Origin of the sequence: Streptomyces sp. NPDC001339 (assembly GCF_042895955.1) — a bacterium.
Classification (GTDB): domain Bacteria; phylum Actinomycetota; class Actinomycetes; order Streptomycetales; family Streptomycetaceae; genus Streptomyces.
The window spans coordinates 57,672-115,342 of record NZ_JBIAWT010000010.1 but is presented as its reverse complement, the minus strand read 5'-3'; the positions used below and the strand labels follow the sequence as shown (position 1 = coordinate 115,342).

Genomic DNA, 57,671 nt, shown 5'->3' with positions numbered 1-57,671 from the left:
CTGCCGAGGTGCGGTGTGTGTCCCTGGGCACGCTGGGCACGGGTGAGCTGGGTGCGGACGGGCTGGGCGTGGGGGCGTCGGTCGCGTCCCTGGCGGATCTCACCGGCGACGAGGATTTCGTGGTGGTCCCTGTGTCGTCCGGTGCGGGCGATGATGTGCCCGCCCGTACGCACGAGTTGACGACCCGGGTCCTCGGCCTGCTGCAGGAGTGGGCCGGTCGGGAGGGCTCCGGTGCTTCGCGTCTGGTGTTCGTGACGCGAGGGGCCGTGTCGGCCGATGAGGGGGAGTCCGTACGGGATGTGGCTGCGGGTGCGGTGTGGGGTCTGGTGCGTTCGGCGCAGTCGGAGCACCCCGGTCGGATCGCGCTGGTGGACCTGGACGACCTGGAGGAGCTGGAGGATGGTGCCGGGGGTTTGGCGGATGTGCTTGGGGGGCTGCCGGGTCTGCTGGCTTCGGGGGAGGGTCAGTTTGTGGTGCGGGCGGGTGCTGTGCGGGTGGCGCGGCTGGCGGAGCTGGGTGAGGGTGGGGTGTCGCCGCGGGCTTGGGATGTGGACGGTACGGTGCTGATTACGGGTGGTACCGGGGGTCTGGGTCGTGAGCTGGCCCGGCATCTGGTCGCCGAGCGTGGTGTGCGGCATCTGCTGCTGGTCAGCCGGAGTGGAGCTTCGGCGCCCGGTGTGGGGGAGCTGTGTGAGGAACTGACCGCTTACGGTGCGCAGGTAGATGTCCGGGCGTGTGATGCGGCCGACCGCGAGGCGGTGGAGGCAGCTGTCGCCTCGGTGGATGCCGGGCATCCGCTGACCGCCGTGATCCACACGGCCGGTGTGCTCGATGACGGTGTGATCACCTCGCTGACGCCGGAGCGGCTGTCGGCGGTCCTGCGTCCGAAGGTGGATGCCGCCTGGAATCTGCACGAGGCGACGAAGGGCCTCGACCTGGCCGCGTTCGTGCTGTACTCGTCGATCTCGGGTGTGGTCGGCACTCCGGGACAGGGCAACTATGCGGCGGGCAATGTGTTTTTGGATGTGCTGGCCTGGCACCGTATGGCACTGGGTCTGCCCGGGCAGTCGCTGGCGTGGGGGGCCTGGGAGCAGGGTGGTGGTATGACCGCCGGCCTGTCCGAGGCGGATATGCAGCGGATGGCCTCGTATGGGACCGTGCCGCTGAGCCCGGAGCGGGGCCTGGCGTTGTTCGACGCCGCTACTGCAAGCGGCGTGGCGCACCTTGTCGCGGTCGGTCGGGTCTCCGGACCGGTGCGGGCCCAGGGTCCGGTTGTCCCGTCCGTGCTGCGAGGCCTGGTCAGGGGTGCTCGCCGGACGGCCGCCGGCGCTGCCATGGGCGGTGCCGAGGCGTCCGTGGCGCTCGCCGACCGGCTGCGGGCAGCACGCCCGGAGGAGCGTACGCAGCTGATGACGGACGTCGTACGGACCGAGGTGGCCGCCGTGCTCGGTCATGGCTCGGCCAGGAACATCGACGCCCGGCGGGAGTTCTACGAGCTGGGCTTCGACTCGCTGACCTCCGTCGAACTGCGCAACCGGCTCTCCGCCCTCACCGGACTGCACCTGTCGGCGACCGTGGTCTTCGACAGCAAGACCCCCGCCGACCTCGCGGCCCGCCTCTACGGCGACCTGGCCGCACAGTCGTCCCTGGACGGCTCCGCGTCCCCAGCGGGCCTCCTCCAGGCCACCGCGCCGGAGACCGACTCGCTGGAGCGGCTGTTCCTCGACGCGGTGGAAGGCGGCAAGATCCCGGAGGCACAGCAGATGCTCTCCGCCCTCGGCGCCCTCCGTCCGAGCTTCGAGAACACCGCCGAACTGGAGGATCTGCCGGTGTCGGCCACCCTCGCCGAGGGCCCCGGAACGCCGCGGCTGATCTGTGTCAGCACACCCACCGCCAACGGCGGCGTGCACGAATACGCCAGGCTCGCCGCGCCCTTCCGGGGCGAGCGGCACGTCAGCGCGCTGCCGCTGGTCGGCTTCGCCACGGGGGAGCGTCTGCCGGCCAACCCCGAGACCGCGGTGCGGGTCATCGCGGAAAGCGCGCTCCGCGCGAGCGACGGCAACCCCTTCGTTCTGGTCGGGCACTCCTCCGCCGGAGCCTTCGCCTACCTGGCGGCAGCCCTGCTGGAGAACACCTGGGGCATCAGGCCCACGGCCGTGGTGCTGCTGGACACCCTCAGCCTCCGGCACGAGCAGAACGAGACCGTCGACTACGCAGGCCTGATGCGCCGCCACTTCATGGTCGACGAGGTCGCGCCGGTACGGATGACGAACTCCAGGCTGTCGGCCATGGCGCGCTGGATGGGCATGCTGAACCAGCTCGAAGTGCGGCACACGACCGCCCCCGTACTGATCGTCCGGGCTACCCAGGAGACCTTCGGCATCGGGACCGACACCGGTGTCTACGGTGATGAGCACGGCGGCCTGGTCCACGTCCGCGGCGTGGACGCGGACCACTTCTCCATGGTCCGCGAGGACGCCCCGGAGACCGCCCGGATCGTCAAGGAGTGGCTCGACTCCCTCGGTAACGTGTAACTCCCTCGGTAACGCGTAACTCCTTAGGCAACGCGTCACAACGGCACAGCGACAGAACGCGAGGGCGGGCGGCTACCGGGCCGCCCGCCCTCGCGCCTCCCCGTATCGGGCACCGGGGGCCTGAGCACCCCCGGGAACAGCCTCTACATAGGATCTACATCGGCCTTACATCGGCCCTACACAGTACACAGCCTCTACCAGGTGATCCGGAGCTCGGCGAAGCCGCCCGACAGCTGGCCTTCCTTCTGGCGCAGTTCGTCCACCGGGAGTTCCAGGCGCAGCTCCGGCAGACGGGTGAACAGCTTGGTGAACATCGTCTTGAGCTCCAGGCGCGCGAGGGGGGCGCCGATGCAGTGCCAGATGCCGTGGCCGAAGGTCAGATGCGGATTGGGGGCCCTGGTGGTGTCGAACTTCTCCGGCGCGGTGAACGCCCGCTCGTCGAAGTTGGGCAGGCCGAGGTCGAACAGGACCAGGTCTCCGGCGCGTATCGTCACCCCGCCGAACTCCATGTCCTCGCTGGCGTAGCGCGGCGGCAGGACCGATCCGCCGGCCCGGGCGGTCCGCAGCACTTCTTCCACGGCGCGGGTCATCACGTCGGGGTCGGCGAGCGCTGCCGCGCGCTGGTCGGGGTGGCCGGCCAGCAGTGCCACGCCGTTGTCCATGATGCTCGCGACACTGTCCAGCCCGGCGAAGAGCAGCCCCATGGCCAGGTGTGCCACGCGGTCCTGGGGCAGCTCGCCGTCGTTGAGCCGGGAGATGATGTCGGGGCCCGGCTCGGTCCGCTTGTGCTCGACCAGCCCCTCCACGTACGCGCGCAGGTCGCTCTGTGCCCGCAGGGCGCTGTCGCGGTCGTCGAGCTTGGCGATGCCGGACAGCAGTGCGGTCAGCTCCTCGCGGAGCCGCGGCGGTACTCCGATGACATCGCAGAGCACAGTGAGGGCGAACGGGACGGTGAGCTGACCGTGCAGGTCGCCGGGAGGCCCCTGGGCGATGAACGCGTCCAGCAGGGTGTCCGCGGCCTTCTCCACCCTGGGCTGCATTTCCAGGACGCGACGGGCCGAGAACAGCGGTGTGAGCAGGCGGCGGGTCTCGGCGTGCTGCCGACGTCCGGTCTCGGCATCGTCGTCGCTGATCAGCAGGTCCAGGAACGGGCTGCGTACGTACTGCGCGGCGGAGGCCGGGCAGGGGTGCGTGCGGCCGATGCGCTCGTCGTGCAGCAGCTCCTTGAGCTCGGCGTGGCGGGTCACCAGCCACGCCTCGTCCCCGGCGGGTGTGCGCACCCGGTGGATCGGCCCCTGGTCCTGCAGGGCGCGCAGGAGCGGGCTCAGCTCCAGCGTCTTGGGCGGTTCGAGGTCGAGGCGGGGAATGTCGTGGGAGGCGGCGGCGGTCATAGGGAGGCCCCTTACGTGTGCTTCATGACGTGATGCGTGATGACGTGATGCGTGATGACGTGATGCGTGATGCGTGGTGACGTGACGCGGGATGACGTCACGCGTGCGGGGCGACGGTAGCGAGGTCAGGACCGGGAAAACCCTACAAATGCCCCGGGTGCGGCCCCCGTTACGGCCCCCGCCGCGGCCCTTTGCGAACGGGGCGTGATCTAGGGAAACCCGCAGTCCGCCTTCGGGAAGATGGCGGGGAAACGGTCGGACGTGCGTGTCGGCGCTCTGTGCCCCAGGTCCGGCATTCCACCGAGCGGATTGGCGTCCTGATGTCGAACGAGGAGAAGCTGCGCGAGTACCTCAAGCGCGCGATCGCGGACCTTCACGAGACTCGTCAGCAATTGGACGAGACGGAGGCGAAGCAGACCGAGCCCATCGCGATCGTGTCCATGGCCTGCCGCTTCCCCGGCGGCGTCCGTTCGCCGGAAGAGCTGTGGGAGCTGCTGCGCGACGGCGTCGACGCGATCTCCGCCTTCCCCCGCAACCGCGGCTGGGACCTGGACGCGCTCCACCACCCCGACCCGGCGCACCCGGGTACCACCTACGCCCGCGAGGGCGGATTCCTGCACGACGCGGGCGAGTTCGACCCGGGCTTCTTCGGGATCGCCCCGCGCGAGGCGCTCGCCATGGACCCCCAGCAGCGGCTGCTGCTGGAGACCGCGTGGGAGGCCGTGGAGCGGGCCGGTATCGACCCGGAGTCTCTCGCGGGCAGCCGCACCGGCGTGTTCGTCGGCACCGGCCATGGGGGGTACGACGCCGAGGGCGGCCGACGCGCCGACGAGGTCGGTGGACACCTGCTGACCGGCAACCACATCAGCATCGCCTCCGGCCGGATCTCCTACGTCCTGGGCCTGGAAGGGCCCGCCCTGACCGTGGACACGGCCTGCTCCTCGTCGCTGGTCGCTCTGCACCTGGCCGCGCACGCGCTGCGGCGCGGCGAGTGCGCCATGGCCCTGGTGGGCGGCGCGACCGTGATGTCCACACCGCAGATGTTCGTGGAGTTCGCCCGGCAGCGCGGGCTGGCCCCCGACGGCCGCTGCAAGCCGTTCGCGGCGGCCGCCGACGGCACCGGCTGGAGCGAGGGCGTCGGCCTGCTGCTCGTCGAGCGGCTCAGCGACGCCGTACGCAACGGCCATCCCGTACTCGCCGTGCTGAAGGGCTCGGCCGTCAACCAGGACGGCGCGTCCAACGGCCTGACCGCCCCCAACGGCCCCTCGCAGCAACGCGTCATCCGCCAAGCACTCGCCGGCGCGGGCCTGGCGGCCTCGGACATCGACGCGGTGGAGGCGCACGGCACCGGCACCACGCTCGGCGACCCCGTCGAGGCGCATGCCCTGCTGGCCACCTACGGGCAGCAACGCCCCGCCGACCGGCCCGTGCTGATCGGCTCCATGAAGTCCAACATCGGGCACACCCAGGCCGCCGCCGGTATCGCGGGCGTGATGAAAATGGTCTTGGCGATGCGGCACGGGCACCTGCCCAGGACCCTGCACCTTGACGAGCCCACCGGGCACGTCGACTGGAGCGAGGGCAGCGCCAGGCTCCTCGCGGAGTCCGAGCCCTGGCCCGGCGCCGACCGGCCCCGCCGTGCCGCCGTCTCCTCCTTCGGTATCAGCGGCACCAACGCCCACGTCATCCTGGAGCAGGCGCCCGCCCACGAGGCCGAAGCCCACGAGGCTGAACCGGCCCCCGAGCCGACTGCCGAGTCGGACCCCGAGCCGGCTGCCCCGCCAGGCGCGCTGCCCTGGATCCTGTCCGCCCGCACCGAAGGGGCCCTGCGCGCCCAGGCCGCACGCCTCGGCCGCCACATACGGGACCGCGCCGACCTCGAACCGGCCGCCGTCGCCCACGCCCTCGCGGACACCCGCACCCTCATGGAACACCGCGCGGTACTCGTGGCGGGCGACCGGGAGGAGTTCCTGCGTGGCCTCGACGCCCTCGCCGCGGGTCGTACAGCCACCGGCTTGGTCAGTGGCGTCGCCGCCAAGGCCACCACCGCGTTCCTCTTCGCCGGACAGGGCTCCCAGCGCCTTGGCATGGGGCGCGAACTGCACGCCGCACACCCCGAGTTCGCCACCGCCTTCGACGCGGTGTGCACCGCACTCGACCCGCACCTGGACCGGCCCCTGCGCGATGTCGTCTTCGCCGAGGAAGGCAGCGCTGAAGCCGCCCTGCTCGACCGGACCGCCTACACCCAGGCCGCGCTCTTCGCCCTGGAGACCGCCCTGTTCCGGCTCGTCGAATCCTGGGGCGTGGCGCCCCGATTCGTCGCCGGACACTCCATCGGCGAGCTCACCGCCGCCCATGTCAGCGGCGTGCTGACGCTCCAGGACGCGGCACGGCTGGTCGCCGCGCGCGGCACCCTCATGCAGGCCCTGCCCGAAGGCGGCGCCATGGTGGCGATCCAGGCCACCGAGGAGGAGATCCGCGCCCACCTCGTCGGCCATGAGGATCAGGTCTCCCTCGCGGCCGCCAACGGGCCCGATTCCGTTGTCATTTCGGGCGACGAACAGGCCGTCACCGAGATCGCGTCCCACTGGGAGGCACAGGGCCGCCGCACCAAGCGGCTGCGGGTCAGCCACGCCTTCCACTCCCCGCACATGGACGGCATGCTGGAGGACTTCCGGCGCGTCGCCCGTGGCCTGACCTTCCACGCCCCGCGCATCCCCGTGGTGTCCACGGTGACCGGCGCGCTCGCCACCGAAGACGAACTGCGCTCGCCCGACTACTGGGTGCGGCAGGTCCGCGAGGCGGTCCGTTTCCGCGCCGCCGTGCGCACCCTCGAAGCCGAGGGCGTCACCGCCTTCGTGGAGATCGGCCCCGGCGGCGTCCTCACCCCCATGGTCCAGGACTGTCTGACCACCCTCGAAGAGCCCGTCCCCCCTGTTCCGGTCTCCCTGCTGCGCACCGGCCGCCCCGAAGCGCCCGCCCTCACCGAGGGCATCGCCACAGCCTTCGCGCACGGCGTCCGCGTCGACTGGTCCGCCTGCCTCGACACGCCCGGCACGCCCGACACCTCCCGCGCCGACCTGCCCACCTACGCTTTCCAGCGCCAGTGGTTCTGGCTGGACCCGGCCGCCCGCGACGAGGAGCAGGCGGCCGTGGCCGAAGCGGGCGAGGCCGGATTCTGGGCGGCCGTCGAACGCGAGGACCTCCAGGAGCTGTCGGCCGTCCTGGCCATCGACGGCAGCGAGGCGGACTCCCTGGGCAGCCTCCTGCCCACCCTCTCCTCCTGGCGCCGGCAGCGCAGGACCCGGGCCGCCGCGGACCGCCTCAGCTACCGCACCCACTGGGCCCCGCGCACCGCGTCCAACGGGCCCGCCGCCACGGGCCACTGGCTCGTCGTCCTGCCCGACGGCACCACCGACGACCCGTGGACCGCCCGTCTCCTGGACACCCTGCGCGACCAGGGCCTGCACACAGACGTACGCGAACTGCCCGACATCCCCGCACTCGACATCCCCGCACCCGGCACCCCCGCACCCGGCACCCCGGCACCCGACACCCACACACTCGGCGGCCTCTTCGCCTGGCCCGACACCCCCGTCGACGGCGTGCTCTGCCTGCTGGCCCTCGATGAGCGACCCCACCCGGACTTCCCCTCCGTACCACGCGGCCTGACCGCCACCACCACGCTGCTGCGCGCCCTGGGCGATGCGGGCATCCAGGCACCGCTGTGGTGCGTGACCCGCGGTGCCGTCGCCGTCGACCGGCACGACGCGCTCACCAGCCCCGTACAGGCACAGATATGGGGCCTGGGCCGGGTGGCCGCGCTGGAGTCCCCGCAGAGCTGGGGCGGGCTCGTCGACCTCCCCGACAACCTGGACGGCCGGGCCGTCTCCGCGCTGCTGGACACCCTCGCCTCGGAGGAGGACCAGGTCGCGATCCACCCGGCCGGGGTCTTCGCCCGCCGCCTGGAACGGATCACACCCGGCGGCGACACCGGCGACCGGTGGAGCACCCACGGCACCGTCCTGGTCACCGGCGGCACCGGTGCCCTCGGCGCACACCTCGCCCACTGGCTGGCCGACGCCGGAGCCGAACACCTCGTGCTCACCAGTCGCCGCGGCCCGCGAGCCCCCGGCGCACCGGAACTCGCGGCCGCCCTCACCGACCGGGGCGTCAAGGTCACCCTCGCCGCCTGCGACGCCGCCGACCGCGACGCGCTGGCGGCCGTCCTCGCCGACATCCCGCCGGACCTGCCGCTGACCGGCGTCGTCCACGCCGCGGGCGTACTGGACGACGGCGTACTGGACGCGCTCACCCCCGAGCGCTTCGAGACCGTACTGCGCCCCAAGGCAAGGGCCGCACAGAACCTGCACGAACTCACCCAGGACCTGGAACTGGACCTGGACCACTTCGTGCTGTTCTCCTCGATCGTCGGCGCCCTGGGCAACGCAGGACAGGCCAACTACGCCGCCGCCAACGCCTACCTGGACGCCCTCGCCGCGCACCGCCACCGGCACGGGCTGCCGGCCACCTCCGTGTCCTGGGGCCCCTGGGCGGGCCAGGGCATGGCCACCGACAGCGACGCCGCCGACCGGATGAGCCGCGACGGACTGCTGCCCATGGCCGCGGCCCCCGCGCTCGCCGCCCTGCGCCAAGCACTGGCCCAGGGCATGACGCACGTGACCGTGGCCGACGTCGACTGGAGCGCGTACGCCCCCGCCCTGACCGCCGTCCGCCCCAGCCCCCTCATCGGCGACCTGCCCGAGGCCCGCCGCGCGCTCGGCCCCGCGGGCAGCAGCCCGCGCCGGGAACGCTCCCCGCTGCGCGACCGGATCGGCGCACTGCCGCCCGCCGAACAGGAACAGGCATTCCTGACGATGGTCAGGGAAGAGGCCGCGAAGGTCCTCGGACACCCCTCACCGGATACGGTCGACGCCCAACGCGCCTTCCGCGAGCAGGGATTCGACTCGCTGATGGCCGTCGAACTGCGCAACCGGCTCTCCGCCGCGGCGGGCCTGCGGCTGCCCGCCACCCTGCTGTTCGACCACCCCGCCCCCCTCGCGGTCGCCGCATACCTCCGCTCCGAAGTCCTGGGCGCCGCAGGGCCCGCCACAGTCGTCCGGGCGTCGGCCGCCGCCCTCGACGAACCCGTGGCGATCGTCGGCATGGCCTGCCGCTTCCCCGGCGGCGTGGACTCACCCGAGGCCCTGTGGCGGCTGCTGGCCGAGGGCGGCGACGCCATCACCCCCATGCCCACCGACCGGGGCTGGGACCTGGACCGGCTCTACCACCCCGACCCCGACCACCAGGGCACCAGCTACGCCCGCGGCGGCGGCTTCCTGGACGGCGCGGCCGGTTTCGACGCGGACTTCTTCGGCATCTCGCCGCGCGAGGCCCTCGCCATGGACCCGCAGCAGCGGCTGCTCCTGGAGACCACCTGGGAGGTGCTCGAACAGGCGGGTATCGACCCGGAGTCCCTGCGGGGCAGCAGTACCGGTGTCTTCGCGGGCACCAACACCCAGGACTACGGCACGGTCCTGGACTCGGCCCAGGACGATGCCGACGGGCACCGGCTCACCGGCAATGCGATGAGCGTCGTCTCCGGCCGGGTCTCCTACACCTTCGGCTTCGAGGGACCGGCCGTCACGGTGGACACGGCGTGCTCCTCCTCGCTGGTGGCCCTCCACATGGCGGCGCAGGCGCTGCGCCAGGGCGAGTGCTCCCTGGCGGTCGCGGGCGGCGTGACGGTGATGTCCACCCCGTCCTCCTTCGTGGAGTTCGCCCGGCAGCGCGGGCTGGCCCCCGACGGCCGCTGCAAGCCGTTCGCGGCCGCCGCCGACGGCACCGGCTGGAGCGAGGGCGTCGGCCTGCTGCTGGTGGAACGGCTCAGCGACGCCCGCCGCAACGGACACCAGGTACTCGCCGTCGTACGCGGCTCCGCCGTCAACCAGGACGGCGCGTCCAACGGCCTGAGCGCCCCCAGCGGCCCGTCCCAGCAGCGGGTCATCCGGCAGGCCCTGGCCAACGCCCAGCTGGCCGCCGGTGAGGTCGACGCCGTGGAGGCCCACGGCACGGGCACAACGCTCGGCGACCCGATCGAGGCCCAGGCACTGCTGGCCACCTACGGCCAGGAGCGGCCGCCGGAGCAGCCGTTGCTGCTGGGTGCGGTGAAGTCCAACCTCGGGCACACCCAGGCCGCCGCCGGTGTGGCGGGCGTGATGAAGATGGTGCTGGCGATGCGGCACGGCATGCTGCCGCGCACCCTGCACGTCGACGAGCCCACCGGGCACGTCGACTGGACCGCGGGTGCGGTCGAGCTGCTCACCGAGCACACGGACTGGCCCGAGACCGGCCACCCCAGGCGCGCCGCGGTCTCCGCGTTCGGCATCAGCGGCACCAACGCGCATGTGATCCTGGAACTGCCCGCGGCCGGACTGCCCTCGGCCTCGGAGCCCGAAGCGCCCGCCACCGAGCCCGAAGCGCACGCCGGCGTTCCCGACGGCACGGCCACCCTTCCCGAGGGGAAGGCCGCCGACCCCGACGGCACGGCACCGCTGCTGCTCTCCGCCAAGAGCGAGAGCGCCCTGCGCGCCCAGGCGGCCCGACTGCACTCCCACCTCGACCGCGAGCCCGCCCCCCGGCTCACGGACGCCGCGTACACGCTGATGACGCGCCGCACGGCCTTCGCCCACCGCGCTGCCGTCCGCGCCGACGACCACGCCGCCGCACTGCGCGCCCTGACCGCCCTGGCCGCGGGCGAGGCCGACCCCGCCGTGGACACGGGCACCGCCCGCACCGGCCGGGACGCCGTCCTCTTCTCCGGCCAGGGATCACAACGCATCGGAATGGGCCGGGAGTTGTACGGCCGCTATCCGGCGTTCGCGGAGGCCTTCGACGCGGTCTGCGCCGCCCTGGACGCGCACATGGCCGAACCCACGGCCGAGCACATGGCCGAGCGCGTGAACGCGCACATGGCCGAGCACCAGGACCGCCCCCTGCGGGACGTCGTCTGGGGCGAGGACGCCGAACTGCTCAACCAGACGGCCTACGCCCAAGCCGGGCTGTTCGCCGTCGAAGTGGCCCTGTTCCGGCTCGTGGAGTCCTGGGGTGTACGGCCGCAGTACGTGGCCGGGCACTCCGTCGGCGAGATCGCCGCCGCGCACGTCGCCGGGGTGTTCTCGCTGGCCGACGCCTGCGCGCTGGTGGCCGCACGCGGACGGCTCATGCAGGCCCTGCCCGCCGGTGGCGCGATGGCCGCGATCCGGGCCACCGAGGAGGAGGTGCTCCCGCACCTGACCGAGGATGTCGCGATCGCCGCCGTCAACGGCCCCCGGGCCACGGTGGTCTCCGGTACCGAGGAGGCCGTGCTCGCGCTCGCCGCGCACTTCGAAGCCGAGGGCCGCAAGGCCACCCGGCTACGGGTCTCGCACGCCTTCCACTCGCCCCTGATGGACCCGATGCTGGCCGACTTCCGCACCGTCGCCGAGGGCCTGTCCTACGGCGAGCCGGAGCTGGCCGTCGTCTCGAATGTCACCGGCGAACTTGCCACCCGGGACCAGCTGCGCACCCCCGAGTACTGGGTGACCCACGTCCGCGCGGCGGTCCGCTTCGCCGACGGGATCCGCACCCTGTGCGCACAGGGCGTGACGCGCTTCCTGGAGCTGGGCCCCGACGGCACGCTCTCGGCCATGGCGCGCGAAGCGCTACCGGACGGCGAAGCGGTCGGCCGGAGCGCTTCCGAGGAGACCGTTCTCGTCCCCGCCTTGCGCCGGGACCGCCCGGAGGAGGCGACGCTTGCCGCGGCCCTGACACAACTGCACGTGCACGGCGCCGAGATCGACTGGTCCGCGTTCCTCGCCGGCCGGGACGCGCGCGCCATCGACCTGCCGACGTACGCCTTCCGGCATCAGCGGTTCTGGCCGACCCCCGACCACACCCGGACCGGGGACATCGGAGCCGCCGGCCTGGAAGCGGCCGGGCACCCGCTGCTGAGCGCCGCCGTGGAACTGCCCGACGGCGACGGCCTGCTGTTCACCACCCGCCTCTCGCTCCACACCCACCCCTGGCTCGCCGGGCACGTCGTCATGGGCTCGGTCCTGCTGCCGGGTACGGCCTTCGTCGAACTCGCCCTCCGCGCCGCCGACGAGGTGGGCTGCGACCACGTCGAGGAACTGACCCTGGCCGCCCCACTCGTCCTGCCCGAGCAGGGTGGCGTACAGCTCCAGCTGTGTGTGGGGCCCGCCGATGAGTCCGGCCGCCGCACCCTGACCGCCCGCTCCAGGGCGGAGGGCGACGGCGACCGTCCGTGGGTGCAGCACGCCACCGGCGTCCTCGTGGCAGGGGAGCCGACAGTCGAACCGGGATACGACTTCCACGCCGAGACCTGGCCGCCCCTTGACGCCGAGGCCGTCGAACTGTCGGACCTCTACCCAGACTTCGCCGCGCGCGGATTCGACTACGGTCCGCCCTTCCAGGGGCTGCGGACCGCCTGGCGCCGAGGCGACGAGGCGTTCGCCGAGGTCGCCCTGTCCGCGGACGCGGAAGGCGACGCGTTCGCGGACGCATCCGCGGAAGCATCCGCGTACGGACTCCATCCGGCACTGCTCGACGCCGCCCTGCACGTCGTCGCGTTCAACGGAGTGGACCACGGCGTCGTGCCGTTCTCCTGGGAGAGCGTCGCGCTCCACGCCTCCGGCGCCTCGGCCGTACGGGTCCGGGTCGTCCGGCACGGCGGCGACACGGTGTCCGTGGACGTTGCCGACACCGCGGGCGAACCCGTCGCCTCCATCGGCACGCTCGTCCTGCGGACGGTCTCTGCCGACCAGTTGCAGGGCGCCGCGAACCCGGTCGCCCGCGACGCGCTGTTCCGTGTGCAGTGGAACGCCGTACGCCTGCCTCCGGCCGGGGGCGCGGAGCCTGTGGTGACGCTCGGCTCCCTTGCCGACGCGCCTGCCGACACGCCGTTCGACAGTTACCCGGACCTGATGGCCCTGGCGCAGTCCGGTCGCGTGCCGGGCGCGGTGCTGGTGCCGGTGGGAGCCGGTGCCGGCGATGTGGTCTCCGGCGATATGGTTTCCAGTGATGTGGTGGAGTCCGTCCACGCCGCGGCTGCCTGGGCGTTGGAGATGCTCCAGTCGTGGCTGGCGGATGAGCGGTTTGCGGCTTCGCGTCTGGTGTTCGTGACGCGTGGTGCGGTGTCGGGTGTGGATCTCGCGGGTGCGGCGGTGTGGGGTCTGGTGCGTTCGGCGCAGTCGGAGCACCCGGGCCGCTTCGTACTTCTGGATGTGGACGATGACGCCGAACTGACTCTCATACCTGGGGTGTTGGCGTCGGATGAGCCTCAGTTGCTGGTGCGTGGTGGTGAGGTGCTGGCGGCCCGGCTGGCCCGCGCCCAGGCGAAGCAGACCTTCGGCTGGGATCCGTCCGGCACGGTTTTGATCACCGGTGGTATGGGTGGTCTGGGCCGCGTGATGGCGCGTCACTTGGTGGTGGAGCATGGGGTGCGGAGTCTGCTGCTGGTCAGCCGGAGCGGTCCGGCTGCTGAGGGCGCCGAGGAACTCGTCGCCGGACTCGAGCAGCTTGGCGCGCAGGTCGCTGTCGAGGCGTGCGATGTGGCGGATGCGGCGGCTGTGGCTGACCTGGTTTCCCGTCATGCTCCTACGGTTGTGGTGCATACGGCGGGTGTGCTGGATGACGGTGTGGTGGAGTCGCTGACGCCGGAGCGGTTGACGGCGGTGTTGCGTCCGAAGGTGGATGCGGCTTGGTATCTGCATGAGGCGACCAGGAACGCGAATCTGGAGCTGGATGCGTTTGTGGTGTTCTCGTCCGTGGCGGGCACGATCGGCAGTCCTGGTCAGGCCAACTACGCGGCGGGTAACGCTTTCCTGGACGCGTTGGCGCACCACCGCCGGGCGGAAGGGCTTCCGGCCACGTCGCTGGCGTGGGGCCCGTGGTCCCAGGACGGTGGCATGACCGGCACCCTCACCGAAGCCGACCTCCAGCGCATCGCCCGCCAGGGCATGCCCGAACTCACCCCCGCACAGGGTGTGGCCCTCTTCGACGCCGCGCTGGCGGCCGGCGACGCCCAGCTGCTCCCCGTACGCTTCGACATGGCGACACTGCGCGAGCAGGGGGAGGTGCCCCCGCTGCTGCGCGGCCTGATCAGGACCCGAGCCCGGCGCTCGGCGGTCGGCGGATCGGCCGCGGTAGCCGGTCTGGCGGGACGCCTGAACGGACTGGGGACGGTGGAGCGGCGCGAGGCGCTCCTGGACCTGGTACGTGCCCAGATCGCGGTCGTCCTGGGGCACGCGAGCCCGGAGACGATCGACGCGACTCGCGTCTTCCAGGACCTCGGCTTCGACTCCCTGACCGCCGTCGAACTCCGCAACCGCCTCAACAGCGCAACCGGCCTGCGCCTTTCGGCCACCGCCGTCTTCGACTACCCCACGGCGGACGCGCTCGTCGACTTCCTGCTGGACGAGCTGTTCGGCGCGCAGGAGGAGGCCGAGCTACCGGCGCGGGCGCCGTCACCGCTGGAGGCGGCCGACGACCCCGTAGTGATCGTCGGCATGAGCTGCCGCTACCCGGGCGGTGTCGCCTCCCCCGAGGACCTGTGGCGTCTGGTGTCGGAGGGCGTGGACGCGGTGTCCGACTTCCCCACCGACCGCGGCTGGGACGTAGAGGCCCTCTACAACCCGGACCCTGAGGCGCTCGGTACCTCGTACACCCGCTCCGGTGGATTCCTCCACGAGGCAGCGGAGTTCGACCCCGAGTTCTTCGGGATGAGCCCCCGAGAGGCGCTGGCGACCGACGCTCAGCAGCGGCTGCTGCTGGAGACGACCTGGGAGGCGTTGGAGCGCACCGGTATGGACCCCGCCACCCTGCGGGGTAGCCGTACGGGCGTCTTCGCCGGCGTGATGTACACCGACTACGGCGACCTCCTCGTGGGCAACCAGTTCGAGGGCTACCGCAGCAACGGCAGCGCGGCCAGCATCGCTTCGGGACGGGTCTCCTATACCTTCGGTTTCGAGGGTCCGGCGGTGACGGTGGACACGGCGTGTTCGTCGTCGTTGGTGGCGCTGCATCTGGCGGCGCAGTCGCTGCGTCAGGGTGAGTGCTCGCTGGCGCTGGCGGGCGGTGTGACGGTGATGTCGACACCGACGACCTTCGTGGAGTTCTCGCGGCAACGCGGACTGTCGGCGGACGGGCGCTGCAAGGCGTTTGCCGAAGCGGCCGATGGTGTCGGTTGGGGCGAGGGCGCCGGGATCCTGGTGCTGGAGCGTTTGTCGGATGCGCGGCGGAATGGGCATCGGGTGTTGGCGGTGGTGCGTGGTTCGGCGGTGAATCAGGATGGTGCGTCGAATGGTTTGACGGCGCCGAATGGGCCGTCGCAGCAGCGGGTGATCCGGCAGGCGTTGGCGAGTGCGGGGTTGTCGGCGGTGGATGTGGATGCGGTGGAGGCGCATGGTACGGGTACGACGTTGGGTGACCCGATCGAGGCGCAGGCGTTGTTGGCCACTTATGGTCAGGAGCGGTCGGCGGATCGGCCGTTGCTGTTGGGTTCGGTGAAGTCGAATATCGGTCATGCGCAGGCGGCTTCGGGTGTGGCGGGTGTGATCAAGATGGTGCTGGCGATGCGCCATGGTGTGCTGCCGCGGACGCTGCATGTCGATGAGCCGTCGACGCATGTGGACTGGAGCGCCGGTGCGGTGGAACTGCTGGCCTCTCCGACTGTGTGGCCGGAGGGTGACGGGCCGCGTCGCGCGGGTGTCTCCTCCTTCGGCGTCAGTGGGACGAATGCGCATGTGATCCTGGAGCAGCCCGAGCCGGTCGTGGCCGACGCCGAACCGGACGCCCCGCTGACCGAGCCCGGCGCGCTGGCGTGGGTGCTCTCCGGCAGGAACGAGGACGCGCTGCGCGGCCAGGCGGCACGCCTGCTGCCCCTGGTCGCCGGTCGTGACGCGCTCTCCGCGCGGGACATCGGCCACTCACTCGTGACGGGGCGGTCGAACTTCGCCCACCGCGCGGTGGTGTGGGGCCAGGACCGCGACGCACTGGTGCGTGCCCTGTCCGCACTCGCGGTGGGCGAAGCCGACGCCGGTCTGGCGGAGGGCTCGGCCGGTGCGGGGAAGACGGCGTTCTTGTTCTCGGGGCAGGGTTCGCAACGGCTGGGAATGGGGCGGGAGTTGTATGCCCGCTATCCGGTGTTCGCGGAGGCTTTCGATGCGGTGTGCGCCGCCTTGGACGAGCACGTGGCCGAGCACGTGGACGAGTGCCTGGACGAGCGCCTGGAGCACCCCGTGCGGGACGTCGTATGGGGCGATGACCCGGAGCGGCTGAACCAGACCGCGTATGCGCAGGCCGGATTGTTCGCGATCGAGGTGGCGCTGTACCGGCTGGCGGAGTCGTGGGGTGTGCGCGCGGACTTCGTGACGGGGCACTCGATTGGTGAGGTCGCGGCGGCGTATGTGGCGGGTGTTTTCTCCCTCCCGGATGCCTGTGCGCTGGTGGTGGCCCGGGGTCGGCTGATGCAGCGGTTGCCGGCTGGTGGGGCGATGGTGGCGGTCCGGGCGACGGAGGAGGAGGTCCTGCCGTATCTGACGTCGGAGGTGTCGATCGCGGCGGTCAACGGGCCGTCGTCGGTCGTGCTCTCCGGTGTCGAGGACGTGGTGCTCGCCCTCGCGGCGCATTTCGAGGAGGTGGGGCGCAAGACCAGCAGGCTGCGGGTCTCGCATGCCTTCCACTCACCGCTCATGGAACCGATGCTGGACGACTTCCGCGCGGTGGTGGCACGGCTGTCCTTCGGTACGCCGACGATCCCCGTCGTGTCGAACCTGACAGGCCGCCTCGCCGAGCCCGAAGAGCTCGCCCACGCCGACTACTGGGTCCGGCACGTCCGCGAAGCAGTGCGTTTCGCGGACGGGATAGGGGCTCTGCGGGCGGAAGGGGTGACGCGGTTCCTCGAGCTCGGCCCGGACGGTGTGCTGTCGGGAATGGCCCGGGAGTCGGCACCGGACGAAGCCGTACTCGTTCCCGTACTGCGCAAGGACCGGCCCGAGGAGCCGACGCTGCTGGGTGCCCTGGCGCAGCTGTACGTGCGGGGCGCGAGCGTGGACTGGGGGGTGCTGTTCGCCGGTTCGGGTGCGCGGTGGGTGGATCTGCCGACGTACGCGTTCCAGCACGAGCGGTTCTGGCCATCGGGCGGGGCGGTGCGCTCGGGCGATGTACGGTCCGCGGGGCTCGGCTCGGCGGGGCATCCGATGCTGGGTGCGGCGGTGGAACTGGCGGGCTCGGGTGGTTTGTTGTTCACGGGTCGGTTGTCGGTGTCCTCGCATCCGTGGCTGGCGGATCATGTGGTGCGGGGGGCTGTGCTGGTGCCCGGTACGGCGCTGGTGGAACTGGTGCTGCGGGCGGCCGACGAGGTCGGCTGTGATCGGTTGGAGGAGCTGACGCTCGCCGCGCCGCTGGTGCTGCCCGCCTCGGGCAGTGGAGTGCAGGTGCAGGTGTGGCTGGGGGAGCCGGACGGTTCGGGCCGCCGCTCGGCGTCGGTGCATGCGCGTGAGGGCGACGGCCCATGGACGCTCCACGCCAGCGGCGCGGTGACCACGGGGACCGAAGCGGCCTCCTTCGATGCCGATGCCGATGCCGATGCCGATGCCGATGCCGGTGCCGGTGCCGGTGCCGGTGCCGGTGCCGATGCCGCCGTATGGCCTCCCAAGGGTGCGGAGCCCGTGGAAGTGGCGGACTGCTACGACGCACTCGCCGATGCCGGGCTCACGTACGGCCCGGCCTTCCAGGGCCTGCGGGCGGCCTGGAAACTCGGCGAGGACATCTACGCCGAGGTGCGGCTTCCCGAGGGCACGGACGGCGACGGCTACGGGCTGCACCCCGCGCTCTTCGACGCCGCGCTGCACGCTGCGGCGCTGGGCGGCACGGAAGCGGGCGGAGTCCCGTTCTCGTGGACCGGAGTGTCCCTGCACGCTTCGGGCGCTTCGGACCTCCGCGTCCGTATCCGCGGCGCGGGCGGTGCGATGTCGGTCATGATCGCGGACTCGTCCGGTGCACCGGTCGCCTCGGTGGAGTCGTTGGTGGTTCGTCCGCTCCTGGCCGGGCAGTTGCAGGCCGCCCACCGCGACGCCCTCTTCAAGGCCGAGTGGGTCCCCGTGCCGCTCACGGACGAGCGTGTCGAGCTCGGCACCGGTCCGGAGGGCGAGCCGTTGCAGACCCTCGCGAATCTGGAGTCCCTGACGGGGGCGACCGTGCCCGGGACGGTCCTGGTCGGGCCACCTGCCGGCGCCGCCGGAACGGTGGAGTCCGTCCACGCCGCGGCTGCCTGGGCGTTGGAGATGGTCCAGTCGTGGCTGGCGGATGAGCGGTTCGCGGCTTCGCGTCTGGTGTTCGTGACGCGTGGTGCGGTGTCGGGTGTGGATCTGGCGGGTGCGGCGGTGTGGGGTCTGGTGCGTTCGGCGCAGTCGGAGCACCCGGGCCGCTTCGGCCTGGTGGATCTGGAGAGTGACGCCGATGTGACCGTACTGGCGCACGGGCTCGCGACCGACGAGCCCGAACTGCTGGTGCGCGGGAATGAGGTGCTGGCGGCCCGGCTGGCCCGGGCGCAGTCCCCGCACACGATGACCTGGAACACCTCCGGCACGGTTCTGATCACCGGTGGCACGGGTGGTCTGGGGCGTGCTGTTGCCCGGCATTTGGTGGTGGAGCACGGGGTGCGGAGTCTGCTGCTGGTCAGCCGGAGCGGCCCGGCTGCCGAGGGTGTTGAGGAACTCGTCGCCGGACTCGAGCAGCTTGGCGCGCAGGTCGCTGTCGAGGCGTGCGATGTGACGGACGCGGCGGCTGTGGCTGACCTGGTCTCCCGTCATGCTCCTACGGTTGTGGTGCATACGGCGGGTGTGCTGGATGACGGTGTGGTGGAGTCGCTGACGCCGGAGCGGTTGGCGGCGGTGTTGCGTCCGAAGGTGGATGCGGCCTGGCATCTGCATGAGGCGACCACCAACGCGAACCTGGACTTGGACGCGTTCGTGGTGTTCTCGTCCGTGGCGGGCACGATCGGCAGTCCTGGTCAGGCCAACTACGCGGCGGGTAACGCTTTCCTGGACGCGTTGGCGCACCACCGCCAGGCGCAAGGGCTCCCGGCCACGTCCCTGGCGTGGGGCCCGTGGTCCCAGGACGGTGGCATGACGGGCACCCTCACCGAAGCCGACCTTGAGCGCATGGCTCGTTCGGGTATGCCGCCGCTGACCCTCGAGGAGGGCCTGGCTCTCTTCGATGCCGCACTCGGAACCAACGAGCCCATGGCACTCCCCGTCCGCCTGGACCTGGCTGCGCTACGCGCACAAGGCGAGCCGCAGCCGCTGCTGCGCGGCCTGATCCGGACGAGGATCCGCCGATCCGGTGCCGTCGCGGCATCCGGCATCCGGCAGCGACTGGCCGGGCTGTCCACGGCGGAGCGTCGCGAGGCGCTGCTCGATGTCGTACGCGGTCAGATCGCGACGGTCCTGGGCCACGCGAGCCCGGAAACGGTCGCCTCGGACCGGGCCTTCCAGGACCTCGGCTTCGACTCCCTGACCGCAATCGAACTCCGCAACGTGCTGGGCAGGGCCACCGGGCTGCGGCTCCCGGCAACGACCGTGTTCGACTACCCGACGGCCGACGCCCTGGCGGGTCACCTCCTGGACGAGCTCGTCGGCGCGGAGGCGGAGACAGAGACGGAGGCAGAGACGCGCCTTCCGGTCTCCGCCCTCCCGTCCCTGACGGACGATCCGGTCGTGATCGTCGGCATGAGCTGCCGCTTCCCCGGCGGCGTCGGCTCGCCCGAGGACCTGTGGCAGCTGGTGTCCGAAGGGGTGGACGCCGTCTCGGACTTCCCGACCGACCGAGGCTGGGAGATCGACGACACCTACGACCCCGAGCGGGAGGGCGCCATCGCCACCCGCTCCGGTGGATTCCTCTACGACGCGGCGGAGTTCGACCCCGAGTTCTTTGGAATGAGCCCCCGAGAGGCCCTGACCACCGACGCCCAGCAGCGGCTGCTGCTGGAGACGACCTGGGAGGCGCTGGAGCGCACCGGTATGGACCCCGCTACCCTGCGGGGCAGCCGTACGGGCGTCTTCGCCGGCGTGATGTACCACGACTACTCGACTCTGCTCTCCGGGCGCGAGTTCGAGGGTTACCAGGGCAGCGGCAGCGCGGGCAGTGTCGCTTCGGGACGGGTCTCCTACACCTTCGGTTTCGAGGGTCCGGCGGTGACGGTGGACACGGCGTGTTCGTCGTCCCTGGTCGCCCTGCATCTGGCGGCGCAGGCGCTGCGCTCGGGTGAGTGCTCGCTGGCGCTGGCGGGGGGTGTGACCGTGATGTCCACACCGCTGACCTTCGTGGAGTTCTCCCGCCAGGGCGGACTGTCGGCGGACGGCCGCTGCAAGGCGTTCGCCGATGCGGCCGACGGTGTCGGCTGGGCCGAAGGCGCCGGGATCCTGGTGCTGGAGCGTCTGTCGGATGCGCGCAGCAACGGGCACCGGGTGCTCGCGGTGGTGCGGGGCAGTGCGGTGAATCAGGACGGTGCGTCCAATGGTCTGACGGCGCCGAACGGTCCGTCGCAGCAGCGGGTGATCCGGCAGGCGCTGGCGAGTGCGGGTCTGTCGGCGGCGGATGTGGACGCGGTGGAGGCGCACGGTACGGGTACGACGCTGGGTGACCCCATCGAGGCTCAGGCGCTGCTGGCCACGTACGGTCAGGAGCGGTCGGCGGACCGGCCGTTGCTGCTCGGTTCGGTGAAGTCCAACATCGGTCATGCGCAGGCGGCTTCGGGTGTTGCGGGTGTTATCAAGATGGTGTTGGCGATGCGGCACGGTGTGTTGCCGCGGACACTGCATGTGGATGAGCCGTCGTCGCACGTGGACTGGGGTGCCGGTGCCGTCGAGCTGCTGACCTCCGAGGCCCAGTGGCCGCAGGGTGCCGGACCGCGCCGCGCGGGCGTCTCCTCCTTCGGCATCAGCGGTACGAACGCGCATGTGATCCTTGAGCAGCCCGAACCGGACACCGCCGAGGACGAGGCTGCCGATTCCGGAACGCCGGTGCCGGTACTGCTGTCCGGCAGGAGCGCATCGGCGCTGCGGGCCCAGGCGGCACGACTGCTGTCCTGTCTCGACGACGATCCGGCGCCGCGGATCACGGACGTCGCCTACTCACTGGCGACGGGCCGCTCGGCCTTCCAGCACCGCGCGGTGATACTCGCCGCGAACCGATCGGACCTGCTGCACTCGCTGTCCGCCCTGGCCGAGGGCCACACCGAGGCGCCGGCCGTCGTAGCACAGGACCGAGTCCGCCCAGGCAAGCTGGCCTTCCTGTTCTCGGGCCAGGGATCCCAACGCCTCGGTATGGGATGGGAGTTGTACGGTCGCTACCCGGTGTTCGCGGCGGCTTTCGACGCCGTATGCGCGGCGTTGGACGAGCACCTGGACCGCCCCCTTCGGGACGTGGTCTGGGGCGAGGACGCGGAGCTGCTGAACCAGACCGCGTACGCCCAGGCCGGGCTGTTCGCCCTCGAGGTGGCCCTCTTTCGCCTGCTGGAGTCGTGGGGCGTACGCCCGGACCACCTGCTGGGACACTCCATCGGAGAAATCGCCGCAGCCCATGCGGCGGGCGTCTTCTCCCTCCCGGACGCCTGCGCCCTGGTGGCGGCCCGAGGCCGCCTGATGCAGCAACTGCCGACCGGCGGCGCGATGGTGGCGATCCGGGCGACGGAGGACGAGGTACGTCCGCACCTCACACACAAGGTGTCCCTCGCGGCGATCAACGGCCCCACGTCGGTCGTGGTCTCCGGCGCCGAGGACGAGGTACTCGCCATCGCCGCGCACTTCGAGGAGGAGGGGCGCAGGACCACCCGACTGCGGGTCTCGCACGCCTTCCACTCACCGCTCATGGAACCGATGCTGGCCGACTTCCGCGCCGTCGCCGACCGCATGACCTACGCCGCGCCGCGCATCCCCGTGGTCTCGAACGTCACCGGCCGGCCCGCCACCGCGGAAGAGCTGTGCTCCGCCGCGTACTGGGTCGGCCACGTACGCGAGGCCGTACGGTTCGCCGACGGGGTCGGCGCGCTCCGCGAGCAGGGCGTCTCGACGTTCCTGGAACTCGGCCCTGACGGCTCCCTCTCCGCGCTCGCCGCCGAATCCGCCGCCGACGAGACCGTACTGGCCCCCGTACTGCGCAAGAACCGCCCCGAGGCACCGGCACTGCTCACGGCCCTGGCACGACTGCACGCCCACGGCACCCCGGTCGGCTGGTCCGCCGCCTTCGCCGGTACGGGTGCGCGGTGGGTGGACCTGCCGACGTACGCGTTCCAGCGCGAACGGTTCTGGCCGTCGGGCGGGGCGGCGCGCGTGGGCGATGTGCGGTCCGCAGGTCTGGGCTCGGCCGGGCACCCGTTGCTGGGCGCGGCCGTGGAACTGGCGGGCTCGGGCGGTCTGCTGTTCACCGGCCGGCTGTCGGTGTCCTCGCACCCGTGGCTGGCCGATCACATGGTGCTGGGCTCCGTACTGGTGCCCGGCACGGCTCTCCTGGAACTGGTACTGCGGGCGGCCGACGAGGTGGACTGCGCAGCGGTGGACGAGCTCACGCTCGCCGCGCCGCTGGTGCTGCCCGCCTCGGGCGCCGCGATCCAGGTACAGGTATGGGTGGGCGAGCCCGATGACGCGGGCCGCCGGCCGGTATCGGTCCATGCACGTGAGGGCGAAGGCCCCTGGACGCTGCACGCCAACGGCGCCCTGGCGCCCGCAGCCGGGACGGTGTCGTTCGATGCCGCGGCATGGCCCCCGCAGGGTGCCGAGCAACTGGACGCGGCGGGCTGCTACGAGCGGTTCGCGGACGCCGGATTCGCATACGGCCCGGTGTTCCAGGGCCTGCGGGCGGCCTGGAAGCTCGGCGAGGACATCTACGCCGAGGTCAAACTCCCCGAAGGCGCAGACGCCAACGCCTACGGCCTGCACCCCGCACTCTTCGACGCCGCGCTGCACGCAGCGCTCCTGGGCGGCGAGGGAACGGACGAAGGAGCCGTCCCCTTCTCCTGGAACGGAGTGACACTCCACGCCACCGGCGCTTCCCAGGTGAGGGTACGCATCCGTCCCACCGAAAGCGGTACGTCGATCGCCCTCGCGGACACCACCGGTGCGCCCGTCGCCTCGGTGCAGTCCCTGACCGCACGTCCGATCACGGCCGGGCAGCTGCAGACCGGCGACCGCGATTCCCTCTTCACGGTCGACTGGACCACGGTCCCCCTCACGGACGAGCCCGCGAACTCCCTCGCCCTGCTCGGCAAGGACACCGAGGGCGTCCTCACCGGACTCTCCCTGCCGCCCCACGCGGACCTCGACGATCTCGCGGCGACGGGCGCCCACGACACTGTGCTCGCCCCGCTGCCCACCGAGACCGCCGGAACGGTGGCATCCGTCCATGCCGCCACGACAGGGGCACTGCACCTGATCCAGTCCTGGCTGGCCGACGACCGGTTCACCACCTCGCGCCTGGTGTTCGTGACGCGCGGCGCGGTGTCCGGTGCGGATCTGGCGGGTGCGGCGGTGTGGGGTCTGGTGCGATCGGCGCTGTCGGAGAACCCGGGCCGCTTTGGCCTGGTGGACCTGGACGGTGACGCCGAAGCAGCCCTTGTACCAAGGGCGTTGGCGTCGGATGAGCCGCAGTTGTTGGTACGCGGTGGTGAGGTGCTGGCGGCCCGGCTGGCCCGGGCGCAGTCCTCGCACCCGGTGACCTGGGATCCGTCCGGTACGGTCCTGGTCACCGGTGGTACGGGTGGTCTGGGCCGTAGGGTCGCCCGGCACCTGGTGGCCGAGCACGGGGTGCGCAGTCTGATGCTGGTCAGCCGTCGTGGTCCCGCCGCCGAGGGCGTGCAGGAGCTGGTGGACGAGCTCCAGGGCAGTGGGGCCGAAGCGGTCGTCGAGGCATGTGACGTGACCGACGCGGCGGCGGTGGCCGACCTGATTGCTCGCCATGCGCCTACAGCTGTGGTGCATACGGCTGGTGTTCTGGACGACGGTGTGGTGGAGTCGCTGACCCCGGAGCGGCTGTCGGCGGTGCTGCGTCCGAAGGTGGATGCGGCCTGGCACCTGCACGAGGCGACCAGGGATCTGGACCTGGACGCGTTCGTGGTGTTCTCGTCCGTGGCGGGTACGTTCGGCAGCGCGGGTCAGGCCAACTACGCGGCGGGCAACGCTTTCCTGGACGCGCTGGCGTATCACCGCCGGGCGGCGGGCCTGCCGGCGACCTCGCTGGCGTGGGGGCCCTGGTCCCAGGACAGTGGCATGACCGCCACCCTCACCGAAGCCGACCTGCAGCGCATCGCCCGCTCGGGCATGCCACCGCTGACCGCCGAGGAGGGCCTGGCCCTCTTCGACGCAGCGCTCGGCAGCGCCGAACCCGCGCCGCTGCCCGTCCGCCTGGACCTGGCGGCGCTGCGGCGGCAGGGCGACATCCCCCCGCTGCTGCGCGGCCTGATCCGTACCCCGGGCCGACGTGCGGCGGCGGCCGCGACGGAGGGCGACGCCGCGGCCGCCTTCGCTCAGCGCCTGACCGGCCGGTCGGCGGCGGAGGGACGCGAGGTCGTACTGGACGCAGTACGCGGCCAGGTCGCGGCGGTCCTCGGACACGCCGGAGCCACGGACATCGACCAGGACCGTGCCTTCCTGGACCTCGGTTTCGACTCCCTCACCGCGGTCGAACTCCGCAACCGCCTGAGCGCTCTCACCGGAATACGCCTGCCGGCGACCCTGCTCTTCGACTACCCGACGCCGGCGGAACTCGTCGACCATCTCCATGCCCGGATCGCACCCGAGCCGTCCTTCGGCCCGGAGGCGCTCCTGGGCGAACTCGAAAGGCTGGAAAAGGCCTTCGGCGGACTCGACATCACGGAGGAGATACACGAGCAGATAGCCGGCCGACTGGAAGTCCTCAGGTCGAAGTGGCACGCCCTGCGGGACACGACCGCGGCGGCCGGGCAGGCCGGCTCCCCGTCCGACGAGGACTTCGACTTCGAGTCCGCCTCCGACGAAGAGGTCTTCGACCTCCTGGACAATGAGCTCGGCCTCTCCTGACCCCCACGCCAACGGCCCGTACCGGTAACTCCGTATAGACACACAACACACAACACACAACACACAACACACAACGTCCCCCCTCCCGGCCGGGAGGGGGGACGTTCTTTCGTGCCGATGGCCAGTGCCGATGGCCAGTGCCGATGGCCGGTGCCGATCAGGGCGGAGGTCAGCCGGTGAGCAGCGCTGCTCGCAGCCGTCGCAGGTCCTGCTCGCTCAGACGCAGCCCGTCCCGCAGGTAGGCGTCGAAGGTGCCGAAGCGGGCCGTGACCTTGTCGAAGGATGCGTTCAGATACGCGGCGGCCCCGGCGTCCAGGACCGTGGTCAGGCAGTCCCGTATGACCATGTCACGGTCCACGCCCAAGGCTGTGAGCAGGGCGGCGGTGGCCCAGACCGTATGGTCCTGGCCGCCCTCGCAGTGGTGGACGAGCGGGTAGGAACGGGCGTCGCCGGCAAGACGGAACAGCGAACGACAGGCGTCGATCGCCGAGGGCTTGGAGACGAACCGCCGGCAGGAGGCATCCGTACGGATGCCCAGGCGCTGGAGCTTGGCCAGGTCGGCGTCGGTGAGCGCGTGCAGGTCGTGGGTGCGGTACAGCATGCCCATCTTCACCCAACGGCCGTCGGTGGTGCGACAGCCGCCCGCGTCGTGGAAGTCGGCGGCGCCCTCCAAGCGGAGCGAGCGGTCCGCGAGGGTGAGCGGGTCGCCCTGGTCGGGGGCGAGGCGGAACCACTGGCGGTCGGTGGCGGGAAGTCCGCGTACGGTGATGGTGGCCTCGGGCCCGCCGTGCGCCACAGCCTTGTCACCGGCGTAGACGGTCACCGAACCCGCGTCGGGCGCCTGCCAGGAAACGGTGAACGAGCCGCCCTGCTGCTGGGCGACCGTGGCGTGGGTGAACGGAAGCCTCTGCGTGGCGAGCTTTGCCTTCGGCGCGTGCCGGCCCGCTTCGGTGGGCGCACCGAGCGGGTCGGCCGAGGCGAGGGGCGGGGTGGTCCCCACCGGGGTGACCCCCACTGCCGATATGGCGGCCACGAATGACACGGCGATGCGGCGGGCGGTCAGTACCGCGGCCGCGGAAGGGGAGTTCATAACGGGACCATACGGCGCGAAATAGCGTGGAATTACCTAGAATTGGCGAGGGGCCCGCTCCGGACCGGGAAGTCGGGCGGGCCCCACTCGTCAACTCTCGACCTGTCAACTCCCGGCGTCCATCAGCCGGAACAGTTCCTCGTCGCTGGCCGACGCCAGGTCCAGCGCCCCTCCGGGGGCCAGGTCCGGCGTCCCGCCAGGGTTGGCGCCCGTGCCCTCGCCCGACCCCGTCGCCTCCGACGCTTCCGCCTTCCACCGTGCCACCGCCCTCAACCGTGCCACCGTCTCCGCCGAGACCTCTGCACCGGCCGTGACCAGGGACTCCAACTCGGCCACGACAGAGGAGACATCGCGTGCGGGGGCGGTCGGCCGGGCCAGTCGTTCGCGGACGAGCCGGACGATGGCGTTCGGCGTGGGGTAGTCGTACACGAGCGTGGAGGGAAGCCGCAGGTCCGTGGCCGCGATGAGGCGGTTGCGCAGTTCGACGGCGTTCAACGAGCCAATGCCCAGTTCCTTGAACGTGCGGTTGCCGTCTGCGTCACTGGGCTCCTCACCACCCGTCTCCTCACCACCCGTCTCCTGGCCGCCGAGCACGGCCGAGGTCTCGGCGAGAACCAGGGCCAGTACGAGTGCGTCCTGTTCGGCGTCGTCGAGACCGGACAGGCGGGCCTCCAGTCCCGGCGGCTCTTCACCGGCCGCCACCACCCCGCCCGCCGCAACCGCGGTGACTGCGACACCTTCGGAAGCTGCGGCATCCGCGACGCCCCCGTCGCCGGCCGAGCCCACTGGACCCGCCGAGCCCACCGCGGTCATCGGAGCCGGCGCCAGCCAGAACCGCCGCCGCTGGAACGCGTACGTCGGCAGGGCGACGGGCCGGGCCCCGGGAAGCACCGCGTCCCAGTCGACGGGCACGCCATGGGCGTGCACCCGGGCGACCGCGGTGAGCAGGGCGTGCCGCTCCGGTACCCCGGCGCGCAGACTCGGCACCACGGCGACCCCGGGCTGCGGGCCGGCCGGCTCCAGGCACTCGTCGATCATCGGCGTGAGCACCGGCTCGGCACCCAGCTCCAGGAACCCGGTGACGTGCTCGTCGCGGAGCCGGCCGATCGCGTCCTCGAAGCGTACGGACTGCCGCACGTGCCGCACCCAGTGGTCCGGGTCGCGCGCCTCCTCGCCGGTCAACGGGCGGCCGGTGACGGTGGAGACGAGGGGAACGGCGGGCGCGGCGTAGGACAGGGTACGGGCGACCACGCGGAACTCCTCCAGCATGGGGTCCATCAGCGGCGAGTGGGGCGCGGTGCTCACCATGAGCTTCCGGGTCTTGTGGCCGGCGGCGGCGAGCCGGTCCGTGAGCGCGGCGAGCGGGGCCTCGGCTCCCGAGAGTACTAGGGAGTGCGGCCCGTTGACGGCCGCGATCGACACGGAGTCCGTCACCTCCGCCAGCCACGGGGTCACTTCGGCCTCCGTGATGCGCGCCGCCACCATCGCACCGCCGGGCGGCAGCGCGCCCATCAGCCTGCTCCGGGCCGCCACCAGGGTGCACGCGTCCTGGAGAGAGAGCACGCCCGTCACGTGTGCGGCGGAGATCTCGCCGACCGAGTGCCCCACCAGGTGGCCGGGGACCACGCCCCAGGACTCGAACAGCCGGTACAGGGCGACCTGGACCGCGAACAGCGCGGGCTGCGTGTAGGTGGTGTCGTCGAGGAGGGCCGCCTCCTGGGAGCCAGGAGCCGCCCACATCACGGAGGTCAGCGGCCGCGCCAGCAGCGGATCCAGCGCGGCGCACACCTCGCGCAGCGCCTGCCCGAAGACGGGGAACGCCTCGGCCGCCTCGCGACCCATGCCGCCGCGCTGGCTGCCCTGCCCGGAGAAGACGAAGGCCGGCCCGCCCGGTGCGGACTCGTGCGGGGTGACACCCGCGGTTCGCTCACCGCGTCCGAACTGAGCTGTCATGGAGAGCAGTTGTGCCCGGTCGGAGCCGCTGATGACGGCCCGGTGCCGGTGCAGGGCGCGGGTGGTGGCCAGGGCATGGGCGACATCCCGGGCGCGCAGACCGGGGTCGGCGGTCACGTGCTCGGCCAGGCGCCGCGCCTGCGCGCGGAGCGCCGCCCGGCTGCGGGCGGACAGCACCCAGGGCGCGGCCGCGTCACCGGCTGCCTCCGGGCCCCCAGGGCCTGTGTCGGAAGTCCCGCCTGCCCCGGACTCGTGGCGCACCTCTTCCGGAACCTCGCCGGGAGCCCCTCCCGCTCGCTCAGCCGTCTCCTCGCCCGGTGCCTCCTTGCCCGGTGCCTCCTCCAGGATCACGTGCGCGTTGGTGCCGGTGAGCCCGAACGAGGAGACCCCCGCCCGGCGTGTGATACCGCTCTCCCGCGGCCAGGGCCGGGCCTCGGTCAGCAGCCGTACCGAACCGGCGGACCAGTCCACCTTGGCCGAGGGCGCGTCCACGTGCAGTGTGCGCGGCAGGACGCCGTGGCGCAGCGCGAGCACCGTCTTGATGACCCCGACGACCCCGGCGGCGGCCTGGGTGTGCCCGATGTTCGACTTCACCGACCCCAGCCACAACGGCCGCTCCTCGGACCGCTGTTGGCCGTACGTGGCCAGCAGGGCCTGGGCCTCGATGGGGTCGCCGAGCGGGGTGCCGGTGCCGTGCCCCTCCACGGCGTCCACGTCCCGCGGCGTCAGCCCGGCGTCGGCCAGGGCCTCGCGGATGACGCGCTGCTGTGCGGGCCCGCTCGGCGCGGTGAGCCCGTTGGAGGCGCCGTCCTGATTCACGGCGGAGCCCCGTACGAGCGCCAGGACGGGGTGTCCGTTGCGCCGGGCGTCGCTCAGCCGCTCCAGCAGCAGCAGTCCCGCGCCCTCCGACCACGCGGAGCCGTTCGCGGCGTCCGCGTACGCCATGGAGCGGGAGTCGGGGGACAGTGCGCGCAGCCGTGAGAAGTGGGCGAAGGGCGCCGGGGTCGCCATGACGGTGACACCGCCGGCCAGCGCCAGGTCGGTCTCGCCCGACCGCAGGGACCGGCAGGCCAGATGCAGGGCGACGAGGGAGGACGAGGAGGCGGTGTCGACCGTCAGCGCGGGGCCTTCGAGCCCGTAGGTGTAGGCGATGCGCCCCGAGATCGCGCTGGCGGAAGTCCCGGTGATGAGCATGCTCTCCCACGCGCTGGGCGTGGCGGACGCGTGGGCGCCGTAGCCGCGGTCCATCGCGCCCGTGAACACGCCCGTACGGGTTCCCCGCACGGACCTCGGGTCGATGCCCGCCCGCTCGAAGGTCTCCCAGGCCGCCTCCAGCAGCAGCCGCTGCTGTGGATCGGTCGCCGTCGCCTCCTGGTCGGACAGGCCGAAGAAGCCCGCGTCGAAGTCGCCCGCGTCGTGCAGGAAGCCGCCTTCGCGCGCGTAGGAGGTGCCCGGGCGGTCGGGGTCCTCGTCGAAGAGCCGGTCCAGGTCCCAGCCGCGGTCGGTGGGGAACGGGGACATCGCGTCGGTCCCGTCGGCGAGCAGCTCCCACAGGGCGTCGGGGGAGTCGGCTCCGCCCGGCAGCCGGCAGGCCATGGCGACGATCGCCACCGGGTCGGGACCGTCCGCCGGGATCTCCCACGGCTCCTCCCGAGACAGTTTCTCCCGAGAGGGCTCCTCCCGAGACGGGTCCTCCAGGGACGGGTCCTCCTGCTCTGCCAGTACGTGCGCGACGGCCCGCGGGGTGGGGAAGTCGAAGGCCAGCGTCACCGGGAGCGGCAGCCCGGTCTCCTCCCGCAGCAGATTCCGCAGCCGTACCGCGAGGATGGAGTCGAGGCCGAGCCGGCGGAAGTCCGTGTCAGGGGAGAAGGAGTCGGTGTCGGGGGAGAAGGGGACGGCGGTTCCGTCGTTGCCGAGCAGCCGGCCGACGCAGTCGCGTACGAGGTCCAGCGCCTCCTCGGCCGTGTACGGCGGGATCGCACCGAGACGGGCCGGAACGGTCACCGCTTCAAGGCCGGCGAGCAGCCCCTTGAGCGCCCGGCGGTCGAGCTTCCCGGCGGGGGAGAGGGGAAGCTCGCGCACGGTGACCAGTTCGAGGGGGATCTTGTGGTCGGCGAGCCCCAGCCGGCGCAGGAACGCGGTGACCTCGGACAGGCCGATCGTGCGGTCCGTGTGGTCGGTCACGACCAGGCACGGGTACTCCCCGAGCCGGTCGTCCGGTGCGCCGGCCACGGCCAGCGGGCCCAGGCCCGCCAGGTTCGCGAGCAGCCCCTCGACCTCGGTGGCGCTGAACTTCCGGCCCCCGGTATTGATCAGCTCGTCCGCCCGGCCGTGCAGGACCACCACGCCGTCCGCGCCGATGGCCGCGAGATCGCCGGTCCGCAGCCAGCCGTCATCGGTGAGGGCCGCGCGCGTCAGCTCCGGCTCGCCGAAGTAGCCGCGGAACAACCCCGGCCCCCGGTACTGGAGTTCACCCCTCACGCCCGTCACGCCCGGCGCGCACACTCCACCGTGCTCGTCGACGACCCGCACGTCCACCCCGCTGACCGGCACTCCCACACTGCCGTCGGGGTCGTGGGCCCGGGTGCGGGTGCCGGTGCCGATCTCGGACATGCCCCACACCACGACCAGTTCGCAGCCGAGGACGGTGCGTACCTGTGCGGCGAGCGCGGGTGCGACGGCGGCCCCCGCCGTACGCACCTGGTACGGGGTGAAGCCCGTCGGCTCGCCCGTCCTGGCCAGCCGCGCAACGACATCCCGCAGTTGGGCGGGCACGGCGAAGACGACGCGGGGGTCGTGCTCCCGCGCCAGTTCCAGGAAGCGGTTCACGTCCCAGCCCGCGAACAGGACCTGCCGGCGGGCGGCGAACAGCGCCGCGTGCATGGCCTGGAGGCCGAACAGATGGGTCATCGGGCAGGCCGTGAGGACCGTACCGGCGAAGGCGTCGGCGGCCTCGGCGGTGACGGCCACGGTGTTCGACAGCAGACCGTCGTGGCTGTGCACACAGAGCTTGGGACGCGCCGAGGCCGTACCGGAGGAGGGGACCAGGACGAGCGGCATATCGGGGGTGACGTCCACCGGCCGGGGCCCGCGGCCCGCCCAGGCCGCCAGCAGCCCGTCCAGTGACCCGACTCCCGGCTCCTCGCCCTCCGCCTCCTCGTCCGCTGTCTCCTCTGCCTTCTCGCACCCCGTCTCCGGCTCCCCGGCCACCAGCACGCCGCGCAGCGACGGCACGCTCTCCAGCAGCGAACGGGCCGTCGCCGGGCTCTCGCTCCCGGAGGCCGACAGGACGAGCAGGACGGGTTCCGCCCGGGTCAGCAGCGCGCGGACCTCCGGGGGCGTGGTGCCCTGGTGGACGGGCAGCAGTACCGCTCCGATGGCCGCGACGGCCAGGTGCAGGGTCTGCAGCTCCCAGCAGTTCGGCAGCCGCACCGCCACCACGTCGCCGGGTGCGACGCCCGATTCCTGTAGTCCGCGGGCGAGCGCGCCGACGTCCTCCCGCCACCGCGCCCACGTCCAGGAGCGGTCCCCGTCGACGACGGCCACCGCGTCGGGGACGGATTCCACGGCGGTCTCGAACACCTCGGGCAGCGTGCGGCCGCCCCGGGCATCAGCATGCGCCGCGTCGGCGGGCGGCTGGATCGTGTAGTCAGCTGTGTGGACGGGCACCATCACTCCCGGATCGTTCTCGAGCACTCTCGTCGGTTGAGGGGAACGGGCCGGGGTTCGGACACGAGCTCCTGCCCGGTGCGGGCGTCAGCCCTCGTGCACGGTGATCGCCCGGGACGGGCACAGCCCGCTCGCCAGCCGGGCGGCGGACTCCTGGCCGGTACCGGGCTCGGTGAGGAGCGTGACGAGCCCGTCGTCGTCCTGATCGAAGAGCGCGGGCGCGTTCAGCACGCACTGGCCCGCCCCGACGCAGCGGTCGGGGTCAACGGTGATGCGCATGTCGGTGTCTCTCCTGTGGTGGATGAAGGCCGCCCGGTGGCCGGTGTACGCGTACGCGCCACCGGGCGGACGGGGCCGGGCGCGGCTACCAGCGGACGGGCAGCTCGTTCACGCCGTAGAGCACGCCGTCGTACTTGATGTCCAAACCGTCGACGGGCACGGCGAGTTCGAGGGTGGGGATGCGTTCGAAGAGCTTGCGGTAGGCGACTTCCATCTCGACCCGTACCAGGTTCTGCCCCAGGCACTGGTGCACGCCGTAGCCGAAGGCCACGTGGTGGCGGGCGGAGCGGGAGGGGTCGAAGGTGTGGGGGCAGGCGAAGAGGCTCTCGTCGTGGTTGGCCGCGGCGACCAGCGGCACGATGCCCTCGCCCGCCTTGATGAGCTGTCCGGCGATCTCCACGTCCTGGACCGCCACGCGCAGGGACACCAGGTCGGCGACCGAGTGGAAGCGCAGGGTCTCCTCCACGGCCCGGTCGTCGCCGATCCACTGGGGGTTCGTCAGCAGGGTGACCACGCCGAGCGCGATGTTGTTGGCCGTGGTCTCGTGGCCGGCGATGAGCAGCAGCATCAGCACGCCGGACATCTCGTGCGGGGCGATGGCGCCGGTGGCCAGCAGCCGGGTGATGAGGTCGTCGCCGCCCCACTTCTGCTTGATCTCCACCAGCCGGTTGATATAGCGCAGGAGGTCCTTGGCGGCGGTCATCCGGTCGTCGTCGGTGGAGGAGCGGAGGGAGACCAGGACCCGGGTCCGGGACTCGAAGAACTCGCGGTCGGCGGGCGGCACGCCGAGCAGTGCGGAGATCACCAGGGAGGGGATGGGCAGGGCGAAGTCGGCGACGAGGTCGGCGGTGTTGCCCGCGGCCAGCATGGCGTCCAGTTGCGCGTCCACCGTGCGCTCGATCGCGGGCTTCATCGCGCGTACGCGCCGGACGGTGAACTCCGGGATGAGGGCCTTGCGGAACCGGTCGTGCTCGGGGGAGTCCATTCCCACGAACCAGCCCGGGATCTGCTCCTGCTTGGGCACGCCCAGGTTCCCGACGTTGGGGAATCCCTCGTGCTCGGGGTTGGAGCTGATGCCCGGGTGGGTCAGTACGGTGCGTACGTCCTCGTGCCGGGTGACCAGCCACACCCGTTTGCCGTCGGACAGGTGTGAGCGGACCAGCCCCTTCCGGTCGCGGTAGTCGGCGTAGTCGGGCGGCGGGAACGGTACGCCGGGCCTGCGCACCGGAAAGTCGACGGTCAGCGGGTCCGTCTCGGGCACGGCCGGAGCCGTCCGGGCCGAGACCGGGCAGGCCGGCGGTATGGCCGGGTCGGTGTGCGTCATGGGTCGGTATCCCCTCTCGAACGGGCCGTCAGCCGGCGCCGTAGAACGCGCGGACCCGGTCGATCACGTGGTCCTGGTCGTCGGCGGTCAGGCCGGTGTGGGTGGGCAGGTACAGCCCGTCCTCGGCGAACGTGTTCGCCTTGAGCGAGGGCCAGTCGGGGTGGAAGTACATGGGCTGCCGGCTCATCGGCTTGAAGAACAGCCGGGTCTCGATCGACTCCCCGGCCAGGAAGTCACGGAGCTGCTCGCGGCGTTCGGCCCGCAGGTCGTACATCCACAGCACGTCCCGCGGCGGCATCAGGGTGATGCCGGGGACGTCGGCGAGGCCCTCGTCGTAGCGCTTCTCGATGCCGCGGCGCACCTCGAGGATCTCGTCCAGGCGCTCGGTCTGGGCGAGCGCGACGGCGGCCTGCATGGCGGTCATCCGGAAGTTGTAGGCGACCTTCTTGTGCAGGAAACTGTGGTCCTTGGTGAACGCCATGGCGCGCAGGTGTGACAGCTGCCCGGCGAGTCTGGGGTCGTCGGTGAGGCAGATGCCGCCCTCACCGGCCGTGATGATCTTGTTGGCGAACAGTGAGAAGCACGCGATGTCCCCGACCGGGCGGACGCCGTGGGCCTCGGCACTGTCCTCCACGACCCGCAGGTTGTACTGGTACGCGATGTCCATGATCGCGTCCATGTCACAGCGGCGGCCGTAGATGTGGACGGGCATGATGGCCTTCGTCCGCGCGGTGAGCTTCTCCTCGATGCGGGTGACATCGATATTGAGGTCGTCCGCGCAGTCGACGAAGACGGGGGTCGCGCCGGTGTAGGTGACGGCCCATGCGGAGGCGATCATGGTGAACTCCGGGACGATCACCTCGTCACCGGGGCCGATGCCCAGGGCCCGCAGGGCCAGCGTGAGGGCCGCCGTCCCGGAGGAACAGGACACGCCGTGCGCGACACCGTTGTAGTCCGCGAAGGCGCGCTCGAAGCGCCCGACCATCGGGCCCTGCGACGATATCCAGCCGTCCTCGACGGCACCGGTCAGATACTCCAGCTCTTTGCTGTCCAGAGCGGGCCTGGACACGGGGTACTTGAACGACATCCGCTGCCTCTTCCTTCTCTTCCTCGTGGTCCTCGTGGGTACGTGCGTGTGCGAGCGGCCCTACGCGCGGGCCGGGGCCAGGGCCGGATGTCCGAGGAGGAGCTCGGCGGCGGTCTCCCGGCCGCCCGCCGCACGCTGCAGGGCACCGAGCCGCTCCGCGTTCTCGCGGAAGGAAGGGGTCTCCAGCACCCGTGTGAGCTTGTCGAGAACGTCGTCGACGTCGATGTCCCGCGGCCGGTCGAGGGTCAGGCTGATGCCGAAGTCCCGGCCGCGCACGGCCTGGTCGTAGCAGTCCACCCACAACGGCCGGACCACGAGCGGCTTGCCGAAGTACACGCCCTCGTTGTAACCGTTGCCGCCACCATGGGTGAAGAACACCTTCACCTTCGGATGGGCCAGCACATCCAGCTGCGACGGCACCCAGCTCTCGAAACGGAGATTCGCCGGCAACGACTCCTCCGGCGGCAGCAGATGCTGCTGTTCCGAGGGCAGCTTCCACAGCACCTGGTGCCGTCCCTGGAGCCGGCGGGCGACCTCCACCATGGACTCGACCTGGCCACGGGTGAGACGGGTGATCGTCCCGAACCCCGCGTAAATGACCGAGGACTGCTCATCCAGCCACCGCGAAAGACCGTCGTCCTGCGGAGCCTCCGGCAGAGGCGGCACCATCGCACCGACCAGCCGCATCTTCGCCGGAATCTCAAAGGGATAATCCAGCTCGGCGATCGAATTGCACAGCACCAGATCGGCGTGGTCGATCCGCGCCATCAGACTGGGCTTTCCGAGCCCGTGCGCCGTGCGCCGCCGCTTCTCCTCCGCCACCACCTTGCTCATCTCGGGCGTGCAGAACATCGCCAGGGTCCGCCACTTGAAGAGCGCGTTGCTCACGCGCTGCGCGAACGTCATCGGATACGGCAGCCCCGTATGCGGCACGGGGAAATCCCGCGGGGTGTAACCCTTGCCGAACGGCATGAACGCCGTCAGCACATTGCTCGGCACGAACGGCACACTGAGCACATACGGAATCCCGCGCGAAGTCGCCAGCTCGATCGCGAAAGAACTGATGCAGTCGATGACCATCAGCGCCGGCCGCACCTCGTCGACCACGGCCGCCAGCCGGTGGAACTTCTCCTCGTGCCGTCCGGGCTTGAAGGAGTGCCGGACCACCGCGCGGTGCGCCTTGAAGCGCGAGGACTGAGTGACCTCACGGTAGACCGCGTCGTCCCACGTCACCGCGGACAACTCGGTGACCACCTCACCCAGCGAGGCGAACTCCACCGGGGACCCCACCGAGATCCTCTTCACATCCTCGCGGCGCGGCTCATCGGTGGCGAACCAGAGATCCGGCACGTTCTGCCGGGAGAGCTCCTCGGCGAGGACGAGCAGCGGATTGGCCAGCCCGCTCTCCGGAAGAGTGACGAAGAGGATCGGCCGTCGGGCGGAGTCCATGGAATTCCTTTCGTGATGACGGACGGGGTGCGGCAGACGCACCCCTGTGCGCGGGTAACGGTGAGCCGTCACCGGAGCGCTGCTACGCGGCCTTGACGTCCTCGGCGATGATCCGCTCGATGTTCCGCTCGGCCAGCGCCGTGATGGTCACAAAGGGGTTGACTCCGATGGACCCGGGTACGAGCGCGCCGTCCGTGACATAGAGGTTGCGGTAGCCCGCGACCCGGCCGTAGAGATCGGTGGCCTTGCCCAGGACGCAGCCGCCGAGCGGGTGGTAGCTGAAGTCGTCGGAGAAGTTCTTCAGGTGCGGACCGAACAAGTCGTAGCGGTACATCGTCACGTTGGCCCTGTTGATCCGGTCGAAGAGCGACTTCGCGGCGTCGACCGCGGGCGTGTTCTGGTCCCGGGTCCAGCGCAGCACGGCCCGGTCGGTGGCCTTGTCGTAGACGAACGTGCCGCGCTCGGGGTTCTTGGTGATCGCCAGGTAGAGACTGACCCAGGTCTCCAGGCCGGCCGGCATCGGCGCGATCTCCGCGAAGACCGGGGCGGCGGGGTTGTCCCAGTCGTCGATGCCCAGGGCGGGGATCGACGACTGGTGGGCCCCGGTGGGGTTCCAGATGTGGTTGGCCCGGCCGGTCATGATGTTGCCGTTGGGGCCCCAGCCCGCGCCGACCTCGGCGTTGAGGTCGGGCAGCGTGCCGGTGTCCCGGGCGCGCACCAGCAGTTCGGTGGAGCCGAGGCTGCCGGCGCCGAGGAACAGATGGCGGCAGGCGATCTCCTTGTGGGCGACGGCCTTGCCGTCGGCGTCGGTCTGGTCCACGGACAGCACATAGCTGCCGTCCGGCTGCCGGCGGATCGCCTTGACCTGGTGCAGGGTCTCGATGGTGACCTTGCCGGTGCCGAGCGCGGCGGCCAAGTAGGTCTTGTCCAGGCTCTTCTTGCCGTGGTTGTTGCCGTAGATGACCTCGCCCGCCAGCGCGGACCTGGGCGCCTCACCGGCCGCCTCGCGCCGCATGTGCCCGAAGTCGTAGACGTTGGGGACGAAGGTGGTGCCCAGGCTCGCCTTGGCCGCCTGTTCGCGCGAGACCCGCGCGAACTTGTACCACTCCGTCTCCTCGAACCAGCCCTTGTCGATGTGGTTCACCCCGAGCATGGAGTTGGCCCGCGGGAAGTACCGGTCGTACATCTCGGCGGCGTCCACCCGTGGGAGGACCTCCTCGAAGTACGCGCGCTTCGGCACGACGGCCATACCGCCGTTGACCAGCGAACCACCGCCCACCCCCCGTCCCACGTACACCGACATCTGGTCGAAGTGCACCTTGTCCAGCACGCCCGCGTACGGGTCGATGTCCCGGTTGATCACATCCAGCCACAGGAACGAGCCCAGCGGTGCCTCGGTGCGGGACTTGAACCAGCTTGAACGGCGGTCGGGTTCGAGCATTCCGCAGAAGACATTGCCGTCGTCGGCGGGGGTGTTCCACAGTCGGCCCATTTCGAGCATGAGCGTGGGAATTCCGGCCTCGCCGAGCCGCAGCGCGGATACCGCGGCGCCATATCCCGTACCGATCACCACGGCCGGTACGAACGAGCCGCTGCCGGCCCGCGGACCGCGCTTTTCGGCGGCCGCGGCACGCGGGGTGGCGGAAATCGTGGTCATTCCGGCGACGGCGGCGCCGCCCAGGGCGGCCAGTCCGAGCAGACGACGCCGTGACAGAGAGGGATTCTGCTGGTTCTCGAACACGCTGGTAGTACCTGACCTTCGCCGACAGGATTCTTCCCCGCAGGGCTTCCACGGCGCTGTCCCGGTGGGGATTGCGGGCCTTGTTCATCGGGCCCGAGCCGCCGCGCGCCACCATCCTGAGCGAGAAAGACTGAGGGAAATGCCAGATACCCGGTGGCCGTTGGACCGGCCGGAAGGCTTACTCCTCGTCGTCGACGTCCCCGTAGAAGACGTTGCCGTCTTCGTCTTGGAACGGGTGGATACGGTCGGGGCCGTGGCTGCTGGTATCGGACGGGCGCGGTCCCTCGGGACCGTCGGGGCCCCAGCGCAGCAGGCGGCGGGCGCGGCCGATCCGGTAGACGGTGCCATGGACCTCGAGCTGGTTGACCCGGCCGGCGCGGAGCCGCTCGGCGGCCTCGGCATACGCGGCCAGCTCCGAGCCCGCGGCGGCGGCGCCGTCGGCGACGAGGGTGCGCGCGTCGACATCCGTGCCGGAGTCCATGGGGATGAGACCACGGCTGCGCGGCTCCCAGTACGTCAGGGAGAAGTCCAGTGTCTTACGGGCGTCTTGAGCACTGGCATGCAGGCCGCTGCCCGGCTTCCATCCCGTGGCGGTCCGCTCCACGATCAGGAACGTCGCGGGCAGCAGCAGGACGTCGGGGTGGGTGTCCAGGGCCCGGTGCGAATCGGCCAGCACGTCGTCGGGGTACGGGGCGCCGGCGTAGGCCATACCGCGCAGTGTCAGCCGTTCCGCGGCCTGGGTGGGGGTGACCGGCGCGTCCGGATCCAGGACCAGACCGTCATCGATCTCCGCGTCCCTGGAGCCCCGGTCCCAGTCGGGGGTGACAGGCTCCGGATCGGTCGGACGCGGCTGCTCGAAGCCGTCCGGACCCAAGCCCGCGTACTCCTCGGCGCGCACGATCCGGTAGCGGGTCCCCCACACGGTGAGATCGTTGACGCGCTCGCTCTCCAGCCGGGCGACCGCCGCCAGCAGGGCACGTCGCTCGTCCCTGTCCTGGACATCGTCCTTCGCCCGGAACCACAACAGCGAGTTCAGGTTGTCGCGGGCCAGCTGCGGACAGCCGTCCGTCAGCGGAACCACCACCCGCCACCGCGGCCCGTCCTCCGCACTCTGCGCGGCCACCCCGAACCGCGGGCCACGTACCGCCAACGCGCCGGCCCGCACCACGGCGTCCACCGCGTCCGCCTCCACAGCGGACTCGACCGGCTCTACCGGAACCCGCACCACCACCGGCCGCGCCGCGCCCGGCTCCACATCCTCATGGTCCATGCCCCCATCCTGCCGACCAGGGCACGCCGTCATGACGGATTTCCCCATTCCTGCCTCGCTCGTGACTCTCGGAACTCCTTTCTCGCGACTCCTCGCGGGACTGTGATAACGCCGCACGGAGTTCTTGGATCACGGGTGTGACCTTCTCGCCGGTATCACCGGCGTCGTCGGCATCACCGGTGGACCTGTGCCGGCCAGGAGGGCCGCGCGCAGTTCGCCCCGCCTCCGTATGCCCAGCTTTCGGTAGGTGCTGGTCAGATGGGTCTCCACGGTGCGCCGGGCGAGGTGAAGGAGGGCGGCGATCTCGGTGTTGGTGTGGCCGGTGGCGGCGAGTTCGGCGATGCGGCGTTCGCCGTCGGTGAGGGAGGACGGGCCGGTGCGCGAGGTATGCGGGTGGCGGGCGCCGAGGTCGCGCAGGGCCTGCTCGGCGAGGGTGCGGTGGCGGACGGCGCCGCGGCGTTCGGCGCGTTCGGCGGCCTCGTGGAGGCAGTCGCGGGCCCGGGCCCGGTCGCCCGCGGCGGTGAGGGCGCGTCCCTCCGTGATCAGGGCGGGGAGCAGTTCGGACTCGGCCGAGGGGGCGGTGCGGAGGATGCGTACGGCCTCCGAGGCCAGCTTCAGGCCGTGGCGGCCGCCGGTCGCCATGGCCAGGGCGCGCAGGGCGCGGCCCACCGGTCGGGGGGTGTCCCACACCTGCGCGAGGCGCAGCTCCTCCTCGGCCAGCGCGACGGCCTCCTGCGGGTTGTGGAGCGCGAGGCAGCACTCGGCGGCCGCCGTGCGCCACGGGGTGACCACCGGGCTGATCACGTCGCGGGCCGACTGGCGCCGGCCGCACTCCAGGAAGTCGTGGAGCGCGCCCGCCGGGTCGGCAGCGGCGGCCCGCAGCACACCACGGGCATACAGGAAGCGGTTCAGCTCCCAGGAGTCCGGCGCTTCGGCGAGGTCGAAGGCCGCCGCGAGCCGTTCGGCCCGCGCCATACGGCCCGTCTCGACCAGCGCGATCAGGACGTGCCCGTGCCGGTTGCACGGGCCGGCGTGCCCCGCCTCGGTGTCCAGGGCGTCCGGGGCGCCCAGCAGGCGGGCGTAGTCGCCGCGGGCCGCGGCGATGTCGATCCCGGTGTTCAGGATCGCCTCGTGCATCGGGTGCAGCAGGGCGGGGTGCTGCCCGGCCAGGCCCCGCTCGACCAGGCGCTCGGCCTCGTCGAGTTCGTCGGCCCACTGGGCCACGGCGGCGGCCGTGCCCAGCAGGAACGGTTCGGTCAGCGGGTCGGCGGGCTCGGCGAGCAGGTCCCGCACCTGCTTCATGGCCTTGTCCGCAGAGGTCAGTCCGGCCGTCGACGCGTACCGCACCATCAGCATCTGCCCGGCGGCGCCGAGCAGTTCGGGGGAGTGCTCGGCGGTCTCCGTCAGCCACCGGTACACCTCCTGCCGCACCCCCTGGTCGTGGTCGGAGAGCAGTGCCGAGGCCGTCTGCACCGTACGCACCAGATCGGGGCGGTCGGTCAGCTCGCCGTCCAGCTCGCGCAGTTGGTCGACCGCGGCCCGTACCTTGCCGCGGCCCGCCAGGGCGGTGCCCAGCGCCACCGCCGCGTGCACCCGGCCCTGCGGCGTGCCCTCCAGGCGCAGCGCCTCCGCGAAGCGCGACAGCCCCGCCGAGGCGTCGCGTGCGGCGTGCTCCAGCGAGCCCAGCCTGGTCAACAGCCGCTGCCGGTCGGCGTCGGGCATCGGCTCCTCCAGGGCACGGCGCAGAAACGCGACTGCATCGCCGGGCGGCCGGCCGTCCCGTGCGGCCAGGGCCGCGGAGTCCACCAGTACGGTCAGCGCCCACGGCTCCCCGACGGGCCCGGCCCGCATCAACTGCCGTGCCACGGTCTCGACGCGCGCGCCACGGCGCAGCATCTCCTCGGCCGCGTCCCGGTGAACCGCCTGCCGCCGGGTCACCGGGACATCGGCGAGCACCGCGTCGCGCAGCAGCGCATGCGCATAGCGGGGGCGCCCGTCCGGTGCGGTGCGCAGCACGCCGAGCCGGGTCATGGCCGTGAGCCAGCCGGAGATCCGTGCCGGGTCGGCCCCGGTCGGCCCGGCGAGGAGTCCCGCGAGGGCCGCGGTGGCGGAGGGGGCAGGGTACGGGACCGGATGCCCGGCCGGGGCGGGTTCCGCCCACCCCTCGTCCAGCGCCGCCAGCACCCGCGCCACTTCGCCGGTCAGCGGCCCCGTGCTGTCCAGCCACCATGCGACGGCAGCCGGGTACGCGCCCGGATACAGCTCGGCGCAGCACTCCGGCACGGTGCCGGCCGCCGGTACCCCGCCCCCAAGGTCCTCCAGCAGGGCGAGCAGCAGCAGCGGGCTGCCCGCGCCGGCCCGCACGCAGTCGTCGGCCCAGGCTTCCGGCGCGTCGGAGAACGCCGAACGCACCAGCTCGGCAGCAGAGCCGGTGCCCAGGGGCGCAAGCGTGCAGGTACGGACGAGAGCGGGCGGCAGTGCATGCGCGATGCCGGGGAGCGGCGGGTCCACGTCGTACTGGCTGCGCTCGGTCACCGCCAGCACCACGGGTAATCGGTCGAGGCGCCGGGCGGCCTCCGCCAGCCACTGGCGGGAGGACCGGTCGGCCAGGTGCACGTCGTCCACGGCGAGCAGCAGCGGCCCCTCGTCGGCGTACGAGCGCAGCAGCCGCCACAGCTTCGCGGAGGTGCTGCGCTCGTCGACACCCGGGGACAGACCGGCGAACTCCGTCGACAGCCCCAGAAGTTGCAGTACGGCGGAGAAGGCGAGCGCGCTGTCGCCGGGGGAGCATCGGGCACGCAGTACCCGCATACCCGCCGCGGCCGCGTCTTCGGCCGCGGCCTCCAGCACGGAGGTGCGCCCGGTGCCCGTCGCCCCGCGCACCAGGACCGTACGGCCGGCGCCGGCCCTGGCACGTGTCGCCTCGGCGGCCAACAGCGCTACCGCGTCGCGGTGCTCACCCGGCGGGCTCAGCGGGCCCGGTGGTTCGGGTGGTCCCGGCGCTCCTGGCGCTCCCGGTAGTCCCAGCGATCCTGACATCCTGCCTCCTGTTGCGCCCGCCGGGTTCCCTACGGGCCCCGCTCGTGGAGTCCGTACGGTGATTTCGTGGTAGGCCTCGTGGTCCTCCACGATTGCCCGTGCCGCTGCCCCTGCAAGAGGCTGATGTCATGACACCGGCCATCAATTCCACCCAGTCGGCGGGGCCCCGGGCATGGGGGGAACGCTTGGACAACTCCTTGGGAACCACGGACCGCACGGTGGCTCCCACCGACGGGCCGATACCCGTGACGGTGCACGCGGCCGATCCGATCTCCTTCGAGGGCGTACGCAGCCAGCTGCGCAGGCACCCGGAGATCGAGCTCTGCGAGGAGCCACGGAGCGGCCCCGGCACGGTCGGCCTGCTGGTCGGCGAAGCGCTGGACAAGGCCGCGCTGACCCGGCTGCGCCGCATCGCACGGAGCGAAGGAGGCCGCGCCGTGCTCGTGGTGGGGGCACTGCGGGAGACCGAGCTGCTCGACATCATCGAGTGCGGGATCGGCGCCATCGTCTGGCGCCACGAGGCCACCGGGAACCGGCTGGTACAGGCCGTATGTGCGGCCGCGCGCGGCGACGGCGACCTGCCCGCCGACCTGCTCGGCCGGCTCATCAACCAGGTGGGGGCGCTGCACCGCACCACCACGGGCCGCCCAGGGGCACTCTCCTCGGGCCTGGCACCGCGTGAGGTCGACGTGCTGCGGCTGGTGGCCGAGGGGCTCGACACCGGGGAGATCGCAAGCAAGCTGTCCTACTCCGAACGCACGGTCAAAAACGTGGTGCACGAGCTCACCACCCGGCTGCACCTGCGCAACCGGGCGCACGCCGTGGCCTATGCCCTCCGGGAAGGTTACCTGTGACCCAACGGGCACATGAGGTGCACTCTCGGTCATTGCAACCTGCCCCCGCGCCGTCCCCGCCACGCCTGCGGGGACGGCACGTGCGGGCCCGCCGCCGGCGCGGACACTGAGCGACCCGGGCCTGTTGATCACTTGGCTTCCCCGGTGAGCAAGGCCAGGCCGTCGAGCATGGACGAGAGGCCGATGTCGAACAGCTCGTCCAAGCGCAGGTCGTAGCCGTTTTCGCCGAGGGATTCGATGACCCGGGTGAACGTCGGGTACTCGCCGGAGGCGGTGATCGCCTCAAGGGCGGGCAGCTGGGCGTCGAGCCACTGCTCTTCGGACAGGCCCGTGACACCCTCGGCCTGGGCTTCCCGTTCCAGGTGGACCGCGATGCCCTGCACGTAGCTGTAGATGAGCACGTTCAGGTTGAGCATGGTCGCCGGGTCGAGTCCGTGCCCGTCCAGGGCGCTGAGCATCCACTCGGAGTAGGCCATCAGGTTGGGCAGCATCAGCGGGCGGGTGAGCGGGCCGATCTGCGCCAGCCAGGGATGTGCGCGGTGCAGTTCCCAGAGCGACCGGGCGCCCAGCTCCAGCCGGGCCCGCCAGTGCCGAGGGGGGTCGGAGGGATAGGAGAGTTCGCCGAGGACTGCGTCGGCCATCAGGAGCACAAGGTCGTCTTTGCTGTTCACATAGCGGTAGGGCGACATGGTGCCGGCACCCAGGCGTGCGGCGACGCCCCGCATGGACAGCGCGTCCAGGCCTTCTGAGTCGGCGATGTCGATGGCGGTGCGTACGATGCGCGCGCGGGTCAGTTCGTGTTCGGGCGCGGGTGTTGGGCGGGGGCGCCGGCCTCGCGGCGGGCGGCGAGGGGGTGCCACCACGGTCCCGACGCGTGGCCGGGCCTGTACGAAACCCTCCTGGCGCAGGGTGGTCAGTGCCTTCGTCGCGGTGGCCAGCGCCACGTCCCACTCCTTGGCGATCTGACGAGTCGACGGAACTCGGTCGCCTGGAGCGAGTTCACCGTCCTCGATGCGTCGCCGGATCTCCGCGACGATGCGCAGGTAGGGCGGAATGATTTCCGAGGCCACCGTGCCCTCCTTCTTCCTGTACTAGGACAGAGATTATCAGGGAAGATGCCGCTCGCGACCCTCGCTGCGCTAGGACAGCAGCAGGAAATCGGCACTTGGCAGCGCTGCGCGTACGCCGTACATTCAGTGCGTACACCGTATGGAGAAGGGATTCCAGATTCCATGAAGACCGTACTCATCTCCGGTGCCAGCGTCGCCGGACTCACCCTCGCCTACTGGCTGCACCAACACGGCTATGCGCCGACCGTCGTCGAACGTGCCCCCGGCGTGCGTCCAGGGGGCCAGGCGATCGACGTCCGCGGTGTCGCGCTCGACGTCCTCGACAGGATGCACCTCCTGGAGCAGGCCCAGCAGGCACGGACCCGGATGCGTGGCATGTCGATGCTGGACGGCGATGGCAACGAACTCTGGCGCTCCACCGAGATGACTCTCAGCAGTGGGCGGCTCGACAGCGACGACATCGAGCTGTTGCGCGAGGACCTCACGCAACTGCTGTACCAGCAATGCCATGAGGGTATCGAGTACCTCTTCGACGACTCGGTCAGATTCCTTCAAGAAGGCGTGCACGGCATACGGGTCGGCTTCGAACGCAGCCGGGACCGCACGTTCGATCTTGTGGTCGGTGCGGACGGCCTGCACTCGAAGGTGCGGCAACTCGCCTTCGGCCCGGAGCGACAGTTCATCCGCCATCTCGGTTCCTACGTGGCCGTCTTCAGCACCGACAACTTCCTGAACCTGGATGACTGGCAGGTGTGGCTCCAGGACGGTGCCGCGAGCTACTGCGTCTACCCGGTGCGCAACAACACCGAGATCAGGGCCACCCTCGGCTTCACATCGGACCCCCTTGACTACGACTACCGCGATATCGAGCAGCAGAAATCGATCCTCGCCGACCGGATGTCACATCAGGGCGGAGATACCCCGGGATTGCTGAAGGCCATGTGGGAAGCGCCCGATTTCTACTTCGACGCGATGGCTCAGATCCACCTGGATCGCTGGTCGGAGGGCAGGGCGGTGCTGGTCGGCGACGCGGGATACTGCCCGTCGCCGTTGTCCGGCCAGGGCACCAGTCTGGCTTTGGTGGGCTCCTACGTACTGGCCGACGAAATCCGCAAGGCGGGCGCCGACCACCGCACGGCATTTGCCCATTACGAGGAACGACTGCGCCCGTTCGTAGCGCGCAATCAGGCACTCGCCACGGAGAACCCCGGGGGGCCGGCCGCGGAGGAGTCCGTGGAGCGAGCCAAGACCGCGATCACACTCGACAACTGACCGTTCGCACCAGGGAGGTCAGAGCGGAGCGGCGTCCCAGGGAGGTCAGAGCGGAGCTGCGTCTAGCCGATTGGCCCCCGCTCCACTCGCGCGTCCTTCCATTCGGCACTGAAGGAGGGGCAGGCCGCATCACCGCCGTCCCAGTACATGGTGAGGGCGACCGCGTTCGGAGTGCGGTTGATGACGAAATCGTTCTTCACCGTGTACGTGTGGAGCCATCTCAAGCTGCCGCTGCCGACACGATCGCCGTCCACGCTGATCTCCCATCGGATGCGCCGGTCGGCGCAGCCGCGGGGTGTGGAGAATGTGAGCTCTCCGCGCAGTGTGCGGCCGTCGAAACCGAAGCCGCGGCCCAGACCTTCGGGGCGGAAGCTGGTTTCGGCGCGCTTGCGTACGTCCCAGGTGAGGAAGCGGTGTTCGTTGGCGCCTTGCCCGCCGACCGTTTCGGTACGGAAGACGAAAGCCGATCCGTGATCGGCGTGGATCAGAGAGAAGGGCTGCATCGCAAAGATCCCCAGGATCATGCCGGTGAGCACTACCACGATCGTGAGGATGACGGCTGAGCCGGTGCCCCTCCCCGCGCTGCGTCCGGTTCCTCTCCCCGCCCTGCGTCCGGCGTCACGCGCCCCCGCGTCTGCCTCCCCGTCAGAGGACATAGGACACGTCGTAGCGCTTGGACAGGCGCGGTCCCTCCCACACCAGGCCGAAAGTGTCACACGTACCGGCTGCACCGGTCGAACCGACGCTCAGCGTGATGGTGTCCACGTTGTCCACGCCGTCCACGGTGGATTCGTAGGGGAAGTCGTTCGCGATCTTTGTGCCTGTGCCCGGCTTCACGACCTTCGCCGTTCCGCTCCTGAGGCGTCGGCCGTCAAGAGCGATCTCCCATTCCGCTTCGACGGGCTTGCCCGCGCACTCTCTTCCCGCCTCCAGGCGCAGACTGCCCTGAAGGCGGTCGGTGGGGGCGTCGGCGTCCGTTGTGAAAGTGCTCTCCGCCCTGCCCGCCACATCCCAGACGTAGGTGTCCCCCGCGACGGTGGGCTTTCGGCCGCCGGAGGGCTTGAGATCGATCGTGTCAAGGCTGACGAACCAGCCGACGAGAAGATAGGCCGCCACCAGAACGGACAGTCCGGCGACGAGGCCGCCGCCGACAGCCGGCGCCCGGTGCGGGGGGTGCCGGTGTCGCCGCACCGTGGGGGCGGCCGAGGACGAGTCCGGCCCGGCAGGGGGCGTAGCCGTCGCATCACAGCCCTCGGCGCGCCCCTGTTCCACCACCACGGCCGGCACCTTCGCGCCGACGGCCGACTCATACGCCGTCGACTCCTCGGTCCCGTCCTCGGTCCTGGCCGTCGCTTCCGGAGCCAGAAGTCTGCGCACCTGCCGGCGCAGCACCTCGACCTCGCGCCGCAGCAGGCGGACGTTCTCCCGTTCGGCGGCCAGCTCGTCCGCGGTGTCCCTGACGTACTGCCGGGCGTGATCGAGCTGACGCAGCAGCCTGTCGCGTTCCTCGACGAGCGCCGATCCGTCCAGCACCTGGGCGAGGTCGTCCAACTCGGTCTTGAGTCTGTCCGCCTCCTCCCGCCAGTACAGCAGTTGTGTGTCCGTGTCCTTGCTCGCGCGCTGGGCGGCGCGTCGCAGGGCGTGCAGACGGGCCAGTTCCGGCGCCGGGAGCGGACTGCCGCATGAACCGATGAAGTCCGTGACCGCGTCGAGCACCTCCTCGGGAGCGATGCTCCCGCCCTTGAGGTAGCGCTTGACCTGGGCCGGGGACAGTGCGAGGGCTCTGTCCGGCCCGGCCGTACCGAGCGCGGCGGCAATGGCGGCCATGGCGGCCGTGGTGGCAGAAGCGTCCCGGTGCGTACCGCCGCCGCCGTCCAGGACGGGTCTGACGGCCGCGCCCAGGGCTTCCGCGTATGCGGCGGCTTCCCGGCTCACCGCCTGGTCCCACCGGTTGTGCCCGAGGACGATGCGGTGCCCGAAATGGTCCGCGCGCTGCTGGGGTTCGGGACGGCCTTTGGCGATCAGCTTGCGGCGGACATGCCTGAAGAACGAATCCGCGTCGAGGAGGTCCGGGCCGTGCGGAATGCCCTGGTCGAGTGCCTTGATGACCTCGCCGGTGAACGCCGTGTACGGCTCGCCCTTCGGGGCTAGGGCACGAGCCGTCGCTGACGCCGCCGTCAGCAGGTAGGTGCCCTTGATCCCCGTGAGGTCGGCCAGTTCCTCGTGCGGTGCGCCGAGGTGGTCCGCGAACGCCCGCCCGCCGTAGCAGCAGTCCAGGATGACGAGGCGCTGCCGAGCGGTGCACACCTCCATCAGTACGTGCCGGATGTGATGGAAATCCAGGGCGTTGTAGAGACGTTCGGCATCCCCGCCGCGCAGGGCCAGATGGAGGCCGAATTTGAGCGGGGAGAGGCCGTGGCCGGCGAAGTACACCAGGAAGGCGTCCTTCGCTTCCTCGGCGGCCGTGTGCAGCGTGTGCATGACCTCCTGTGCGGAGGCGACCTTCTCGCCGGACAGCTCGATGCAGTGTTCGTCGGGCAGGCCCCACAGGTCGTCGTCCGTGAGCAACTCCTTCAGCTTGCTCACGTTGTTGTCGACGGCGGGCAGATCCGGCAGCCTCTCGTAGTCGGCCACTCCGATCAGCACCGCACGAGACCGGGCGGGGTCGGGAAAGGGCGAGTTCATCGGGCGCCGGACGATCCCCGGTCGCTGCTGTCCTCTCCCGCTCCGCCGGTGTCGGCAGGGCCGTCGGCACCGGGCGCATCGGGCGCATTGCCATGGAGAGCCGCCACGATACGGCCGATCTCTTCGTCGGAGCCGCCGTGGACCGTTACGGAGCCACGGCTGGTCGTCAGCGTCACGGCGGGCGCGGAGGGGCGAGCGCCGCGCCAGGACGCGTACGCGAGGGCCAGGTTGAGGGCCGCGAATCCATGCCCCAGGACCAGGTCGATGATCTCGACCGCTCCCATCGTCTCCGCGTCGTCCTGCTGCGCGGGACGGAGGCTGATGTCCGCGTACTCCCGGACCTCGGGGGTCTGCCTCAGCCATGCACAGAAGTCGAGGGTGGCCCTCTCCCCCTCCCCGTCTCCGGCCCCGGACGTGCCGAGACGGATGTGCACGCTCTCTCCGCTGCGCCGACGTTCCATGGAGAACATGGAGAACAAGGTAGTCAGAACTCTCCTCGGATGTGGGTGAGTTGCCCAGCAGACCTCCATGCACACGCGTAGCCGCGCCACCGCCTGGGGACCGGCACCGCCCTGGACGCACGATCGCCTCCACCGCCCGGTCCGGCTCTGACTTCGGGACCAAAGTCCCTAGGCGTTGCGGGAGATCACCGATTGCATGGCCGCCAAGAACGTTTTCTCCGTTCTGCCCCTATCATCCGCCTCTATCGGATCGGGACCTCCATGAGCCATGTCTCCCGACGGCGTGTTCTCGCCCTCGCTCCTGTCGCCGGCCTCGCTGCGGCCGTGCCCGTCTCGTTGGCCACCGCGGGTGTCGCGTCCGCGGCCCCCGGTCGGCAAAGTGCCCAGCAGGCCGCCTCGAAGCGGAAGGCGGCCGCCCGCTCGCTCCAGGAGATAACGGACGAGTGGGGGAAGTGGATGGCCCGGGAGCGGTTCCCGCGTTCCAACGGCTGCCGCTTCACCGCCTCCACGGACTACGGCAAGCAGAGCGCGCTCGGCGATTACCACAAGTACCAGGTCAGAGCCAAGTACAGCGGCATCACCTACGACCCCAACGCCCCCTCGCCCATACCGGGCCAGGTCAGCTCCGTGACCACCAACTACCGCAATGGTTCGTCGGTCGAGCAGCAGATCACGTACAAGCAGAGCAAGACGACCGAACAGGACCTGCGGATCTCCGTGACGGAGTCGCTGAAGATCGGCGTCTCCATGGAGGTATCGGCCGAGATCCCGGCCGTGGCCAAGGTCACCGAGACCACCTCGATCGAGGCCAGCCTCTCGTCGACACAGGAGTTCACCCACAAGGAGACTCAGAACTGGAGCGTCGACCTTCCCATCAAGATCCCGGCCAAGTCGGTCGTCGAGGCGTCCCTTGTGATCGGCACGCAGAAGTACGACATCGACTGGACGGCCACCGTCAATATGTCGGGAGCCGTGGCGATCTGGTTCAACGACAAGGTCGACCTCAATCACGACGGTGACTACCACTGGCTCTGGTTCGTCCCCATCGAGGAGGTGTTCCGCGACTGCCGCACGCACTCGATCGTGGACACCACCGGCTATGAGATCACCCCGGACGGCGTGGACGCCTTCGCGAGCGGGAAGTTCGGCGGGGGCCAGGGCGTGTCCCTCAATGTGAACGTCGTCCAGAAGGATCTCGACGGCGGCCGGCTGCGCAGCGCCCCGCTGTCGATCCCGGTCCCGCTCAGCCAGGACGGCAAGAAGGTCATCCACGCCGGCCGCTGACCGGCACCCGCGACGACCGAGGGCATCCCCGGCCCCGAGGCTGGGGATGCCCTCGGTCGTTGCGCGCGCCTGGCAAGAGCCGGACTGTCACCTCCCCATACCGTGGAGGTGACAATGGTGTGCGACACACAGTACTGTTTCCTGTGTGGGCACCGATGAACTGATCCTCAGCCAGGCCCAGGAGCTGCGCCGCGGCACGGTCGTCCTGGCCTGCCTGGCACTCCTGGAGGAGCCGCAGTACGGCTACGCGCTCCTGGAAACGCTCGGCGATGCCGGGATTGCCGTCGACGGCAACACCCTCTATCCGCTGCTGCGCCGCCTGGAGAAACAGGGACTGCTGATCAGCGAGTGGAACACCGACGAGTCCAGACCGCGCAAGTTCTACCGGGTCAGCCCCGAAGGCACTCGGGTCCGCACCGGACTGCTGCGCGAATGGCAGGACCTCGTCGCCTCGATAGCACGACTGACCAACTGACCAACTGACCAAGGGGGACCGTTGAGCAAGTTCCATGCGTCCGGCAACGGCACGCTGACCGACCGCTACGTGGCGGAGGTCGTCCGGCGCATCCCGGCCGGCCGGCGCGGCGACGTGGCCGACGAGTTGCGTGCCACGATCGCGGACACCGTCGAGGCCCGCGGCTCGGCCGCCCCGGAGACCGCCGAGCGCGAGGTGCTCACGGAGATGGGCGACCCGATCCGGCTCGCCGCCCAGTATGCGGACCGGCCGCTCGCACTGATCGGGCCCGGGCTCTACCCGACGTACGTACGGCTCCTCACGGTCCTGCTGTCCACCGTGCTGCCGATGGTCATCGCCCTGAGCGCGGTGCTCGACGTCATGGACGGCCGGGGAGCCGACGAGGTGATCGGCGGGGCCGTCGGGGCGGTGCTCTCCGTCGGCGCCCAGATGATCGCCTGGCTCACCGTGGTGTTCGCCCTGATAGAGCGGTCGGACAAGCGCTCCGACACACGGTCCGGCGCGGTCAGGGGAGCCTGGACGCCCGACGACCTGCCCGACCGCGGCGTGCCGAAGGAGCATGGCGCGGCGGCCTACGCCGGGGTGGCGTGGCATGCGCTGCTGATCGCCCTGATCGTCTGGCAGCACACCGCGCAGCCGTACCAGACCGACGGCGGCCTACGCCTCGATGTGCTCAACCCGGACCTGTGGTCGGGCTGGATCTGGCCGATCCTGGCCGGGCTCGTCGGCCTCGTGACACTCGACGCGATCCGGGCGGTGCGGGTGTGGACGCGTTCGCTGGCGGCCTGGACCGTGGGCGCCGAGGCGGCCTTCGCGCTGCCGCTGGCGTGGGTCCTGCATCGGCATGAGCTGTTCAACCCCGCCTTCCTGTCCGACGCCAATGGTGGCTGGCAGACTCCGCAGTTCGTCTACACCGTGGCGGCGGTGGGTGTCCTGGCGGGAGGCGCGCACAGGGTGCTGAAGCGGTTCCGCGAGACGCGGGACTGAGTCCGCGGCAGCTGCTGGAGTTCTCCGCACAGGAGGGTGAGGTCGGGGGATGGCCCCGTGGGTTCGCGGTCGACTCACGGGGCGGCTTCGGGTGCGAGCCCTTTGCCCGGGCTACTTCAGATCGGCAAGGAGGTCATCGAGGGCCTTCTTGAGGGCTTCGGAGTTGGCCGGGTCGAACCATGTGGTGCGGATGCGTTCGTTGTTTCCGTTCGGGGTCTCGTGGTCGGCTGCGAGTTGGTGCAGGGAGCGGGTCTCGTCACTCAAGGCGCGGCCGACACCCTGGAAGAGGTTGCGGAGGTAGCGGTCGGCGTCGTCGGAGGCGATGCCCTGGTCCGCGGCCCACGATGTGAGCGTGGCGAGATACGAGTAGTGGGCGGTCAGCGTTCCTGTCAGCGCGGAGAAGACGTTGAAGGCCGCTTCGTCCGCGACGGGGAGCGCTCCACCCATCTGCTCGAAGAGGAAGTTCACCTCCGGGTGCGATGGGTACGTCACGGTGACGGAGCGGCGTTCGCGTATGGCCGGCAGGGGGATGGCTCGGATCAGCGGGGCATCGGTGGCGAGTATCCGTCGCAGGTCGTCGTTGCCGACGCCGGCCATCACGTTGACCACCACTTTGCGGCCGTCCACCCTCAGGCCGGCCAGGGCATGGTGCCGGTCTTGGCGGCGTACGGCGACGATCACCAGCTCGGAGCGGTCCACCACCTCCTGATTGTCGGCGCACACTCGTACCCCCGTGTAGCGCTCGGACAGCTCCGCGGCAGTGCGGGCTCCCCGGGGGGAGAGGAAGATTTCTGGCGACTCGCCGCCCCCGTGACGCAGGCCCGTCACGATGGCTCGGCCGATCTCGCCCACTCCGATGATGCCGATGCGCTGCACTGCGTCTACCTCCATGTCTACGTCCATGTCTGCCTCCATGGTGCGTGGTGGTGGTGACCCATGTGGGTCCGGGGCTGTGACGTTCGAGTCATGCGGCGAGGGAGACGCGCAGGAATTCGAGGATCTCCGCCCGCGCGGCCTCGGCCTGCTGCGCCACGCCCGGCATGCTGAGGAACGCGTGCCCCGCTCCGGGGTATTCGGTGAGTTGCGCGGGCGTCCCCGCCGCTTGCAGCCGTTCGGCGTAGCGGCGGCCGTGATCGGCCAGCGGGTCGTGGGTCGGCACCACCACAAGCGCGGGGGCCAGCCCCTTCAGGCTGTCGGCATACAGCGGCGACAGCCCACGAGGGTCGGTGCCCGGGGGAACGGCGAGCCGCCGGAACAGGTGCAGTTGCGGCTCGGCGAGGGTCGGGGTGTGGGCGTGCCGGGTGACCGAGGCGTGGTCGAGCATCGTGTCGGTCATATCGGCAGCGGGGTTGACCAGCACCTGCGCCTGGAGGTGCAGGCCGGCCTCTTTGGCCCGGATCGCCGCCAGGGCGGTGATCAACGCGCCGCAGCTCTCGCCGAACAGGGCCGCCCGCGCCGGGTCGATGCCCCACTGCGCGGCGTGCCGCACCACGTGCCGGAGCACGTCCCAGCCGTCGTCGGCGGCGTCCGACAGTGGGCTGTCGGGGGCGAGGAGGCGGTGCTCGACCGAGACGACGACGGCGGGCAGCCGGGCGGCGAGGTGGCTGTTGACCCAGTCGCTCTGCACCGCCGTGCCCACGTACCCGCCTCCGTGCACGTGGAGCACGAGTGGCAGGTCCGTCCGTCCGGTGACTTCGCCGCCGCGCCCGGGCGCCGGCCGGTACACCCGGACCGGGAGTTCACGGCCGGGCAGCACTGCCTTCTGCCATTCCATCACGGCGCCGGGATCCGGAGCGCCGGTGATCGCCCGCGCCGCGCTGGACGCACGGAAGCGGTTCTCCGCGTCGCGGTAGGCGGCCAGTTCCTCGGCCGTCATCACCGGCCAGTTCGGCTCCGGCGGCCGCTCCGTAGCAGTGACCTCGCCAGTGACCTCGTTCATGCCTTCTCCTCGCTCAGAGAGTTTCGCTACCTCGAGTATCGATACCTAAGGTAGCGAAAAAAGGTATCGTGTGGGTATGGCATCGACCACATCCGCCAGACCACCCGGCCGTCCGCGTGCCGGCGTCAACGCCGTGGTGTTCGCCGCCACGCTGAGCACGGTTCAGGAACTCGGCTACGCGCGTGCCACGGTTGAGCGCATCGCCGCCGCGGCCGGCGTCGCGAAGTCGACGGTCTATCGGCGCTGGCCGTCGAAGGGCGAGCTGATCGTGGACTGTCTCCTGGACGCGTTCGGCCCGGCGCCGCTGGAGGGCACCGGTCGCGCCGAGCTCATGTCCTCGACCATCCGGTGGATCGCGGGGAAGATCGGCGAGCCCGGGGTGGGTGACGCGTTCGCCGGCGTGTTCAGCGACGCCGTCAGCGACCCGGCCCTGCGTGAGATCCTGTCCGCGCGGTTGCAGGACCCGTATCGGCTCGCTCTCCAGGACGCGCTCGGCGAGCCGGAGAACCGGGTCCTGTTCTTCATCGACGTCGTGGTCGGTACGTTGCTCCACCGGATGGGCATGACCGGCGAGCCCATGGTCGATGCCGATGTCGCCGCGCTGGTCGAGATGATCCTGCCGCACTTCGCCGAGGGGCCCAGCCCGACTTAGTGCCGCGTCCACCACTTGGTGCCGCGTCCGCCTTTGCCCGGTTGGTGACCTGTGGACTCGCCGAGCAGATCAGGATGGCTGAGCAGGTATTCCCCGTGGAATTCCCCTAGGTGCACAGGGGTGAAGCCGAGCCGTGGAGGGTGTGCGGATCCTGTGACGCCACTGTGACGGCGAGGGGCTGTAGTAGGAGAACCTGCACACCGGATCAGGGGTCGGTGGCGACCGGAGGGGAACAAGCCGAGATGCTCCCATACGACCCGTCACCGGCCGGCGACCCCTGGACGGACCGGGCGCGCGCCCACGGATCCGCACCGGCCGACGGTGCGGGCAGGGGTACCCCGCAGACCCCGGCGGCGCCCGCCGTGGCGTCCCCGGCATCCGCGCCGTCGGTGTCGCTGCCGAAGGGCGGTGGCGCGATCCGCGGCATCGGCGAGAAGTTCAGCGCCAACCCGGTCACCGGAACCGGCACGCTCTCCGTGCCGCTGGCGGTGAGCCCCGGCCGGTCCGGCTTCGGTCCGTCACTGGAGCTCTCCTACGACTCCGGCGCCGGCAACGGCCCGTTCGGCCTCGGCTGGCACCTGGGTCTGCCCTCGGTCTCCCGTAAGACCGACAAGGGGGTGCCGGCCTACCGCGACGAGCCCGTGGCCGGCGGCGATCCGCTCGCCGGCTCATGGCCCGGTTCCGACGTCGGCCCCGGCGCAGCAGAGGACACCTTCGTCCTGTCCGGCGCCGAGGACCTCGTCCCGGTGCTCGACGGACAGGGGCACGGACACGGGCGCGGCCACTGGGCGCCGGTCGAGCGGGCCCGCACCGAGGCGGGACGCACCTTTGCCGTACGCCGCTACCGGCCCAGGACCGAGGGCCTGTTCGCGCGGATCGAGCGGTGGACGGACACGTACTCGGGGGAGACGCACTGGCGGTCGGTGAGCAAGGAGAACGTCACCACCGTCTACGGTCGCAGCGCGCAGAGCCGCGTCGCCGACCCTTGCGATCCGGGCCGGGTGTCCACCTGGCTGATCTGCGAGAGCTACGACGGGACCGGCAACGCGATCCGCTACGAGTACAAGGCCGAGGACGCGGTCGCGGTCGACCTCGCCGCGAGTCATGAACGCAACCGCGGCGGCGACGACCGGTCCGCCCAGCGCTACCTCAAGCGCATCCGGTACGGCAACCGGCTCCCCGCGTGGGCCAGTTCGGAGGAGGCCGGTTCCGACGGGTCCGGGGCGGACTGGCTGTTCGAGGTGGTCTTCGACTACGGCGAACACGACGAGCAGAACCCCGTGCCGGCCGAAGTCCGGCCCTGGACCTGCAGGGCGGACCCGTTCTCCACCTACCGATCCGGCTTCGAGGTCCGCAGCTACCGCTTGTGCCACCGGATGCTGATGTTCCACCACTTTCCCGACGAGCCCGGGGTGGGCGCCGACTGCCTGGTGCGGGCCACCGAGTTCACCTATCGCGGGGACCCGGTGCGGGGTGAGCCGGTCGTCTCGTGCATCGAGTCGGTGCGGCAGCGCGGATTCCGGCGCCGTCCCGGCGGCGGATACCTCAGCCGCTCCCTGCCGCCTCTCGAACTCGGCTACAGCGAGGCGCGCGTCGACGACAGGGTGCACACCCTCGATCCCGAGAGCCTGGCAGGTCTCCCCGCCGGCCTCGACGGAACGACGTACCGGTGGATCGACCTGGACGGCGAGGGGCTCTCCGGGGCCCTGACCGAACAGGCCGGAGCCTGGTTCTACACACCCAACCTCGGCGGTGGCCGCTTCGGGCCGGTGCGCGCGATCGGCCGGCCCAGCCAGGGCGCGTTGGGCGGCGGGCGCCAGGAACTGCTCGATCTGGCGGGCGACGGACGGCCGGACCTGGTCGAGCTCGGCGGGCCGCTACCCGGCTTCACCGAACGCACCGAGGACCGCGACTGGGGCGTGTTCCGGCCGTTCCGCGCCCGCCCCGACATTGACTGGCACGACCCCGGTCTCCGCTTCGTCGACCTCAGCGGGGACGGGCACGCGGATGTGCTGATCACCGGCGAGCAGGTCTTCACCTGGCACCCCGCGCTCGGTGCGGACGGATTCGGCGCGGCCGGCCGGGTCTGGATACCCGACGACGAGGAACGCGGCCCCCGCCTGGTGTTCGCCGACCGCACCCAGTCGATCCACCTCGCGGACATGTCCGGCGACGGCCTCGCCGACCTGGTGCGGATCCGCAACGGGGAGACGTGCTACTGGCCGAACCTCGGCCACGGCCGCTTCGGGGCCAAGGTCGCGATGGACGACGCGCCGTGGCTGGACGACGCCGACCTGTTCGGCCCGTCCCGTGTCCGGCTGGCCGACGTCGACGGGTCCGGTACCGCGGACCTGATCTACCTGCACCCGCGCGGTGCCCGCCTGTTCGCCAACCAGGCCGGCAACCGATGGGGACCGGCACGGCCGCTGGGCGTACCGTTCCCGCGCGCCGACGACGCCGCTCAGGTCAGCGCCGTGGACCTGCTCGGCAACGGGACCGCCTGCCTGGTCTGGTCCTCCGCCCTGCCCGGTGACACCGGCCGGCAGCTGCGCTACCTCGACCTGACGGGAGGGCAGAAGCCCCACCTCCTGGTCTCTGCGCGCAACAATCTGGGCGCGGAGACGCACATCCGCTACGCGCCCTCCACCCGGTTCTCCGTCGCGGACCAGGAGGCCGGTCGGCCGTGGGCCACTCGCCTGCCGTTCCCGGTGCACGTCGTCGAACGCGTCGAAACCGCCGACCGGATCAACCGCAACCGGTTCACCACCCGCTACGCCTACCACCACGGCTACTTCGACGGTGTGGAGCGGGAGTTCCGCGGATTCGGCATGGTCGAGCAGTGGGACACCGAAGTGCTCGCCGCACTCGGCCCCGAGGGGACGCAGGGGACGTGTCCGGATGCGGCGAACCTCGACCCGAGCTCGTACGTGCCGCCGGTGCTCACCCGCACCTGGTTCCACACCGGTGCCTTCCTCGACGGACAGCGGATCTCCCGGCAGTACGCACACGAGTACTTCGCCGATGACCTGCGCCTGCCCGACTCGGTGCTGCCCGAAGCCGTCCGGCGCACCGGCCGCACCCCCCTGCCCTGGCGGCTGTCGGCGGACGAGACCCGACAGGCGCACCGCGCGCTGAAAGGGCTCCCGCTGCGTCAGGAGGTCTACGCCCTCGACGGGAGCGCGGCCGAGGACCGGCCCTATCTGGTCACCGAACACAACTACACCGTCGAACTCCTCCAGCCGGCCGTGCCACGTTCCCCCGACGCGACGGACCTGCCCCTCGCGGTCTTCCTCAGCTCCCCACGCGAGACACTGACCGCACACTACGAACGGCAGACCGATCCGCGCATCGGCCATGAACTCGTCCTGGACGTCGACGACTACGGCAACGCGCTGCGCTCCGCATCCGTCGGCTACGGCCGCCGCCACCCCGACCCCGACCCGGTGCTCACCCCTGCCGACCGGGAGGCGCAGCAGCGCCCGTACGTCATGGTCACCGAGAACGACTACACCAACGCGGTCGACACCACCGACGCGCACCGCACCCCGCGGCAGTGCGCGGCCCGCTCCTACGAGATCCGCGGCCTCGCACCCCGGCCCACCCGCTACGCGTTCGCCGAACTGCGCGACCGGCTCGCCGCGATCACCGTCGAGTTGCCCTACGAGGCGTGGGACGCCACGCCCGCCACCGGGGCGCGGCGGCTGATCGAGCACACCCGCACGCTGTTCCGCCGTGACGACCTGACCGGACCGCTGCCGCTCGGCTCGCTCCAAGCGCTCGCGCTGCCGTACGAAAGCTACCGCCGGGCCCTGTCCCCGGGGCTGCCGGCCGCGCTGTACGGGGACCGGGTGGACGCGGCGATGCTGGCCGAGAGCGGTTACGTCGAGGCGGAGGGCGCCTGGTGGGTTCCCTCCGGGCGGAGCTTCTACTCCCCGGACGCCTCCGGGGGCCCCGCGGCCGAATCCTCCTATGCCCGCCGGCACTTCTTCCTGCCGCACCGCTTCCGTGATCCGTTCGGTGCGACGACAACGGTCCGCTACGACGGGTACGACC

Annotated in this window: 25 protein-coding genes (2 of these 25 cut by a window edge); 9 read left to right on the top strand and 16 right to left on the bottom strand. The window is 71.3% G+C overall.

All coding sequences use genetic code 11. The annotated features are described in order from the left end of the window. Window positions 1-2,534, top strand: partial view of a type I polyketide synthase gene (locus tag ACFY12_RS27515; protein WP_390718590.1) — the end only. It extends 3,760 nt beyond the left edge of the window; 2,534 of the gene's 6,294 nt are visible here — the last part of the coding sequence; its start codon lies off the left edge, out of view; its stop codon occupies window positions 2,532-2,534. 194 nt (window positions 2,535-2,728) lie between these two features. On the opposite strand, the gene ACFY12_RS27510 is transcribed toward ACFY12_RS27515, so the two are convergent. Next, on the bottom strand, window positions 2,729-3,925 hold the full coding sequence (locus tag ACFY12_RS27510) for a cytochrome P450 (protein WP_390718589.1): 1,197 nt from the start codon (window positions 3,923-3,925) through the stop codon (window positions 2,729-2,731). A 320-nt stretch (window positions 3,926-4,245) separates the two neighbouring features. On the opposite strand from ACFY12_RS27510, the gene ACFY12_RS27505 reads away from it, so the two are divergent. Next, window positions 4,246-25,038 (top strand): type I polyketide synthase, encoded by a 20,793-nt coding sequence (locus ACFY12_RS27505; RefSeq protein ID WP_390718588.1) that lies wholly within the window; start codon window positions 4,246-4,248, stop codon window positions 25,036-25,038. 169 nt (window positions 25,039-25,207) lie between these two features. Here the strand turns inward: ACFY12_RS27505 and ACFY12_RS27500 are convergent, their stop codons facing one another. From ACFY12_RS27500 to ACFY12_RS27460, 9 genes are all read right to left on the bottom strand, one after another. Beyond that, the gene (locus ACFY12_RS27500; RefSeq protein WP_390718587.1) at window positions 25,208-26,128 is read right to left on the bottom strand and encodes a tyrosine-protein phosphatase; all 921 of its coding nucleotides are present in this window, start codon (window positions 26,126-26,128) and stop codon (window positions 25,208-25,210) included. Window positions 26,129-26,233: 105 nt separating this feature from the next. Continuing rightward, on the bottom strand, window positions 26,234-31,753 hold the full coding sequence (locus ACFY12_RS27495) for a beta-ketoacyl synthase N-terminal-like domain-containing protein (RefSeq protein WP_390718721.1): 5,520 nt from the start codon (window positions 31,751-31,753) through the stop codon (window positions 26,234-26,236). 84 nt (window positions 31,754-31,837) lie between these two features. Further along, window positions 31,838-32,029, bottom strand: a complete 192-nt coding sequence (locus ACFY12_RS27490) for a ferredoxin (RefSeq protein ID WP_390718586.1) — start codon at window positions 32,027-32,029, stop codon at window positions 31,838-31,840. 85 nt (window positions 32,030-32,114) lie between these two features. After that, window positions 32,115-33,353 (bottom strand): cytochrome P450, encoded by a 1,239-nt coding sequence (locus tag ACFY12_RS27485; RefSeq protein ID WP_390718585.1) that lies wholly within the window; start codon window positions 33,351-33,353, stop codon window positions 32,115-32,117. Window positions 33,354-33,381: 28 nt separating this feature from the next. After that, window positions 33,382-34,440, bottom strand: a complete 1,059-nt coding sequence (locus ACFY12_RS27480; protein ID WP_390718584.1) for a DegT/DnrJ/EryC1/StrS family aminotransferase — start codon at window positions 34,438-34,440, stop codon at window positions 33,382-33,384. Between the two features lie 60 nt (window positions 34,441-34,500). Continuing rightward, window positions 34,501-35,889 carry a glycosyltransferase gene (locus tag ACFY12_RS27475; protein WP_390718583.1) on the bottom strand — a complete coding sequence of 463 codons (1,389 nt, stop codon included), beginning with the start codon at window positions 35,887-35,889 and terminating at the stop codon, window positions 34,501-34,503. 82 nt (window positions 35,890-35,971) lie between these two features. Then, a complete protein-coding gene (locus tag ACFY12_RS27470; protein WP_390718582.1) occupies window positions 35,972-37,630 on the bottom strand; it encodes a GMC oxidoreductase in 1,659 nt (552 codons plus the stop codon). Between the two features lie 178 nt (window positions 37,631-37,808). Next, entirely contained in the window at window positions 37,809-38,900 is a 1,092-nt protein-coding gene (locus ACFY12_RS27465) for a DUF5954 family protein (protein ID WP_390718581.1), read from the bottom strand. 129 nt (window positions 38,901-39,029) lie between these two features. Next, window positions 39,030-41,939: an AAA family ATPase gene (locus tag ACFY12_RS27460; protein WP_390718580.1), complete on the bottom strand. Its 2,910-nt coding sequence runs from the start codon at window positions 41,937-41,939 to the stop codon at window positions 39,030-39,032. Window positions 41,940-42,067: 128 nt separating this feature from the next. On the opposite strand from ACFY12_RS27460, the gene ACFY12_RS27455 reads away from it, so the two are divergent. After that, entirely contained in the window at window positions 42,068-42,793 is a 726-nt protein-coding gene (locus ACFY12_RS27455) for a LuxR C-terminal-related transcriptional regulator (RefSeq protein WP_390718579.1), read from the top strand. Window positions 42,794-42,921: 128 nt separating this feature from the next. On the opposite strand, the gene ACFY12_RS27450 is transcribed toward ACFY12_RS27455, so the two are convergent. After that, window positions 42,922-43,863 (bottom strand): TetR/AcrR family transcriptional regulator C-terminal domain-containing protein, encoded by a 942-nt coding sequence (locus ACFY12_RS27450; protein ID WP_390718578.1) that lies wholly within the window; start codon window positions 43,861-43,863, stop codon window positions 42,922-42,924. Window positions 43,864-44,025: 162 nt separating this feature from the next. Between ACFY12_RS27450 and ACFY12_RS27445 the strand changes: the two genes are divergently transcribed. After that, window positions 44,026-45,135: an FAD-dependent monooxygenase gene (locus ACFY12_RS27445; protein ID WP_390718577.1), complete on the top strand. Its 1,110-nt coding sequence runs from the start codon at window positions 44,026-44,028 to the stop codon at window positions 45,133-45,135. Between the two features lie 62 nt (window positions 45,136-45,197). Here the strand turns inward: ACFY12_RS27445 and ACFY12_RS27440 are convergent, their stop codons facing one another. The 3 genes from ACFY12_RS27440 to ACFY12_RS27430 form a co-directional block, all read right to left on the bottom strand. Next, the gene (locus ACFY12_RS27440) at window positions 45,198-45,677 is read right to left on the bottom strand and encodes a hypothetical protein (protein ID WP_390718576.1); all 480 of its coding nucleotides are present in this window, start codon (window positions 45,675-45,677) and stop codon (window positions 45,198-45,200) included. Between the two features lie 103 nt (window positions 45,678-45,780). Continuing rightward, the gene (locus ACFY12_RS27435) at window positions 45,781-47,820 is read right to left on the bottom strand and encodes a caspase family protein (RefSeq protein WP_390718575.1); all 2,040 of its coding nucleotides are present in this window, start codon (window positions 47,818-47,820) and stop codon (window positions 45,781-45,783) included. Further along, complete coding sequence (locus ACFY12_RS27430; protein WP_390718574.1) at window positions 47,817-48,290, bottom strand: hypothetical protein; 474 nt, start codon at window positions 48,288-48,290, stop codon at window positions 47,817-47,819. Before ACFY12_RS27430 ends, ACFY12_RS27435 begins: the two co-directional genes overlap by 4 nt. Before the next feature lie 252 nt (window positions 48,291-48,542). Here ACFY12_RS27430 and ACFY12_RS27425 point away from each other — a divergent pair, with 252 nt between their 5' ends. The 3 genes from ACFY12_RS27425 to ACFY12_RS27415 all read left to right on the top strand — a co-directional run bounded on the left by ACFY12_RS27425 (window position 48,543) and on the right by ACFY12_RS27415 (window position 51,027). Further along, window positions 48,543-49,565, top strand: a complete 1,023-nt coding sequence (locus ACFY12_RS27425; RefSeq protein ID WP_390718573.1) for an ETX/MTX2 family pore-forming toxin — start codon at window positions 48,543-48,545, stop codon at window positions 49,563-49,565. A 145-nt stretch (window positions 49,566-49,710) separates the two neighbouring features. Further along, window positions 49,711-50,040, top strand: coding sequence for a PadR family transcriptional regulator (locus ACFY12_RS27420; protein ID WP_390718572.1), 330 nt, complete (start codon window positions 49,711-49,713; stop codon window positions 50,038-50,040). 21 nt (window positions 50,041-50,061) lie between these two features. Then, the gene (locus ACFY12_RS27415) at window positions 50,062-51,027 is read left to right on the top strand and encodes an HAAS signaling domain-containing protein (RefSeq protein WP_390718571.1); all 966 of its coding nucleotides are present in this window, start codon (window positions 50,062-50,064) and stop codon (window positions 51,025-51,027) included. A 111-nt stretch (window positions 51,028-51,138) separates the two neighbouring features. On the opposite strand, the gene ACFY12_RS27410 is transcribed toward ACFY12_RS27415, so the two are convergent. Both ACFY12_RS27410 and ACFY12_RS27405 read right to left on the bottom strand, forming a co-directional pair. After that, window positions 51,139-51,930 carry an NAD(P)-binding domain-containing protein gene (locus ACFY12_RS27410; RefSeq protein WP_390718570.1) on the bottom strand — a complete coding sequence of 264 codons (792 nt, stop codon included), beginning with the start codon at window positions 51,928-51,930 and terminating at the stop codon, window positions 51,139-51,141. Window positions 51,931-51,991: 61 nt separating this feature from the next. After that, window positions 51,992-52,966, bottom strand: a complete 975-nt coding sequence (locus ACFY12_RS27405; RefSeq protein WP_390718569.1) for an alpha/beta hydrolase — start codon at window positions 52,964-52,966, stop codon at window positions 51,992-51,994. A 76-nt stretch (window positions 52,967-53,042) separates the two neighbouring features. Between ACFY12_RS27405 and ACFY12_RS27400 the strand changes: the two genes are divergently transcribed. Next, entirely contained in the window at window positions 53,043-53,618 is a 576-nt protein-coding gene (locus tag ACFY12_RS27400) for a TetR/AcrR family transcriptional regulator (RefSeq protein ID WP_390718568.1), read from the top strand. A gap of 242 nt (window positions 53,619-53,860) precedes the next feature. Beyond that, window positions 53,861-57,671, top strand: the 5' end (the start) of a protein-coding gene (locus tag ACFY12_RS27395; protein WP_390718567.1) for a SpvB/TcaC N-terminal domain-containing protein. It continues 4,067 nt past the right edge of the window; 3,811 of the gene's 7,878 nt are visible here — the first part of the coding sequence; the start codon lies at window positions 53,861-53,863; the stop codon falls past the right edge of the window.

Coding starts and splice junctions, on each gene's coding strand:
- ACFY12_RS27510 (WP_390718589.1), bottom strand. CDS start 3,925: ATGACCGCCGCCGCCTCCCACGACATTCCCCGCCTCGACCTCGAACCG.
- ACFY12_RS27505 (WP_390718588.1), top strand. CDS start 4,246: ATGTCGAACGAGGAGAAGCTGCGCGAGTACCTCAAGCGCGCGATCGCG.
- ACFY12_RS27500 (WP_390718587.1), bottom strand. CDS start 26,128: ATGAACTCCCCTTCCGCGGCCGCGGTACTGACCGCCCGCCGCATCGCC.
- ACFY12_RS27495 (WP_390718721.1), bottom strand. CDS start 31,753: ATGGTGCCCGTCCACACAGCTGACTACACGATCCAGCCGCCCGCCGAC.
- ACFY12_RS27490 (WP_390718586.1), bottom strand. CDS start 32,029: ATGCGCATCACCGTTGACCCCGACCGCTGCGTCGGGGCGGGCCAGTGC.
- ACFY12_RS27485 (WP_390718585.1), bottom strand. CDS start 33,353: ATGACGCACACCGACCCGGCCATACCGCCGGCCTGCCCGGTCTCGGCC.
- ACFY12_RS27480 (WP_390718584.1), bottom strand. CDS start 34,440: ATGTCGTTCAAGTACCCCGTGTCCAGGCCCGCTCTGGACAGCAAAGAG.
- ACFY12_RS27475 (WP_390718583.1), bottom strand. CDS start 35,889: ATGGACTCCGCCCGACGGCCGATCCTCTTCGTCACTCTTCCGGAGAGC.
- ACFY12_RS27465 (WP_390718581.1), bottom strand. CDS start 38,900: ATGGACCATGAGGATGTGGAGCCGGGCGCGGCGCGGCCGGTGGTGGTG.
- ACFY12_RS27460 (WP_390718580.1), bottom strand. CDS start 41,939: ATGTCAGGATCGCTGGGACTACCGGGAGCGCCAGGAGCGCCGGGACCA.
- ACFY12_RS27455 (WP_390718579.1), top strand. CDS start 42,068: ATGACACCGGCCATCAATTCCACCCAGTCGGCGGGGCCCCGGGCATGG.
- ACFY12_RS27445 (WP_390718577.1), top strand. CDS start 44,026: ATGAAGACCGTACTCATCTCCGGTGCCAGCGTCGCCGGACTCACCCTC.
- ACFY12_RS27435 (WP_390718575.1), bottom strand. CDS start 47,820: ATGAACTCGCCCTTTCCCGACCCCGCCCGGTCTCGTGCGGTGCTGATC.
- ACFY12_RS27430 (WP_390718574.1), bottom strand. CDS start 48,290: ATGTTCTCCATGGAACGTCGGCGCAGCGGAGAGAGCGTGCACATCCGT.
- ACFY12_RS27425 (WP_390718573.1), top strand. CDS start 48,543: ATGAGCCATGTCTCCCGACGGCGTGTTCTCGCCCTCGCTCCTGTCGCC.
- ACFY12_RS27410 (WP_390718570.1), bottom strand. CDS start 51,930: ATGGACGTAGACATGGAGGTAGACGCAGTGCAGCGCATCGGCATCATC.
- ACFY12_RS27405 (WP_390718569.1), bottom strand. CDS start 52,966: ATGAACGAGGTCACTGGCGAGGTCACTGCTACGGAGCGGCCGCCGGAG.
- ACFY12_RS27400 (WP_390718568.1), top strand. CDS start 53,043: ATGGCATCGACCACATCCGCCAGACCACCCGGCCGTCCGCGTGCCGGC.